Source organism: Streptomyces sp. S.PB5, from assembly GCF_030403745.1.
Taxonomy (GTDB): domain Bacteria; phylum Actinomycetota; class Actinomycetes; order Streptomycetales; family Streptomycetaceae; genus Streptomyces.
Genome location: NZ_JAQMWP010000007.1, coordinates 57,051 through 114,721, shown reverse-complemented (window position 1 = coordinate 114,721; position 57,671 = coordinate 57,051). Strand labels below are relative to the sequence as shown.

The following is a 57,671-nucleotide window of genomic DNA, read 5'->3' as shown; positions in this document are numbered from 1 at the left end:
GCGACGGTTCTCGCCCTGCGCCCCGGGGTGAACTCCGCGGTCACTGCCGTCGCCGCGGGCGGACCGCTGCCCGACGCCGGTGACGTGCTGTTCGGTCCGGTCGTCTCGCTGTCCGCGTACGTCTTCATGACGGTGATCTCGGTGCTCAAGCCCTGGGGGCTCACGCGTCGGGGCCGCAGGCTCAGGGCGACTCCCCGTCCCGCACCCGTGCCAGCACCTCTCGGATCAGCTCGGCGCTGATCATGAAGTGCTCGCGGGCGATCTCCTCCGCCCGCTCGGGCTCGCCCGCCGCGACGGCCTCGTACAGGGCGGTGTGCCCCTGGCCGGCCCGATGGTGGTGGGAGCGCTCGCCCTTGCCCCAGGGTTCGATCGGGAAGCCGAGGCTGATGCGGGTGAGCAGGTCCCGGCTGAGGAGGGCGATCTGCGGATTGTGGGTGGCCGCACAGATCGCCTGATGGAAGGCGCTGTCGGCGGCCTGCTCCTCACGAGGGGTGCGGGCCGCCAGATGCGCGTCCAGCGCCGCCCGCATCGGCTCCAGGTCCTCCGGCCGGCGGCGCCGCGCGGCCGTCGCGGCCACCATGCCCTCCACCAGCCCCCGCAGGTCGAAGAGTTGCTCGAACTCCTCCCACCGCGGCAGCAGCGTACGGCGCACCGCGGCGCCGGAGGACTCGCTCCAGCTGTCCCGGACGAACGCTCCTCCGTTGCGGCCCCGGCGGATCTCGATGACGCCGAGGGCCTGCAGGCGTCCGACGGCCTCGCGCACGGTGGGGCGGCTGACGTGCAGCAGTCCGGTCAACTCCCGCTCGGCGGGCAGCCGTTCGCCCGGCAGGAAGTCACCGACGGCGATCGCGGTGAGCAGCCGGTCGGAGACCTCGTCGACCGCCGAGGCCACGCGCACCGGGCGCAGTGCCGACGACGCGTTGCCGCCGAGCAGGACCCGGTCGAGCACCCGGGAGAACTCGTCCCCCGGCTCAGGTGCGGATGTCAGTTGTCCTCCTCCGGATCGCCGCTTCTGTTAACGCGCGCGGTCCACGTAAATGCGTCGTTACGTCTTCCCCAGGCGCCACTAAAAGGTCTTGTGGACTGACCTTTTCCCCCATCACTATCTCACCCATCCCCGTCACACCCAACGAGTTTCAGACAGCGGCCGGCGCTTTCCGGCCGGTCTGGGAGGCCTCACCGTGGCGATCCCCGAACCGAACCACACCGGAACCGTCGACTTCAACGGCTGGTCCACCTGGTACCGGATCACGGGCGAACCCGGCAGGACACCCCTGGTGGTCCTGCACGGCGGACCCGGCGCCGGTCACGACTACACGCTCAGCATCGCGAACATCGCCCGGCAGGGCCGCCCCGTGGTGCACTACGACCAGCTCGGCACCGGACGCTCCACCCATCTGCCCGACCGGGGCGCCGACTTCTGGACCGTCCAGCTCTTCCTCGACGAACTCGACCATCTCCTCAAGGAGTTGGGCATCGCCGACGCCTACCACATCCTCGGCCAGTCCTGGGGCGGCATGCTCGCCGCCGAGCACGCCGTACGGCGGCCGCCCGGACTGCGCGGCCTGGTCATCGCCAACTCCCCCGCGTCCATGGAGCTGTGGCTCGCGGCGGCGGCCGAACTGCGTGCCGGGCTCCCCGCCGAGGTCCAGCACACCCTGCGCGCCCACGAGAGGGCCGGCACCACGGACCACCCCGACTACCGGGCTGCCGAACAGGTCTTCAACGACCGTCACGTGTGCCGTCTCGACCCCGACCCGCCCGAAGTGCAGGCCACTTGGGAGAACATCGCGGCCGACCCGACCGTCTACCACACGATGAACGGGCCGAACGAGTTCCATGTCGTGGGCACCCTCAAGGACTGGTCGGTCATCGACCGGCTCCACCTCGTCGAGGCACCGACCCTGCTGGTGTCGGGGCGTCACGACGAAGCCACCCCCGACACCGTGAAGCCCTTCGCCGATCTCGTTCCCGATGTGCGCTGGCACATGTTCGAGCACTCCAGCCATATGCCGCACGTCGAGGAGGAGGAGCTCTACCTCCGGGTCGTCGGCGAGTTCCTCGACTCCACCGACTGACTCCACCGACTGATCCCAGGAGTTGTCCGCCATGGCCCTCATCGCCGGACGGGGCGCGCTGGCCGCCGCCACCGTCGCCCTCGCACTCACCGCCACCGCCTGTTCCTCCTCCGACTCGGGCTCCTCCTCGGACCCGAGCGGCTCCTCCTCCGGCTCCGGCTCCGCCTCCACCGCCTTCCAGCCGCAGCACCAGGGCGGCACCCTGAAGCTCGTCGCCCACGCCGCCGCGGGCACCTTCGATCCGCAGGTCAACTACACGCTCCAGTACTGGCAGTTGTACCAGTCGATGTACGACGGCCTGCTGGCCTTCAAGAAGGTCGGCGGGCAGCAGTCCTTCACCGTCGTCCCCGACCTGGCCACCTCGCTGCCGAAGGTGACCAACGGCGGCAAGACCTACACCTTCACCCTGCGCAAGGGCATCTCCTTCTCCGACGGCAAGGCGGTGACCACGGACGACGTGGTGGCGTCCTTCCAGCGCATCTTCAAGGTCTCCAGCCCCACCGCCGGCACCTTCTACAACGGCATCGTGGGAGCCGACGCCTGCCTGAAGAAGCCCGCCTCCTGCACCCTGGCCAAGGGCGTGATCGGTGACGCGAAGACCAGCACGGTCACCATCAACCTCACCGCGGCGGACCCGGAGTTCGAGTACAAGCTGTCCGTCCCGCACGCCGTCGTCGTACCGAAGGGCTCGCCCGCCAAGGACTCCGGCACCAAGCCGCTCCCGACGACCGGCCCGTACATGGCCGCCTCCTACGACCCGAACCGGGCGCTGAAGCTGGTGCGCAACCCGCACTTCAAGGAGTGGTCGCGGGAGGCGGGGCCGCAGGGCTACCCCGATGTCATCGACTACACCTTCGGACAGACCGTGGAGTCCGAGGTCACCGCCATCCAGAACGGCCAGGCGGACTGGATGTACGACCCGCCGCCCGCCGACCGGCTGAACGAGATCGGCACGAAGTACGCCTCGCAGGCGCATGTGAACCCGCTGACCGCGTTCTGGTACGCGACGCTGAACGTCAACATGGCGCCGTTCGACAACAAGCTGGCGCGGCAGGCCGTCAACTACGCCGTCGACCGGGCGGCCGTGGTCCGGCTCTACGGCGGCACCAACCTCGCCTCCCCCGCGTGCACGATCCTGCCGCCGGGCTTCCCCGGGCACGTCGACTCCTGCGACTACACCAAGGGCGGCACCACCACCTGGAAGGCTCCGGACCTGGCCAAGGCCAAGGAGCTGGTGAAGCAGTCCGGTACCGCGGGGCAGGAGGTCGGCATCGTCGTCCAGGACGACGACGTCAACAAGTCGATCGGGCAGTATCTGCAGAGCCTGCTCACCCAGCTCGGGTACAAGGCGACGCTGAAGCCGCTGTCGGCGAACATCCAGTTCACCTACATCCAGAACACCAAGAACAAGGTGCAGCTGGCGCTGACGTCCTGGTACCAGGACTATCCGGCGGCCTCGGACTTCCTCAACGTGCTGTTGTCCTGCGCCAGTTTCCACCCGGGCAGCGACTCCAGCATCAACATCTCCGGGTTCTGTGACAAGGGCATCGACGCCAGGATGCAGACGGCGCTGAAGACGGCCCAGGGCGACCCCCAGGGCGCGGACAAGCAGTGGGGCGCCATCGATCAGGCGATCATGGCCGAGTCCCCGGTGGTGCCGCTGATCAACCCGAAGATCGTGGACTTCACCTCGACGCGGGTAGGCAACTACCAGTTCAGCAAGCAGTTCTACATGCTGGTGGGGCAGCTGTGGGTCAAGTGATCCCGCCCCCGGCGCCAGGGGCCCGGCGTTCGCCGGGTCCCTGGCGGACGGCCGCTTCCGACCTGCTGCGCAACAAGCCGGCGCTGGCCGCCGCCGCGGTCCTGCTGCTCGTGGTGCTGGCGAGCCTCGCCGCCCCGCTCTACGCGGACCACATCGCCCACACCGACCCCTTCCAGTCCCATGTCTCCGGCACCACGGTCGTCGACGGCAAGGCCGTGCCGGTGCTCACCCCGAGCAGCACCGGCCTCGGCCTCGGCGTCACCCCGATCGGCCCGACCTGGGACCCCGCGCACTACTTCCTCGGCGCGGACAACCAGGGGCGCGACGTGATGGCCCGGCTGCTCTACGGCGGCCGTACGAGCCTGTTCATCGGCGTCACGGCGGCCCTGCTGACGTGCGTGCTGGGGACAGCCGTAGGAGTCGTCGCGGGGTATGCGGGAGGTGTCGTGGACTCGGTCATCTCCCGGGTCCTGGACGTGATCTGGGCGTTCCCGGTGTATCTGCTGGCCATCTGTCTGTCGGTGGTCCTGCTGACCAACGGGCTGAAGCTGGGCCCGCTCACGGTCGAGGCGGGGAGCCTCTGGCTGCCCGTGACCATCATCGCGGCGATCTATGTGCCGTACGTGGCCCGTCCGTTGCGCGGTCAGGTCCTGGTGCTGCGCAACAAGGAGTTCATCCACGCGGCCGTCGGCTCCGGCGCCCCCACTCTGCGCATCCTGCGCCGCGAGGTGCTGCCGAACGTCGTACCGACCGCGATCGTCTTCGTCCCGCTGATGACCGCGCTGGCCATGCTCACCGAGTCGGCGCTGTCCTTCCTGTCGGTCGGTGTGCAGCCGCCCGACGCCAGCTGGGGCACGATCGTCCAGGACGGCCTCGGACTCCTCTACACACGGCCGACGGTCACCATCGCCCCGGGCCTGCTCATCGCCCTCACCACGGCGGCCCTCAACGTCCTCGGCGACGGCGTGCGAGACGCCCTCGACCCGGGCGCCCGGCTGCGCGGAGGGGTGTGAACGGGATGCTCCAGTTCGCCCTCAAGCGGTTCGCCTCGGCCCTGCTGGTGATGTTCGCGATCAGTGTGCTGGTGTTCCTGATCTTCTTCGCCACGCCGGGGGTCGACCCGGCCGCCCGCATCGCGGGCCGCAACGCCGACCCGGCCACCCTCGCCCAGGTCCGGCACTCCTTCGGGCTCGACCGGCCGATACCGGTCCGCTATCTGCTGATGACGCGCCATCTGCTGATCGACCGGGACCTGGAGTCCTTCGTCAACCGCGGCTCCCGCGTCATCCCGCAGATCGTGCAGGCCACCCCGGTGACCCTGTCGCTGGTGATCGGTGCCGCGCTGATCTGGATGACGGCCGGCATCCTCATGGGCACGGCCGCCGCGACCCTGCGCGGCAGGGCCGCCGACCCGCTGATCATGCTGGTCGGCGTCGTGGGCGTCTCGCTGCCGGCCTACTGGCTCGGCGAGGTCGTCAACCTCATCACCCAGAAGCAGCTGCACGACTCGGTGTTCTCCTGGGTGCCACCGCCCGGATACGTCGATCTGAGCCATGACCCCGGCCAGTGGGCCCTGCATCTGCTCTTCCCCTGGCTGACCCTGGCCCTGCTGTACGCCGGGATCTACGCCCGTCTCCTGCGCGGCGAGGTCGTCGGCGCGCTGAGCGAGGACTATGTCCGCACGGCCCGCGCCAAGGGTCTGTCCGAGCGCCGGATCCTGGTCCGGCACGCCCTGCGCTGCTCGCTCATCCCGATCGTGTCGCTGTTCGGCCTGGACTTCGGCGCCCTGGTCGGCGGCGCCGCCCTGCTCACCGAGGTGGTCTTCGGCCTGCCCGGCATCGGCAAGCTCACCTACGACGCCCTGCAGAACCTGGACCTGCCCGTGATCATGGGCACCGTCCTGTACGCGGCGTTCTTCGTGGTCCTCGCCAACGCCCTGGTGGACATCCTGTACGCCCGACTCGATCCGAGGGCCCGCCATGCCTGAGCCACTTCCCGAACCCCTCCCCGAACCCCTGCTGGACGTAAGGGATCTACGGGTCTCCTTCCGCACCCGCACCGGCCCGGTCACCGCCGTCGACGGCCTCTCCTTCTCGGTCGCGCCCGGTGAGGTCCTCGGCGTGGTGGGCGAGTCGGGCTCCGGCAAGAGCGTGTCCATGCTGGCCGTACTGCGGTTGCTTACCAGCCCGAACGTGACCGTGACGGGCGAAGTCCGCTTCCGTGGGCGTGACTTGCTCACACTGCCCGACAAGGAGATGCGCGCGGTGCGCGGCCGGGAGATCGCGATGGTCTTCCAGGACCCGATGACCGCGCTGACGCCCGTCTACACCGTGGGCTGGCAGATCGCCGAGCAGCTCAGGGCGCACGAGCGGATCTCCCGCAAGGAGGCGCAGGCCCGCGCGGTGCGGCTGCTGTCCGACGTCGGCATCCCCGACGCGGCCTCCCGGGTGCACGCCTATCCGCACGAGTTCTCCGGCGGTATGCGTCAGCGGGTGGTCATCGCGATGGCCCTCTCGTGCGATCCCGCGCTGCTGATCGCCGACGAGCCGACGACGGCGCTGGACGTCACGGTCCAGGCCCAGATCCTGGATCTGATGCGCGAGTTGAACACCCGCGGCTCGGCGGTGGTGCTCATCACGCACGACATGGGCGTGGTCTCGCAGATCGCCGACCGGGTCCTGGTGATGTACGGCGGCCGGGCGGCGGAGGAGGGTCCGCGCCGGGCGGTGTTCCACGGCCCGCGGCACCCGTACACCTGGGGGCTGCTCGACTCGGTGCCGCGCACAGGGGGACCGCGGCTGCGGCGGCTGCCCACCATCGCGGGGGTGCCCGTGTCGCCCGGTGCCGTCCCGGCGGGGTGCGCGTTCGCGCCGCGCTGCCGGCTGCGGCACGAGCGGTGCGAGGAGCGGCCCGCGCTGTCGGGCGAGACCCATCGCGACGCGTGCTGGCTGCCCCCGGACGGCCGGACGGCACTGCGGCTGACGGCGAGGACGGACACCGACACGGAGGCGGCATCGTGACCGCACAGGACATCGCGGGGGCGGGAGCCACGGGGGCGGGAGTCTCGCGCGCTGGTGTCTCGGGGACGGGTGACGTCCTGCTGCGCGCCAAGGACGTCACCAAGCACTACCCCTTGGGCCGCAAGGTGCTGCGCGCCGTCGACGGCGTCTCGCTGGAGGTGCGCACCGGTGAGACGCTGGGCGTCGTCGGCGAGTCGGGCTGCGGCAAGTCCACCCTGGGCCGCTGCCTGGTCCGCCTCACCGAGCTCACCGGCGGGCAGGTCGAGTTCGACGGCAGGGACATCTCCGGGCTGTCCGCGCGCCGGCTGCGTCCCGTGCGCCCCGGCATGCAGCTGGTCTTCCAGGACCCGCAGGCCTCGCTCAACCCCCGTCGCCGCGCCGGGGACATCGTCGCCGAGCCGCTTCTCGTGCACCGGTACGGCGACGCGGGCGCGGTCCGCCGCCGGGTCGCCGAGCTCTTCGACGTCGTGGGCCTTGCGGCGGCGCATCTGGACCGGTATCCGCACGAGTTCTCCGGCGGTCAGCGGCAACGCATCGGCATCGCGCGGGCGTTGGCCACCGATCCGAAGCTGATCGTCGCCGACGAGCCGGTGTCCGCCCTGGACGTGTCGATCCAGGCGCAGGTGCTGAACCTCTTCGCCGATCTCCAGGAGGAGTTCGGGCTCACCTATGTGTTCATCGCGCACGATCTGGGTGTGGTCCGCCATGTGTCGGACCGGATCGCCGTCATGTATCTGGGCGAGATCGTCGAACTCGCCGGGACGGAAGCCCTGTACGGCTCTCCCGCCCATCCCTACACCCAGGCGCTGCTGTCGGCGGTCCCGGACATCGACGACGGCACCGGTCCGCCGCCCCGCGAACGCATCGTCCTCACCGGCGAGGTGCCCAACCCGGTGGACAAGCCGTCGGGCTGCCCGTTCCGCACCCGCTGCCCCTACGCCCGTGCGCGCTGCGCCGAGGAACGCCCGCAGCTCACGGCGACAGCCACCGGCCGGCTCACCGCCTGCCACTACCCCCTGACGGAATGAGCCACTCAACTCCCGTCCTGTGAACGGCCATTGACGATGGATGCGATCCGCGTAACCGTGATGGTTCCCGCGAGACTCCCCGGAGGCCGCCCATGCCAGCACCTCGTTCGGACGCGGATCTCGTCGAGCGCGTCCGTGCGCTCCAGCCGCTGATCGGGGCGCACGCGCTGCGCGCCGAGGAGGAGCGGAGGGTGACGGGCGAGGTCGTCGCGGCGCTCACGGAGGCCGGGGTGTACCGGATGAACGTGCCCCGGCGGTACGGCGGTTACCAGTCGGGGCTGCGCACCCAGGTGGAGACGGTGGCCGAGATCGCCGCCGCGTGCGGTTCGGCCGCGTTCATGGCACTCATCCAGGCCGGCTGCGCCTTCATCGCGGCGCTCTTCCCGGACGAGGCGCAGGACGAGATCTTCACCGGTCCCGACGTACGGGTCGGCGGCACCCTCGTCCCGGACGCCACGGCGGTCGTGACGGACGAGGGCTATGTCGTCAACGGCACCTCGGGGTTCGCCACCGGCTGCCAGGACGCCGACTGGCATCTGCTCACCGCGCGGGTCGAGTCGGGCGACGGGCCGCCCGAGGTGCTGTGGACCGCCGTGCCCATGGCCGAGCTGGACGTCCTCGACGACTGGTACGTGTCGGGGCTGGCCGGGAGCGGCAGCAACAGTGTCGTGGCGCGCGACGTCGTCGTGCCCGCGCACCGGGTGCTGCCCGTCGGACCGCTGCTGGCGGGCGAGTTCCCCTCGAAGGCCAACGCCGAGGACCCCTTCTACCGGATGCCGGTCCTGCTGATGTTCTGTGTCTGGACGGCGTCCCACGCGCTCGGCGTGGCCCGGGGAGCGCTGGCGGGGTTCACGGAGCGCATCCATCGGCGGGGCATCACGTACACCTTCCACCACCGGCAGAACGAAGCCACCGTCACGCATCTCCAGATGGCCGAGGCGGCGATGAAGGTCTCGTGCGCCGAGCTGCTGACGAAGGACTTCGTGACGCGGATCGAGGCCGGTGAGCCGTTCACGACCGAGGAGCGCGCGAGGATCCGCGCGCAGACCGGTTATGTGGCGCGGCTGTGCAAGGAGGCCGTGGATCTGGTCGCCTCCGCCTCCGGAGCCTCCTCCCTGCACCGGGAGGTTCCCGTCCAGCGGGCGCTGCGCGATGTGCAGGCGCTGAACCTGCATTCCTTCGTCAATCCCGCGACCAATCTGGAGCTGTACGGCCGGGTCCTGTCGGGGCTGGACGCGGGCACTCCGTTTCTCTGAGGAGAGGTGATCGATGCCACAAGAGGAACGGCTTCGTTTCGATGATCGGGGGGTATTCTGAGGTCAAGGTGAACGAAACGGTTTCGTTTAGAAGGAGCCGGCATGACCTCCGTACTCATCGCCAGCGACCAGTCCCTCCAACGGCACGGCCTGCGCATGCTGCTGGCCGGGGAACCCGATCTGACCGTTGCCGGTGAGGCCCGCAGCGGAGCCGAGGCGGTACGGCTGTCGGCCGTACTGCGCCCGGACGTCGTCCTGCTGGACGGCCGCCTCCATGAGACGGAGGGCGCCGGCATCATCCGGCGCATCACCCGCCCCGCCGCCCTCGCCGTCTCGGCGGAACCCGTCGGTCCGGCGCGCGTCCTGGTCCTCACCCCCACCGGCGACGAGGGACCCGCCTACGAAGCCCTGCGCGCCGGAGCCGGCGGTTTCCTCCCGCAGGACGCCACCCCCGACGAACTGGTCGCCGCCATCCGGGTGGTCGCCGCCGGGGACTCCGTCATCACTCCCCATCTGACCCGCGCCCTCATCGACACCGTCCGCCAGTTGCAGCCCGCGCTCACCGCCCCGTCCGGAGTGCGGCCGGCCACCTTCACCGACCGGGAACGCGATGTCCTGGTCGCCGTCGCCTCCGGCTGGTCCAACTCCGAGATCGCCGAGAAGCTCTCCATCGCCCCGACCACGGTGAAGTCCCACGTCAGCCATATCCTCGCCAAGATCGGCGCCCGCGCCCGTGTGCAGGCGGTGACCTTCGCCTACGAGTCCGGGCTGGTGCGCCCCGCGGCCTGAGAGCCCCGTCACGCCGGGAAACCGGCAGGTTTGCCGCGCCGAGAAGTGGTCAGGCGCGTGGGATGCCCCAGCTAGCCATCACAGCAGCCGCTTCCGCACCACCCGTATCGGCAGACTTCCTGCGCGGTGCGCAGGGGGCGGTGTGGTGAGCCAGGCCACGGATCTCGCACCCGGGCGGGACACGGACGCGGCGCTGCGGACCAGCCCCGCCAGGCAGCGGGACGCCTTCTTCGACAACGCCAAGTATCTGGCGATCGTGCTGGTGGCGGTGGGGCACGCGTGGGAACCGCTGCGCGACGGCAGCCGCGCCGTCACCGCGCTCTACATGTTCGTGTACGCCTTCCACATGCCGGCGTTCATCGTCATCGCCGGCTACTTCTCCCGGAGTTTCGACGGCAGCCCGCAGCGGCTCAGGCGGCTGGTGACCGGGGTCGCCGTCCCGTACGTGGTCTTCGAGACGGCGTACACCTTCTACACCCGGTGGACCGACGGAGTGCCGGACCGGCCGGTCAGTCTGCTGGAGCCGCTGTATCTGACCTGGTTCCTGGCCGCGTTGTTCATCTGGCGGCTGACCACCCCCGTGTGGCGGTCCGTGCGGTGGCCGCTGCCCATCGCGCTCGGTGTCGCCATGCTCGCGACGGTGACCCCGTCCATCGGCGAGGACCTCGATCTACAGCGCACGCTGCAGTTCCTGCCGTACTTCGTGCTCGGTCTGTGTCTGCGGCCGGAGCACTTCCGGCTGATCCGCCGCTGGAAGGTGCGGATCGCGGCAGTGCCGGTGTTCGTGGTCGCGCTCGGCCTCGCCTACTGGGCGGTGCCGCGGATCAGCGGTGCCTGGTTCTACCACCGGGACAGCGCCCAGGAACTGGGCGCGCCCGCCTGGTACGGCCCGGTCATGACGCTGGTCGTCTTCTGCTGCTCGACCCTCCTGGCCGCCTGCTTCCTCTCCTGGGTGCCCGGCCGGCGGATGTGGTGCACAGCGCTGGGCGCGGGCACGCTGTACGGCTATCTGCTGCACGGATTCGTCGCGCAGGGCTCCAAGTACTGGGGCTGGTACGACCCGGCCTGGCTGTACGAGCCGGTCGGCGAGGTCGTCGTCACGCTCGCCGCGGCCGTGATCGTCACCGTGTTGTGCACACCGCCCGTGCAGCGGGTGTTCCGGTTCGCCATGGAACCGGACATGCGCTGGGCCTTCCGCGGGGACAGGGGCCGGGAGGGTCTCACGCTGCGCGCCTGAGCGACCTTGCGCGCGCCGGGTCAGCGGGGCGACGTCGTGGCGGGCGGTGAGCTCGGGGGCCGGGAGGTGCCCGCGACCGTCGGAGGCGGGGTGACCTCCGGCAGCCGGGTCTCACCGCCCGACGGGATCGCCGTGATGATCATCACTACGGCGACGGCGGCCGCGGCGATCAGCACCAGCGCCGTGAGCACCCGGGAGCCCGTGTCGCGCCCCGGCCCCTCCACCGGCTCGGGCCGCGCGGCCACCGCGCCAAGGAACGCCACGATCTCGTCCGGCCCCGGCCGCAGCGCCGGGTCCTTGGCGAGCAGCCTGCTCAGCAGGGGCGTCAACGGGCAGTCGGCGCCGGGCAGTTCGGGCTCCTCGTACACCACCGCGAAGAGCGTTGCCGCGACCGTGGGCCGGGCGAACGGGGAGCGGCCGGTCAGGGCCGTGCAGAGGGTGGCGCCGAGCGACCACCAGTCCGCGGCGGGGCCCGGGGCCCGGCCGGTGACGCGCTCCGGGGGCATGTACTCCGGGGAGCCGATCACCCTACCGCCCCTGGTCAGCGCTTGGGCGTCCTGGAGGGCGGCGATGCCGAAGTCGGTCAGTACGACCCGCCGGCCGGGGCCGAGCAGCACATTGCCCGGCTTGACGTCACGGTGCAGCACCCCGGCGGCGTGCACCCGGCGCAGCGCCTCGGCGAGCGCGAGTCCGATGCGGGCCACCTCCCGCACGCGCAGCGGGCCTTGCTCGGTGACGGTCCGCTCCAGCGAGGGCGCCTCGACCAGCTCCATGACGATCCACAGCCGGCCATCCTCCTCGGCCACGTCGTAGACGCGCACCACGCCCGGGTGGTCGATGCGCGCACTCGCCCTGGCCTCGCGCAGAGCCCGCTCCCGGCGGGTCCGCAGGTCCTCGTCGGCGTCCGGCCCGTCGAGCCACAACTCCTTGACCGCGACCGGCCGTTCGAGCATCTCGTCGTGCGCCCGCCACACCCGTCCCATGCCGCCCTGACCGACCCGCTCCCCCAGCCGGTACCGGCCCCCGATGCGCATGGGTGTTCACCTCCCCGCTCCTCCGGTGACAGCACGGACCGCCCGACACCGGTCGGAGCTCAACTGCGCCTACCCCGTCGGCCGCACGGCACCCCCGTTTGCTACGCTCCCCGAGCCTCCCGCGGGGGAAGTCCGGTGAGAGTCCGGCGCTGACCCGCAACGGTGTACGCGAATTCGTCTCGCGTGAGCCCGATCGCCCGTGGGTGGTGCGACCCGTTGACTGCTCGCCGAGGACTGCGAGAGGGGACCGCGCGGCCTTCGGCCGTACGGGCTGTCTCCTTGACCGACGTCCGTCAGGCGGCCCCACGCGAAGGACCGCCCCGACCGTGCGCCGAAGTCCCACGCCCAGCCGCATACCCCTGCCGCCCTTGGTGGCCGGTATGACGCTGCTTCTGCTGGTGTCCCTCGTGGGCGGCGTGGGTCTGGGGGCGGCCGGGATCGGATGGGGGCAGGTCTTCCGGTTCCTGTGGGCCGGGGCGACCGGCGGGACCGTGCACGCCGAGGACGTCGCCGCGTACACCATCGTCTGGGAGATCCGGTTGCCCCGGGTCGTGCTCGGTGCCGTGGTCGGTGCGGGGCTCGCGGCCGTCGGGGTGGCCGTGCAGGCGATGGTCCGCAACGCACTCGCCGACCCGTTCGTGCTCGGCATCTCCTCCGGCGCGGCGGTCGGCGCCAACGCGGTGATCCTGCTGGGCGCGTTCGCGGGGCTCGGCATCTGGGCGCTGTCGGTGTCGGCGTTCGTCTCGGCGCTGGCGGCGATGGTGCTGGTGTATGCCGTGGCCAGGTCCCCGCACGGGCTCACCCCGCTACGGCTGGTCCTCACCGGTACAGCGCTGGCGTACGGCTTCGAGGCGGTCACCACGGTGATGGTGTTCGGCGCGGCGCGCGGCGAGGCGGCGCGGTCGGCCCTGATGTGGCTGCTGGGCAGTCTGGGCGGAGCGACCTGGGCGCAGCTGCCGTTGGTCGCGGTGACGGTGACGGCCGGGTGGGTGTGGCTGCGGTGGCGGGCGGAGTCGCTGAACGCCCTGGCCATGGGCGACGAGACCGCGGCCGCGCTGGGTGTCCGGCCGACGCAGCTGCGCCGGGAGTTGTTCCTGGTGACCGCCGCCGTGACCGGGACCGTGGTCGCGGTCAGCGGGGCGATCGGGTTCGTCGGACTGATGGTGCCGCATGTCGTACGGATGCTGGTCGGCGCGGACCATCGCCGGGTGCTCGCGGTGGCGCCGCCGGCCGGGGCGGTGCTGCTGGTGTGGGCGGACGTGCTGTCCCGGCTGCTGCTGGCGCCCGCCGAACTGCCCGTCGGGGTGATCACCGCCGTGGTGGGTGTGCCCGCGTTTCTGCTGCTGATGCGGCGCGGCGGCTATGCGTTCGGAGGGCGCTGACGATGCGGCTGGACATCGAGGACGTGACGGTCGAGGCCGGCGGGGCGCGGATCGTCGAGGAGGTCCGACTCGCCGTGGGCGCCGGGGCGTTCGTGGGGCTGGTCGGTCCGAACGGGAGCGGCAAGTCGACACTGCTGCGCTGTGTGTACCGCGCGCTGCGGCCGGCCGGAGGCGTCGTGCGGCTCGACGGGGCCGACGTGCACGCGATGCCGGCCCGGGAGACCGCGCGGGTGCTGGCGGCGCTGCCGCAGGAGTCGTCCGCGGAGTTCGACTTCACGGTCGCCGAGGTGGTCGGGATGGGGCGGCTGCCGCACCGGGACCGTACGGCTTCACAGGACCGGGAGTTGTGCGCGCAGGCCATGGCACGCACAGGTGTCGGGCACCTGGCGGACCGCGGCTTCCTCGCCCTGTCCGGCGGCGAGAGACAGCGCGTGCTGATCGCCCGCGCGCTGGCCCAGCAACCCCGGGTGCTCGTCCTCGACGAACCCACCAACCACCTGGACATCGCCCACCAGTTGGACGTGCTGTCACTGGTGCGCGGCAGCGGCGTGACCGTACTCGCGGCGCTGCACGACCTCAACCTGGCGGCCGCGCACTGCGATGTCCTGTACGTGATCGCGGGCGGCCGGGTGGTCGCCTCCGGTCCCCCGCACGACGTGCTCCGACCGGCGCTGCTGGCCGAGGTGTTCGGGGTGCGCGCGCATCCCGTACGGCATCCGGAGACCGGCGCCGTCCAGCTTCTCTTCGACCTTCTCCCCACCGACTGAGGACCCTCATGCGCAAGTTGCTCGCCGCCGCCCTCTGCCTCGCCGCCACCGCCACCGGATGCGGTGCGTCGGTCGAGTCGGCCACGGACGCGAAGTCCACCGCCGTCACCCTCACCAACTGCGGTCGCAAGGTCACCTACGACAAGGTTCCCGAACGGGTCGTCACCAACGACGTCGGGATCACCGAGCTGATGTTCGCGCTCGGCCTGGAGGACCGTATGGCCGGCTTCGCGATGCCCGACGACAAGGGCGATCTGAGCGACGTCCCGTGGAAGGGCGGCTACGACAAGGTCACGTGGCTGTCGAAGGACCAGCTCACCAAGGAGAACGTCCTCGACGCCCGCGGCGACCTCGTCCTCGCCGGCTGGAACTACGGCTTCCGTGAGGACGCGGGCTTCACCCCGGACGCCTTGAAGAAGCTCGGTGTCCCGTCGTACATCCTCACCGAGTCCTGCCGCAACGGCCGTACGAAGACCTCGCGCGGGATCATGCCGCCTCTGGAGGCGCTGTACACCGACCTCACCAACCTGGGGAAGCTCTTCGGCGTCGAGAAGCGCGCGGCCGCCCTGATCGCCGACTTCAAGAAGCAGATATCGACGGTGCATGCCAAGGCCCCCACCACCAGGCCCACGGTCTTCCTCTACGACAGCGGCCAGGACCAGCCCTTCACCTCCGGCCGTTACGCCGCCCCCGACCAGATCATCAGCGAGGCCGGCGGTACCAACGTCATGCACGACGTCCAGGACTCCTGGACGACGGTCGGCTGGGAGAGCGTGGTGGAGCGCGATCCCGACGTCATCGTCATCTGCGACTACGGGGACGTGAGCGCGGAACAGAAGAAGAAGTTCCTCCTCTCCTACGCCCCGCTCCGCAACGTCTCCGCCGTCAGGCACCAGCGGATCTTCACCCTCGACTACGTCGACCTGGTGGAGAGCCCGCGCAATCCTTCGGCGATCGCACGGCTGGGGGCGTATCTGCGGACGGCCGGCTGAGCAGCCCGATCAGCGGGTGGTGTCTCACGGACGCCAGTACAGGGCGGGGTCGGGGTGGTCGTCGAACCCCAGTTGGCGGTAGAGCGGTTCGCCCTCGGCGGAGGCGTGGAGGTCCACGCGGGCGACCTCACGGTCGCGGAACCAGTCGAGGAGCCCTTCCATGATCGCCCGGCTGTGTCCGCGTCGCCGGTGCGCGGGGTCGGTGACGACGCCGAGGACCTGGCCGATCCGGCCGTTGTGGAGATGCGGTCCGGGCAGCCGTTGCTCGATCGTGCCGATGCCGCAGGCGGCCAGGCCACCGCCGTCACCGTCACTGTCACCGTCCACGACGAGGACGCGTACGTCGTCCGCCGTGAGCTGTTCCTTCAGCACCACGGCCAGGGCGTCGAGCCAGCCGTCGTCCGCCGGGGCCGCGGTGAAGAAGTCGCCGCCGAGATGGTCGAAGAGCATGGCCCGCAGCCGTAGGAGCTCGACCAGGTCGTACTCGCCCGCCTGTCGTACGTCGGACCTGAGTGCTGTGCGTTGTCCCATGACCACGACCTTGATGTAATGACCTTATGCATCTCAACCCTTACGGCGAGGATGCCGTGAATCTGGCCGCCGATCTGGCCAACCGGCGTCCGGCGAGCGCCGAGGAGCTCGCCGACCGCTGCCATGCCGCCGGGCTGGCGCTGGAACTCCCGGCGACGCCCGAGGACCTGGAGCGCTCGCTGGCCGTGCTGGACGCGTGGGAGAAGGTCGTCGACGCCACCGACGAGCACGAGCGCGCCGAGCTGGTCAACCGGATGCTGGCCACGGCCACCGCCTACCCGCGGATGACCGACCATGTCGGCAGCGGCTGGCATCTGCACTACCGCGACGACGGCCAGCCGATGGGCGGCATCCTGTCCTCGCTGATCGCCGTCGGCACCGCACTGCATCTGACGGGGCGCGGCATGCACCGCCTCAGGCGCTGCGCCGTGACGGAGTGCACCACGATCTTCGCCGACACCTCCCGCACCGGTAAGCAGCGGTACTGCTCCCCGCGCTGCGCCAACCGCGACGCGGTCCGCCGCCATCGGGCGCGGACCGCGTAGAGCCCCGGCTCGGCGTCGTCGGGTCCGATCCTGCGGTGTACTGCTCCTCCTCGTCGCCCGCGGCACCACCGCCAAGCGGCGGTGACCCAGGTCACAGGCGCCCGTGTCACATCTCCGCGAGTCGTCCCGTCATAGCTGTGTAACCCACTACGACGCACCACGACGACACAGGAGCCCATCATGGAAGCTCGCCTCAACCTCTTCGAGAGCCCCCTCGGCGCCAAGGTCTTCCGCCACGTCAACTCGGCGGGCAAGGCGATCTCCGACTCCACCCTGCCGCACTCGGTGCAGGAACTGGTCAAGCTCCGCGCCAGCCAGATCAACGGCTGTGGTTTCTGCACCGACATGCACACCAAGGACGCGGTGGCCGCCGGGGAGACCCACGAGCGCCTCCACCTGGTCGCGGCCTGGCGGGAGGCCAAGGTCTTCACCGACGCCGAGCGCGCCGCGCTGGAGCTGGCCGAGGAAGGCACCCGGATCGCCGACGCCGCCGGTGGTGTGAGCGACGAGGTCTGGGCGAACGCCGCCAAGCACTACGACGAGGAGCAACTCGCCGCACTGATCGGCATCATCGCCCTGATCAACATGTACAACCGCTTCAACGTCATCGTCCAGCAGCCCGCCGGCGACTACCAGCCGGGCATGTTCGGCTGAGGGACCCCGACGGACGGCCGGTGGCCGCGGTGCCCGAGCGCACCGCGGCCACCGGGCTGCGTCAGGGATCAGTCCTGCACGGGCTTGCCGCGGCCCCAGGCCCAGGCGAGCCGGTCCGCACCGGACTGGTTGGTGGTCGTGAGCCACGGCCTGGCGGCGTCACCCGTCAGCTTCTGGATCGAGTACGTGTCGTCCGTCCGCAGACCCGGCCAGTACACCGAGCCCATCTTCAGCTCGCGGAAGGTGTCCGTCACGGCCTGGATGAAGTTGACGTAGTTGTCGTCCGGGGCCGGCACGTTGTAGTTCAGGCCGGTCGTCATCGGGGCGCCGAACTCGTCCGCGACGGTCCGGTTCGCACAGTCGCCGATGCGCACCTTCAGGTCGGCGACCCACTCGTCGTAGGTGGCGTACGACTTCCAGAAGCCGTAGTGGTGCAGCGACAGATAGGTGCCCTTCAGGCGCGGGTCGGCGCAGACCGTGGTGACGTGGTCGTTGTAGCCGGCGCCGCTGACGAAGACCCGGTTGCGCGGCACCTTCGGGTAGGTGTCGAGCCACTTCGCCGCGATGTCGGCCCACTCGGTGTCGGTGTAGCCGTGCGGCTCGTTCATCGGCTCGAAGTAGACCTTCGAGTTGTTCTTGTACGTCTTCACCACGGTGTCCCACATGGGCCAGTAGGCCGCGGTGTCGTCGATGAAGCCGTCCCGGCGCTCCCCCGTGCCCTCCCAGTAGGACACGATGACCTTGAAGCCCTGCGCGGTCGCCGCGTCGATGACCCCGCGGTACGACTTCCAGTACGAGCCGTTGACGGTGTACGGGTTGATCGGCAGCCGCACGGTGTTGGCGCCGAGGTTGGCGCGGAACGCCGCGATGATCCGGCTCGACCTGGTGTACGTCTCCCGGTAGGAGTCCGAGGTCGACAGGCCGGAGAGCTGGAGCAGGTCGTCGGCGAAGTTGTCGCGCGGGTCGGCCCAGTTGACGCCCTTGAACTGGGTGGTGTCGGTGCCGGCCGCGGCCGAGGCCGGGCTGCCCGCCAGGGTCGTGCCGGTGAGGGCAGCGATCGCGACCGCGGCCAGGCCTGCGCGCAGTCGGGGGGTGAGGCGGGTGCTGACAGGGGTCTTGCGCATCGACGTACCCTTCCAGGACGACTGCATGTTTACGTAAACATGACGGCGCCGGAATCGTGGCATCCACCCAGGGGGCCGTCAAGGTTTCCCACACGTAACATCCGTTGCACCAGGTGAGGATCTGCGGCCGACCGAAGGAGACAGCAATGGTGGAACGCGGTGGCTCCGGTGTGCCCGGCGGGCGCCGCAAACAGCGTGTCTCCATGGCCGACGTCGCCAAGCTGGCGGGCGTCTCGTCGCAGACGGTCTCGCGGGTCTCCAACGGGCACCCCGGCGTGATCGACGCGACCCGGGAGCAGGTGCTCGCGGCGATGCGGGAGCTCGGCTACCGCCCCAACAGCGCGGCCCGCGCCCTGCGTTACGGCCAGTTCAACACCATCGGCGTGATCCTCTTCAGCCTCTCCTCCACGGGCAACAGCCGTACGGTGGAGGCGATCGCCACCCATGCCGCCGCCGAGGGCTACGCGATCACCCTCATCCCCATCGACGTCCCCACGCAGGACAACGTCCTCGGGGCCTTCACGCGCATGGGCGAGCTGGCCGTCGACGCCGTCATCGTCATCATGGAGATCCATCTCCTCGACACCGGCACCGTCCAACTCCCGCCCGGCGTCCATGCCGTGGTCGTCGACTCCGACGCCGGCGACCGCTACACCGTGGTCGACACCGACCAGGCGGACGGCGCCCGGAAGGCCGTACGGCATCTGCTCGACCTGGGGCATCGGACCGTGTGGCATGTGACCGGGCCGCAGACGTCGTTCTCCGGGCAGCGGCGGACCCAGGCCTGGCGTGCGGTGCTCCAGGAGGCTGGACGTCCGGTGCCGCCGCCGGTGCACGGTGACTGGTCGGCCGAGTCCGGCTACGCGGCCGGGCTCGCGCTCGCGCAGGAGCCGGACTGCACCGCGGTGTTCGCGGCCAACGACCAGATGGCGCTGGGCCTGCTCCGGGCCTTCCACGAGCGCGGGGTCCGGGTGCCCGACGACATCAGCGTGGTCGGCTTCGACGACATCCCCGAGGCCGCCTACTTCGTGCCGCCGCTGACCACCGTCCACCAGGACTTCGCCGAGGTGGGGCACCGGTGCGTGCAGAAGGCGCTGCAGCAGATCCGCACTCCTGGCGAGGCCCGCCCTGGCACCGATCTGGTCCCGACCCGGCTGGCGCTCAGGGAGAGCACCGCGCCGCCGCGGAGCTGACTGTCACTCGGCCGTGGGGCGACCACCGGCGCTCACGCGTGGGGGCCCGGCTCCGAGCCGCCGGGCCCCCACGGGGTCAGGCGGTGTGCAGTGTCAGGCCGTACCGGTTGAGGATCTCGTTGACCGGCTGGAACCAGGTCTCGCCCCCGCTGCTACAGTTGCCCCAGCCGCCGGAGGTGACGCCCTGTGCCTGGTCGCCGCTGATGAACGAGCCGCCGGAGTCGCCGGGTTCGGCGCAGACGCTGGTCTTGGTCATCTGGTGCACGGCGCCCTGGCTGTAGTTGACGGTCTCGTTCATCGCGAGGACCGTGCCGCAGTGCCAGTGGGTGGTCGAGCCCGAGCGACAGATCGAGGAGCCGACGGGGGCCACGTTCGAGCCCCGCACCAGCTGGTCGGAGACGGTGCCCCAGCCGAGCACGACCGGTACGGTCCACCAGCCGCTGCCCACGTTGACCCAGGCGTAGTCGTTGTCCGGGAACGACGAGCCCTGGAAGTTGCCGACATAGCTGCGGTCCCAGCCGTAGACGGCGCCGGCGCGCTGGTCGCAGTGCCCGGCGGTGATGAACCCGCCGTACACCGAGAAGCCTATGGAGCAGCGGGCGTTGCCGGTGTAGTAGGGGTCGCCGCCGACGGTCCCGGCGGCGAAGGTCTGCGGTGCGGCGGAGACGTGCCGGACGGTGACGGGGCCTGCCTGGCGGGCCCGGGCCACGAACCGACGGACATCGTTGTCGGCTCGTTCGCTCGCGACGACATCGACGACGACCGTGCTCTTTTGGGGGTCCACGTGCCAGCTGCTGACGCCGGCCGGTGCGGAGAGTTCGTCCAGCCGGGCCTGGGTGGCGGCCAGTTGGCGTGCGCTGTGCGTGACGGTGCGGACGGCGGCGCCCGTGGCCCGGACGTCCCGGAGGGTCTTCGAGGTGGCGGCGGGGGTGAGACCGACGGTCAGTTCGCCGGTGGTGGCGTCGAACCAGGTGCCGCCCAGGGAACTCCCCGCGGCCCGGCGGGCCTTGGGCTCCAGGGCGGTGGCCCGCTGTTCGGCGGCGAGCCGTGCCTCGGCCTCGGTCTTCGAGAGGCCGAGGTCGCGCTGCATGGCGGTGAGGAGTCCGGCGGAGGCAGGGGCCTCGGAGGCAGGGGTCTCGGAGTCGGAGGCGGAGGCGGGGCTGGTGCTCGCGGTGAGACCGGCGCCGAGTGTGAGCAGTGCGGCCAGGGCGGCATGCGTGAATCTGGTGCGTCTCATGGAGGTTGTCCTTCGTCGTTCCATCGGAGTGGGGGTGGAACAGCAGGAACAGCTGAGTGGTGAGAGCGCTCTCAGTGGTGTGGCGCGGCAGATCCTAGCGGCTGACCTTGAACAGGTCCATACCAATAAGTCGCCATTCCCGAATGCCGCCGCCGCTCAACTGGCCGGGTATCGGCCACGGTTGGCGGTCGGCGACGTACGCTGCTGCAAGATCCGCCGCGGTGCGGACTCCCCCTGACAGGAGGCCCGATGGGTGCGGCGGAGACGGTCATGGTGCGGCCGGTGGCGGAGCTGCTCGCGGAGAACGCCGCGCGACACGGCGACAAGCTCGCCTTCGCCGACGACCGGCGCGGTGTGAGCTGGGCCGAACTGGACCGTCGTACCGCCCGTCTGGCGGCCGGGTTCGGGGTGGAGCGCGGCACCCGGGTGGCGTTCTGCCTCGACAACGGCGTGGAGCTGGTCGAGGGACTGCTGGCCACCGTCCGTGCGGCGGCGGTCGGTGTGCCGCTGCCCCCGCGCGCCACGCACGCCGAGCTCGCGCAGCTGCTGGCCGACTGCGACCCGGCCGTGGTGGTCACCGATCAGCGGCGGCTGCCCCGGATCGCCGGGATGGTCGCGGGGCGGCCGGTGCGGCTCGTGGTGATCGGCGAGGGTGAAGTGCCGCAGGACGTCCGGCACTTCGAGGACCTCGTGCTCGACGGCCGGGCGACTCCCCGGGACGACCTCGGGCTGGACGAGCCGGCCTGGCTGCTCTACACCTCCGGCACCTCCGGGACGCCCACCGCCGCCGTGTCCAGCCAGCGCTCCGCGCTCTGGTCCTCGTTCGCCTGCTATCTGCCGCGGCTGGGGCTCACGGACACCGATCGCGTGCTCTGGCCGCTGCCCCTGGCCCACACCTACGCCCACTCCCTGTGTGTGCTCGGCACGACCGTGGCCGGGGCGAGCGCCCGGATCACCTCCGCCCCGGACCCGGCCCGACTGGTCCGGCTGCTCGGCGAGTTCGAGCCGACGGTGCTGGGCGGTGTACCGCTCACCTTCCGCCAGCTGCTCGACAGCGGCCTCGGCGCGGTCCCCTCGCTGCGGGTGTGCGTCACCGCGGGGGCACCGAGCGACGCGGAGCTGCGGCAGGAGGTCGAGCGGCGGTTCGGGGCGCCGCTCCTGGACGGGTACGGCTCCACCGAGACCTGCGGCAAGATCGCCATGGAGTCGCTGAGCGGGCCCCGGGTGCCGGGCGGCAGCGGAACTCCTCTGCCCGGCATGGAGGTTCGGCTGGTCGCTCCCGACAGCGGCCTGGACGTGGCCGCGGCCGGGAGCGGACGGAATGCGGTGCCCGGCGAGGGTGAGATCTGGGTGCGCGGGCCCGGTGTCATGCTCGGCTACCACAACCGGCCCGAGGCCGGCGCCGATGCCGTGCGCGACGGCTGGTACCGCACGGGCGACCTGGGCCGGCTCGGCACCGACGGCTGTCTGACCGTCACCGGACGGCTGGGCGACCGGATCGTGCGCGGCGGTGAGAACGTCGACCCGGCCGAGGTCGAGCGGGTGCTGCGCGCTCTGCCCGGGGTGCTGGACGCCGCCGTGGTGGCCCGGCCCCATCCGCTGCTCGGCGAGGTCCCGGTGGCGTTCGTGGTCCCGGCGGAGCAGTCGCTGGACCCGGCCGGGCTGCTGCGGGGGTGCGCCGCGGTGCTGTCGGCGCACAAGGTGCCCGAGGAGGTCCTGTTCACCCCGGCCGTCCCGCGCACGGCGGCGGGCAAGCCGCGGCGTGCGGTGCTGCGCGAGACGCTGGCCGAGCGGCCGCCGGCCCCGGACCTGGCACGGCTGGCCGCACTGACGGCCGGTGAACGCCGTTCCGCACTCACGGAGTTGGTGTGCGCCCAGGCCGAGGCGATCCGGGGTGCGGCGGCCGACCCGGGCACCGCGTTCGCCGATCTCGGGCTGACCTCGCTGGACGCCATGACGCTGTGGCACCGCCTCAGCGTCCGCACCGGGCTGCGGCTTCCGGCGACCCTGGTCTGGGACCACCCGAACCCGGCGGCGGTCGCCGCCTACCTGGACGCCCGGATGAGCGGCGACGCACCGGCTCCCGCGGCTCCCGCCACCACCGCTCCGCGCCGCGGCCCCGACCCCGACCCGGTGGCGATCGTGGCCGTCGGCTGCCGTTACCCGGGCGGGGTGAGCGCCCCCGAGGACCTGTGGCGGCTGGTCCGTGACGGCGTGGACGCAACCGGCGACTTCCCCGCCGACCGAGGCTGGGACCTCGACGCCCTCCATGACCCGGATCCCGACCGGCTCGGCACCACGTACACCCGCCGTGGCGGATTCCTGGACGGCGCGGCCGACTTCGACCCGCTCTTCTTCGGCATCTCCCCGCGCGAGGCACTGGCCACGGACCCGCAGCACCGGCTGCTCCTGGAGGTCGCCTGGGAGACGCTGGAGCGCGCCGGGATCCCCGCGCCGTCGCTGCGCGGCTCCAGCACCGGGGTGTACGTCGGTCTGATGCACGCCGGTTACGGCACCGGGCTGTCACCGCACGAGCTGGAGTCGCACATCGGCATCGGCTCGGCGGGCAGTCTGGCCTCGGGCCGGATCTCGTACGTCCTGGGGCTGCGCGGCCCCACCATCACCCTGGACACGGCGTGTTCGTCGTCGCTGGTCGCGATGGACCTGGCGGCGAGGGCGCTGCGGGCGGGCGAGTGCACGCTCGCGCTGGCCGGCGGGGTGACGGTGCTGTCGAGTCCGCAGCCGTTCATCGCGTTCAGCCGTCAGCGGGGCCTGTCGGCCGACGGCCGCTGCCGGTCGTTCGCGGAGGGCGCCGAGGGCACCGCATGGGCCGAGGGCGTCGGCCTGGTGCTGCTGGAGAAGCTGTCGGACGCCCGGCGGGGCGGCCACCCGGTCCTCGCCGTGCTGCGCGGGTCCGCGGTGAACTCCGACGGCGCCTCCAACGGCCTGACCGCCCCCAACGGCGAGGCCCAGCGCGAGCTCATCCGGCTGACGCTGGCCGACGCGGGCCTGGGCCCGGCCGACGTCGACGTGATCGAGGGGCACGGCACGGGCACCGCGCTCGGCGACCCCATCGAGGCGGGCGCGGTCCTCGCCACCTACGGTCAGGACCGCGACCCGGCCGACCCGGTGTGGCTCGGCTCGGTCAAGTCGAACCTCGGGCACTCGCAGGCCGCGGCGGGCGTGGCGGGCGTCATCAAGATGATCGAGGCCATGCGCCACGGCGAACTGCCCCGCTCGCTCCACGCCGAGCGGCCGTCGCCGCACGTCGACTGGTCGGCGGGGGCGGTACGGCTGCTCGACCGGGCACGTCCGTGGCCTGAGCGCGACCGGCCGCGCCGGGCTGCCGTGTCGTCCTTCGGAATCGGCGGCACCAACGCGCATGTGATCATCGAGGAGCCGTCGGAGGCGGACGGCACGGCCGGGACGGGGTCCTGGAGCCAGGGACCCGCGCGTCAACTGCCCGCGCCTTCCTGGCTGGTGAGCGGCAGCGACGAGGCGGGACTCCGGGCGCACGCCGCGAAGCTCGCGGCGGCACTGGCGGACGCGACCGACGAAGCCGCGCCGGACATCGCGTACTCACTGGCGACGACCAGGACCGCGTTGCCGCGCCGCGCTTGTGTGACGGGTGCCGACGTCTCCGAACTGCTCGACGGCCTGCGGCAGTTGGCGCGGGGCGAGGAGAGTCCGGCACTGCTGAGGAACACCGTGCGCGGCAGGCCCGGGCTGGCGCTGCTCTGCGCGGGACAGGGCACCCAGCGGATCGGGATGGGCCGTGAACTCGCAGCGGCCTTCCCGGTGTTCGACTCCGCCTTCTCCGAAGTGTGCGAGTGGTTCCGGCCGTTGCTGGACCGGCCGCTGCGGGAGGTCATCGACGACGCCGACAGCGGCCTGCTGCACCGCACGGACTACGCCCAGCCCGCGCTGTTCGCCTTCGAGGTCGCCGTGCACACGCTGCTCGCGCAGTGGGGCGTGCGGCCAGACTATCTGGTGGGCCACTCGGTCGGCGAGCTGACGGCCGCGTATCTCGCGGGTGTGTTCTCGCTCGGCGACGCGGTCCGGCTGGTGGCCGCGCGGGGCCGGCTGATGGCCGCGCTGCCCGCCGGCGGTGCGATGGTCGCGGTGCGGGCGCCGGAGGCGGAGGTCGCGCGGCGGCTGGGCGGGACGGCGGGGCGGGTCGCGATCGCCGCGGTCAACGGCCCGGCGTCGGTCGTGCTGTCCGGCGACGAAGCCGCGGTGACCGCGCTGGCCGGTTCGTTCGGCGGCCGGAGCACCGCACTGCGGGTGAGCCATGCCTTCCACTCCCCGCTGCTCGACCCGATGCTCGACGAGTTCCGTGCGGTCGCCGAGACCGTGACCTACCGCCCGCCGTCCGTGCCGGTGGTGTCCACGGTGACCGGCCGCCCCGAGCCCGACGCGCTCGCCACCGCCGGCTACTGGGTACGGCAGGCCCGCGAGACCGTCCGCTTCGCCGACGCGGTGGACTGGCTGGCGGAGGCGGGCGTCACGGCGTTCGTCGAGGCCGGTCCCGCCGCCGCGCTCAGTGTGGCGGCGGAGGACTGCGTCGCGCCGGACGCGGGAGCGGTGTTCGCGCCGTTCACCGACGCGCGCGCAGCGCTCGCCGGGCTCGCCGCGCTCCATGTGCACGGCGTCACGGTCGACTGGCCGTCCGTCTACGCCGACAGCGGTGCCCGTCGTCATCCGCTGCCGACGTACCCGTTCCAGCGGCAGCGGTACTGGCTGAACGCGGTACGGCACTCCGCGCCGACCCGCCATCCCCTGCTGGGCGAGCCGCAGCCGGACGCCGACGGCCCCGGCGTACGGCACCGGGGGGTGCTGTCCGTCGTACGGCAGTCCTGGCTCGCCGACCATGCGATCGACGGGCGGGTCCTGGTGCCCGCGACGGCGTTCGCCGAGCTGGTCTGCCATGCGGCCGGGACCTCCGGTCCGGTCCGGCTGACCGAGCTGTCCTTCCGGGAGCCGCTGGAGCTGCCGGAGTCGGAGCAGGTGAGCGTGCAGGTCGTCACCGGTGGTCCGGACGAGGCGGGGAACCGGCCGGTCACCGTCTTCTCCCGGTCCGGCGAGGCGTGGACGCGGCACGCCACCGCGATCGTCGCGCCCGTCGGCGCGGCGCCCGTCGTGCCGTTCCGGGTGTGGCCGCCGGCCGGTGCCGAGCAGCTGCCGGTCGACTACGAGCGGCTCGCCGAGCACGGCCATCACTACGGGCCGGCGTTCCGCGCTGTCACCCGGCTGTGGCGCAAGGGGACGTCGCTGTTCGCCGAACTGGCCCTGCCGCCGCGGGAAGCGGCGACCGCCGGTTCGTACACCCTGCATCCCGCGCTGCTCGACGCGGCCCTGCACGCCGCGCTGCTCGCCGAGGGCCCGGGCGAGGCGCGGGTCCCGCTCACCTGCGCCGGGCTGACGGTCCACGCCACCGGCGCGGTCATCGCACGCGCCCACCTGGAGCGCCTGGGCCCGGACGAGCTGCGGGTCACCCTCACCGACCCCGCCGGGCAGCCGATCGCCGCCGTCGAGTCGTTGGTCACGCGGGTGCTGCCCGGCGGGCGGCCCGGTGCCCGCGCCGAGTTGTACGGCCTGGCGTGGCGGCCCTCGGCCCCCGGCGGTGCGGGCGACACCCGGCACGAGCTGCTCGACCTGGCGACCCTGGTCGGGAAGACCGACGAGCCGGGCACGGCGAGCCCGGACGGGGAAGCCGTCACCCTTGCCACGGACCTGGACACCGCCCCGGCCGGCCGGACCGGCCTCGCCGAGGACACCGACCCGCCCGCCCGGGTACGAACCCTCCTCGCCGCCACCCTCACCGCCCTGCAGGACTGGATCGCCGGTGCGCGCCCGGGCCGTCTCCTGGTGCTCACCCACAACGCCACCGGCGACGACCCCGACCCGGCCGAGGCCGCGGTCGCCGGGCTCGTCCGCAGCGCCCAGTCCGAGCACCCCGGACGGATCGTGCTGGTGGACCGGCGTGGCGGCACCGCCTCCCCGGCGGACCTCGACGCGGCCCTGCGCACCGGCGAACCTCAGGTCGCCCTCCGGGACGGCGTCGTCCTCGCGCCGCGGCTGAGCGCGGTGGAGCCCGGGACAGCGGCGCCCGCCCTCGATCCGGAGGGGACCGTCCTGATCACCGGCGGCACCGGAGCGCTCGCCGCCAGCCTCGCCCGGTATCTCGTGGCCGAACACGGCGTCCGGCACCTGGTCGTGGCGAGTCGGGGTGGCCGTTCTCCCGAGTGGGCCGCCGGACTCGACGCGCAGGTGCGGGCGGTGGCCTGTGAGGTGAGCGACCGCGCGGCCGTCGACGCGCTCGTCGCGTCCTGCCGGCCCGCACCGACCGCGGTGTTCCATCTCGCCGGAGTCGTCGACGACGGAGTCGTGGACGGCCTGACTCCCGAGCGGCTCGCGACCGTGCTCGCGCCGAAGGCGGACGGTGCCTGGCATCTGCACGAGGCCACCAAGGAGCTCGGGCTGTCGGCGTTCGTGCTCTACTCCTCGGCCGCGGGTGTGCTGGGCCGCCCCGGGCAGGCCAACTACGCGGCCGCCAACGGGTTCCTGGACGCGCTCGCCCGGCATCGCATCGCCCACGGGCTGCCCGCGCAGTCCCTGGCGTGGGGCCCCTGGACGACCGCCGACGACACCGGCATGGCGGCCCAGGTCCCCGCGCACCGGCTCGGCGACGGCGGGATCCTGGCGGTCGGCGAGGAGGAGGGCGTCGCACTGCTCGACCGGGCGCTGCGGACCCCGGAGCCGGTGCTCGTGCCGCTCCCGCTGAACCTGAAGGCCCTCGGCGGACCGGTCACCCCGCCGGTCCTGAGGGATCTGGTGCCGAAGCGTCCGGCCGTGGCACCGGCCGCAGCCGCCGCGACCGCCGCCCCGCAGGCACCCGGCGCCTGGCGTGAGCGGCTCGCCACCGTTCCGGTGCCCGGGCGGGAGGCCGTGCTGGTCGAGCTGATCCGCGCCGAACTGGCCCTGCTGCTGGGCTTCGAGGACGTGTCGGCGCTCCCCGAGGACCGCGAGTTCGGGGAGCTCGGCTTCGACTCGCTGATGGCGGTGCAGCTCCGCAACCGGCTCAGCGCGTTCACGCGCGTGCGGCTGGCGTCCACCGTCGTGTACGACCATCCGACGCTACCCGCGCTGGCCGCGCACGTCCATGAGGTGCTGCGCGGTGTGCTGCCGGGCACCGAGGCCGAGGGCGCCCCCGTGGCCGACGCGGACGAGCCGTCCTCGTACGGCTTCGGGACGCTCTACCACCGGGTGCTGCGCGAACGCGGCCCGGTGGAGGCGATGGGGCTGCGCTACCTCGCGTCCCACGCCCTCGCGTCCTTCTCCCTGTCCGAGCGCACCCGGTACACCGTCGCCCCGGTCCGGCTGGCGCGGGGCCGGGGGACGCCGCTGGTGTACATCCCGGACTACCTCACGCCGTACCACCGCACCCCGGCCGGACTCGCCAAGCAGTTCGACGGCGAGCGGGACCTGTTCCTCCTTGAGCACCCCGGGCTCGGCGAGCGGAAGGCCGTACCTCAGAGCGCGGCGGCGGTCGTGCGGACGCATGCCGACACCGTGTGCGCGCTGTCGCCGGACGCGCCGGTCGTGCTCGTCGGATTCTGCGCCGGGGGTGCGATCGCGCAGGCCGTGGCGCATGAGCTCGCGGCGGCCGGGCGGGCTCCGGCGGGGTTGATCCTGCTCGACGCGCACAGGGGCGTGCTGCGCCGGGACGACGAGCGGGCGCTGGCGCTGATGGCCGCCGGGGCGGAGTTGCCGGACGAGGTCGTCGCCGAGTTCGAGGACTCGCTGCTGATCGCGGGCGGGGGGTACGCGCGCGTGCTGGAGAACTGGGAGCCGGAGCCGTCGCCGGTCCCGACCCTGCTCGTGCGCGGCCGGCCGACCGCGCAGATGCTGCGCAACGATCCGGACGGGGACTGGCGCCCGGACTGGCCGCTCGCGCACGGCACCGCCGAGACCGTCGACGTCCCCGGTGACCACTACACGCTCGTCCACCACGACGCCGACACCACCGCCGCGGCGATGCGCGCCTGGCTGACGGCATGAGCCGCCTGCACCGCACCGCTCAGGACCACACCGCGGAAGACCCCACCACGCAAGACCGCACCACGTAAGACCGCATCACGCAAGACCGCACCGCAGAAAGAGGAGTTGCCGCATGACCCAGGAGTACGACCTGATCGTCGTCGGCGGTGGGCCGGCCGGCTCGACCGCCGCGACCGTCGTGGCCAAGCGCGGGCACCGGGTCCTGCTCCTGGAGCGGGAGACCTTCCCGCGCTACCAGATCGGTGAGTCGCTCCTGCCCGCGACGGTGCACGGGCTGTGCCGCATCCTCGGTGTCGCCGAGGAGGTGCAGCAGGCCGGTTTCACCCTCAAGCGCGGCGGCACCCTGCGCTGGGGCCGTGATCCGGAGCCGTGGCAGTTCTCCTTCGCGATGACCCCGCGGGTGCCCGAGCCGACCGCGACGGCCTTCCAGGTGGAGCGCTCACGCTTCGACGAGATCCTGCTGCGCGGGGCCCGGCGGGCCGGTGCCGAGGTCCGCGAGGGCAGTACGGTACGCCGGGTCGTCGCCGACGACGAGCGGGTGCGGGGCGTCGAGTACACCGACACCGACGGCAACTCCCGTACCGCGTACGCCCGCCACGTCATCGACGCGTCCGGGAACACCAGCCGGCTCCACGGCGGGGTCGGCGGCGGGCGGGTGTACTCCGACTTCTTCCGCAACCTCGCGGTGTTCGGCTACTTCCAGGGCGGGGCCCGGCTGCCCGAGCCGAACAGCGGCAACATCTTCTGCGCCGCGTTCGACGCGGGCTGGCTCTGGTACATCCCGCTGCGCGACGACCTGACGAGTGTCGGTGCGGTGATCTCCCCCGAGCACACACCGGCCGTCCAGCGCGACACGCGAGGCGCCTGGCGGGACATGATCGCGGCCTGCCCGGAGGTGAGCCGGCTGGTGGCGGGCGTGCCGGAGGCGACCGAGGCGCCGTACGACCGGGTGCGGGTGCGCAGGGACTGGTCGTACTGGAAGAAGTCCTTCTGGACGCCGGGCATGGCGCTGGTCGGCGACGCCGCGTGCTTCGTGGACCCGGTGCTGTCCTCCGGGGTCCATCTGGCCACCTACGGTGCGCTGCTCGCCGCCCGGTCGGTGAACTCGGCGCTGGACGGCAGCGTGCCCGAGGAGCGCGGCTTCGCCGAGTTCGAGGCCCGCTACCGCCGCGAGTACCGCGTGTTCTACGACTTCCTCATCTCCTTCTACGACATGGAGCGCAACGAGGACTCGTACTTCTGGTCGGCGAAGAAGATCACGAAGGTGGACCTCGGCGAGGCCGCCGCGTTCGCCGAACTGGCGGGCGGCCTGGTGTCCCGGGACACGGCGGTGGTGCGGACGGACTGGGAGGCGTCCGCTGCGCAACTCGAGGGTGCGGTCGGGCAGTTGGCGGACTCGGACAGCCGCGTCAACCCGCTGCTGTCCGCCCCGGTCGTCGGCGAGACCTTCCGCACCGGCAACGACCTTCAGGAGCAGGCGCTGTACGGCGGCCCGCTGGACGACCCGGGCCCGGCCGCCCCCGGCGGACTGGCCGTCACACCGGACGGACTGTCCTGGGTGAAGGACTGAACCCGGGTCCCCTCGCGGGACCGGTCACCCGGCTACCAGGCCACCGGCAGCTCACTCACCCCGTGGATCGCCCGTCCCGCGAACGCGTACTCCTCCGCCTCCGCACCGGCCGGCCGCAGCCCCGGCAGCCGGTCGAACAGCATCGGCAGGGCGATCTGGAGCTCGGCCCTCGCCAGGGACTGGCCCAGGCAGTGGTGGAGGCCGTGGCCGAAGGCCAGGTGCCGGCCCGCGTCACGGGTGAGGTCCAGCGTGTTCGGGTCACCGAAGACGGAGGGGTCGCGGTTGGCGGCCTGCAGGGCGACCACCACACCCTCGCCGGCCCTGATCGTCACACCGCCGACCTCGACGTCCTCCGTGGCGATGCGGCGCAGTCCGATGTGCACGACGGTCAGATAGCGCAGCAGTTCCTCGACCGCGCCCGGCACGAGCTCCTCGTCGGCCCGCAGTGCCGCCAGCTGGTCGGGGTGGCGGAGCAGGGCGACGACGCCGAGGGAGAGCATGCTCGCGGTGGTCTCGTGTCCGGCGATGAGGAGCTGGACAAGCATGCCGGCCGCCTCGGCGGGGCTGCACTCGCCGGTCGCGACGCGTTCCGTGGCGAGCTTGCTCATCAGGTCGTCGCCGGGTGTGCGGGACTTGGCGGCGAGGAGTTCCTGGAGGTAGCCGAAGAGCGCGCCCCAGCCCGCGCGCATGGCCTCGGGTCCGGCGGTGACGGTGGCGAAGGCGGCGGCGTGGGTGTTGATGAAGTCGCGGTCCTCGTACGGCACTCCGAGCAGTTCGCAGATCACCAGGAGGGGCAGCGGGAGGGTGAAGTGCTCGACCAGGTCGGCCGGCTGGTCCTGCTTGGCGAGGCCGTCGAGGAGTTCGGCGGTGATGTTCCGGATGGCGGGCCGCAGTTGCTCGACCCGGCGGAAGGTGAACTCGGGGATCAGCATGCGGCGCAGCCGGGTGTGGTCCGGCGGGTCCATGGCGAACAGCTGCCCCGGGGTGACCGGCGGCGGGGTCGGCTGCAGGCCGGGGAAGCCGGGCCGGACGTTCTGCGAGCTGAACCGTGCGTCGCTGAGGACCGCGCAGGCGTCCTCGTGCCGGGTGACGAGCCAGGGGTGGGTGTCGCCCCAGAGGCTGATCCGGGCGAGGGGGCGCTCCTCGGTCCATCGGCCGTACTCGGCGGCGGGGTCGAGGAGGGGGCGGGAGCTGGGGAGGGGCGGAGGGGTGTCGGTCGGGCGCATGGGGTGGGGGGCTCCGGTGCTCGGGTGTTTTCGGGGGGTCGAGGGGTCGGGGGTTCGGGGGGCGGGGGTTTCAGGGGGTGTCGAGGCCGGCCAGCGTCAGCAGCAGGGCCTTGACGTCGGTCGCGTCGATCTCGTCGCGCGCGGCCTCGGGGCGCGAGCAGAGCAGTACGGGGGCGTCCAGCGGGTCCCGCGGCAGACGGCCGTGGCTGCCGCGCACTCCGGACGGGTCGAGCGGGACCGTCTGGATGCGGTAGCGCAGGCCCGCCTTCTTCCGGGCGACCTGACCGATGGCGCGGGCCTTCACGGCGGGTACGGCGGGGTCGTAGAGGAGTTCGGCGGGGTCGTATCCGGGCTTGCGGTGGATCTCGACCTGGCGTGCGAAGTCCGGGGCCCGGTCGTCGTCCAGCCAGTAGTAGTACGTGAACCAGGCGTCGGGGTCGGCCACGGCGACCAGCTCTCCTGACCGTTTGTGGTCGAGCCCGTGGGCCGCCTTGCCCTGTTCGTCCAGCACCTGGTCCACGCCGGGGAGTTCGGCGACGATCTTCGCCACGGCCTCGGTGTCGGCGGGGTCGCGGACGTAGACGTGGGCGATCTGGTGGTCGGCGACGGCGAAGGCGCGGGAGGTCCAGGGGTCGAGATACTCCATGCCGTCCTGGGTGTACACCTGAAGCAGTCCGGCCCGGCGCAGGGCGCGGTTGATGTCGACGGGGCGGGAGGCGGGCGCGATGCCGTACTCGCTGAGGATCACGACCGTGGCGTTCTCGCGCTCGAAGTGCTCCAGGAGGGGGCGCAGGGCCTCGTCCAGGCGGCGGGCCTCCCGGGCGGTCTGCGGGGAGCCGGGGCCGGTGCGCTGGGGTTCGTAGTCCAGGTGGGGGACGTAGACCAGGGTGAGGTCGGGGCGGTGCTCGTCGAAGATCTGGCGGGCGGCGGCGAGGATCCACTGGCTGGAGGGCAGGCCCGCGTTGGGTCCCCAGTAGGTGAAGAGGGGGAACTCGCCGAGCCTGGTGGTGAGTTCGTCGTGCAGGGCGGGCGGCCAGGTGTAGCAGTCGGGTTCCTTGCGGCCGTCGGAGTAGTAGATCGGGCGCGGGGTGACGGTGAGGTCGACGTCGGCGCCCATGGCGTACCACCAGCAGACGTTGGCGACCTTGTAGTCCGGCTTGGCCTTGCGCGCGGTGTGCCAGATCTTCTCGCCGCCGACGAGGGCGTTGTGCTGGCGCCACAGGAAGACCTCGCCGAGGTCGCGGAAGTACCAGCCGTTGCCGACGATGCCGTGCTCGGAGGGCGGGGCGCCGGTGAGGAGGGTGGACTGGACGGAACAGGTCACGGCGGGCAGCACGGTGCCCAGGCGGGCCTGGAAGCCCTGTCGGGCGACGGCCGAGACGGCGGGCATGTGCTGGAGCATGCGCGGGGTGAGGCCGACGATGTCGAGGACGACCATCCTGGTCATGAGACGCACTCCGTTCCTGAGAGGGGCTTGAGGCCGAGTTCCCCGAACCGGTCGCGCGCCCAGGCGAGTTCGGCGGCCAGGCCCGCGACGAGTCCCTCGCGGTCGTGGGGCCGCAGGTGTTCGGGCAGGACGGACCAGGTGTAGGTCTCGACCTCGATGTGGTCGCAGACCGCCTCCGGTCCGCCGAGCAACGCGCCCAGGGCCGAGGTCAGTTCGGGCGCGGTGGTGCTGAGCGGTGGTTCGGGGTCGGCGTGCAGGGGGGCGTGGAAGTGGACCCGCCAGGGCGAGCCGGGGTCGAGGCCGCCGGCCAGGGCCTCGGGGAGGTCGTCGACGCCGGTGACGGTGCCGTCCGGGGCGGTACGCGTCTGGTGCAGGAAGCGGGGTTCGGCGAACCGGGCGAGCGCCTGCCGCGCCTCGGGATCGGTGGGGTCGTCGGCCTGGAGGGCGCTGGACGCCTGCACCTTGACGACCGGGAGCCCGGCGTCGGCGAGCCGGCGCAGTGCCGCGTCCGGCTCCTCGAACTGCACGGCGAGATGGCAGGTGTCCAGGCAGATGCCGAGCCGCTCGGGGTCCACTCCCCCGAGTTCCCGGACGGCCTGGACGGTGTTCTCGACCACGCACCCGGGTTCGGGCTCGAAGCCGACCCGGATCGTACGGCCCGTGTCGCGCTCCAGGTCGGCGAGCCCGACGGCGAGTCGGTCGGCGGCCCGGCGCGCGGCGTCGCGGGACGCGGCCGGCCAGGGCGCCCGCCAGGCCAGCGGCAGGGTCGAGACGCTGCCGCGCCGGGCGTCGTCCGGCAGCAGGCCCGCGAGCACCCGGGCGCAGTCGAGGGTGTAGCGCAGCCGGGCGGGGTCGGCCCAGTCGGGCAGGTAGACGTCCCGTTTGACGACCTCACGGTGGAATCCGCCGTAGGGGAAGGCGTTGAGGGTGACCGTCTCCAGGCCGCGCGCGGTCAGTTCGGTGCGCAGCCGGTGCACGGCGTCGGGCCGCTCGGTCAGTTCGGTGACGACGTCACCGGCCAGCCACAGCCCGATGCCGAGCAGGTCGGCGCCCAGGGATTCCCGCACGGGCTCGGCGTACGCGGCGAGTTGGGCCACCACTCCGTCGAGGTCCTCGGCCTGGTGGACGTTGCTGCAGTAGGCGAGGTGGACGGCTGTGCCGTCCGGGTGCCGGAAGCGCACGACGGGTTCACTCCCCGCCGCGTTTGATCGAGTTGCCCTGGAAGAGGGCCGTGTCGTCGGACTTGACGTCTTCCAGGTCGAGTCGGCCGCTCTGCCCGTAGAAGGCCACCGGGTTGCGCCACATGACCTGGTCGACGGTGTCGTCGTCGAACCCGGCGGCGAGCATCGCGTCGGCGGTCTTCCGGGTCTTGAGGGGATCGCTGCGACCCCAGTCGGCGGCCGAGTTGACCAGCATCCGGCCGGTGCCGTGCTCCTGGAGGATGCGCACCATGCGGTCCTCGGTCAGCTTGGTGTCCGGGTAGATGGAGAAGCCCGTCCAGCAGCCGCTGTCGGCGACCATGCCGACGGTGAGTTCGTTGAGGTGGTCGACGAGGACGTGCTCCGGCGGGATGCCGGACTCGCGGACCACGTCGAGGGTGCGGCGGGTGCCGACGGCCTTGTCGCGGTGCGGGGTGTGGACCAGGACGGGCAGCTCGTGCTCGACGGCGAGCTGGAGCTGACGGGCGAGCGCCTCGTCCTCCTCCGGGGTCATGGAGTCGTAGCCGATCTCACCGACGGCCACCACGCGGTCCTTGGCCAGGTAGCGCGGCAGGACGTCCAGCACCCCGGTGCAGCGCGGGTCGTTGGCCTCCTTCGGGTTGAGGGCGATGGTGCAGTAGTGCTGGATGCCGAACTGTGCGGCGCGGTACGGCTCCCAGCCGAGCAGCGCGTCGAAGTAGTCGGTGAAGCTGTCCACGGAGGTGCGCGGCTGCCCGAGCCAGAAGGCGGGTTCCACCAGCGCGCGGACTCCTGCGGCGTACATGGCCTCGTAGTCGTCGGTGGTGCGCGAGGTCATGTGGATGTGGGGGTCGAAGATGCGCATCATGCGGCTCCGGTGTAGGCGGCGAGGGCCTGTTCGGCGGCGGCTCGGCGGTCGGGCGAGGGGGAGTCGGTCTCGGCGGGCAGTCCCGACGCCTCCAGGGTTCCGGGGTGGGCGCGCACGATCGGCCATATGTCGGCGGGCACGGCGCGGCCGGCGGCAACCCGTTCATGGGCGAAGTCCGCGAGCATCCGGGCGAGTTCACGGTCGGCGCGCTCGGCCAGGCCGGCGACCCGGTGGAGGGGGATCTCGCAGAAGACGCACTTCAGTACGGCGTTGCGGTAGCCGTCGTCGTCCAGGTGCCGGGCGGCGTACGGGCCGAGGGCCGCCTCGATGAGGCCGGTGTCGTTGCTCCGCAGCGCCGCGTGGACGAGGGGCAGCACGAGGGCGGCTAAGGAGGGGTCCACCCTTTCCAGGTGGGCCAACGACCGCAGGACGGCCCGCTGTTCGGCCGCGTCACCGTGGCGGTGAAGGCCGCTGATCTCCTCGGCGAGGGCCGCACCGCGCAGGGGCAGGGTCTCGAGGAGCCGGACGCGGACGGCGTCGGCGACGGTCCACCCGAGCGCGCCGGCCCGGCCGGTTCCGTCGACCCCACCGACCCCGTCGGTCCCGTCGGCGAGCAGTGGTCCGCGTCCGCAGCGGCGGCCGACGGCCGGGAAGACGGCGCGTACGGCCGTCGGGTCCTGTCCGACGCGGGCGACGGCGTCCGTCAGCCAGTGCCGGGCGTCGGGGGTGAGTTGCCGGTCGAGGGCGGTGGATATGTGGGGGTCCACGGCACAGGTCTCCTGTTCGGATGAACTGACGGCTGAGGGGGAAACCGCGGCTTCAGGAAGGCTCGGCGCTCTTCAGGAACTCCAGGGAGCGGCGGGCGACGTCGGGTGCGTCCAGGGAGGCGCCCTGGATCTCCACCGAGACCGGCCCGCGGTACCCGGCCGACTTCAACGCGGCCAGGACGGGCGGGAAGTCGATCTCGCCCGCGCCGAGTTCGAGGTGCTCGTGGATGCCGCGCCGCATGTCCTCGATCTGCACGTTCAGCAGGTGCGGTGCGGCGAGCGCGACACAGTCGAGCAGCGGACGCTCCTCGACGCAGTGCGCGTGCCCGATGTCGAGCGTGATCCCGAACAGGCCGGGGTCGCCGAGCCGGCGGCGCAGCTCCAGCACCCGCTCCACCGTGTCGACGAACATGTACGGCTCGGGTTCGAAGCCGAGGGCCACGCCGTGCTCCCGGGCGATGTCCAGCACTTCCTCGCACCTCGCGGCCAGCCGCTTCCATGCCTCTTCCTCGGGCACGCCCTGCGGCGCGGGGCCGCTGCACAGATGGACGGCCGGCGCCCCGAGGTCGGCGGCGATCCGCACGGCACGCGCGAGCAGCTCGACGCGGCGCTCGGCGCCGGGGACGGACATCAGGGTGGGGTGGTGCTTGTGCCACGGGTCCAGCAGATACGGTGCCCCGGTCTCCACCATGACGGCGAGACCGAGCCGGTCGAGCCGCTGTGCCAGACGGTCGACCCGCCGGGGCAGGTCGGCGGCGTACGGGTCGAGATGACCGTGGTCGAGGGTGAGTCCGACGGAGTCGTAGCCGAGGTCGGCGAGGACGGTCAGGACGTCGTCGAGGCGGTGGCAGGCGAAGCCGTTGGTCCCGAACCCGAACCGGAGCCGGTCCGCGGGTTCGGCGGGGTGCGGCGGGACGGCCACGGGCATCCGGCGTGAGCCGGAGGGTATGGAGGGCACGTCGTCGAGTGTCCCGGTCGCACCGTCGCCCTTCGAGGGCGCAGCGTCGGGTCTCGGGAGCACGCCGGAGGGCGCGGAGGGCACGCCGTCCGGTAACGGAGTCACGCCTGCGGATGCCGAGGACTCAGCGGCGGACGGGCCCGAGGGCCCTGAGCCGTGGTGCGCGCTCACGTCGGCGACACCTTCCGGGCGAGCCGGCGCGCCAGCGGATGTGCCGCGGCCAGCACGCCGGCCAGGACCGCTCCCCCGCCGCCCGCGGTGAGCGACGCCTGGAGGGGCATGAGCGACATGATCCCGGTGCCGACGGCGTCCTGGACGTTCGTCGCGGAGGGTTCACGGGCCGCGCGCGCCTGGGCGGTGCCGTACGAGGAGAGGTATCCGAGCGCTCCGGCGACCGCACCGACGCGTGCCGCCCTGCCGCGCCTTCGCACTCCGGGAAGTGCCGCTGCCGCCAGGGCGGTCGCGGTGCTGCCGGCCAGCGTGGCGACGGGCACCTCACGCGGGGCTCCGGAGACCTCGTGGCGGCTCAGGGCGGTGACGGTGTAGATGTGCGCGCCGGTCAGGAGGGCGGCCGGGAGTGCGGCCGCCCGGCGCCCGGGCTCGGCCCCCGCCAGTACGTTCAGCGCCCGTGCGCCCGCCATCGCGGCGGGGCCGGCCGGGGTGGACTTCAGGCCGAGGTCGTAGGCCCAGACCAGTCCGGTCAGCGGCACCGCCACACCCAGGGCCCGCCGGCCGCCGGTCAGGGCGGCGAGGCCCAGTCCGGCGGCGGTGAGTCCGCAGGCGGTGGCGAGTGCGGTGCGGCGGGCGACGCGCCCGGAGGGTACGGGGCGCTGGGGCCGCTCCACCGCGTCGACGGTCGCGTCCGCGTAGTCGTTGAGCGCCATCCCTGCCCAGTAGAGGGCGACGGACGAGGCCATGGTGCCGAGCACACGGGGTGAGGGCGTCCCGGTGTTCGCAGCCGCCGCCCCTGCCAGGATGTCGCCGGGCACGCTCAACGCCGCTGGTAACCGGACAAGTTGCGCCAGGTCAGCGAGTCGAGGGGAAGATCTTCGGTCGCTTGGGCCGTTCATGATCGGACCTTACGTCCAATGGTTCACCCTTGGACATCCTCTTGACCAACACCTCTGTGAAGAATTTGTGCGCTGACCGGGCCGCACGAGTCCGCCGGGTGAACTACTCGGGCGGCGTCGGCGTGTCATGCGTGCGGTACATCGCCTGTACGTCCAGCTCCAGTTGGACCGTCGGACCGACCACGGCGATGCCACGCGCCAGCATGGAACGCCAGTTGAGCGTGTAGTCCTCGCGATGCAGCTCGGCCTTGGCGAGCGCCGCGCACCGCAACTCCTCGCCGTAACCGCCGTTGACCATGCCGAGGTAGTTCGTGTCCAGCGACACCGACCGGCTGATGCCGTGCATGGTGAGCGTGCCGAGCAGCGACCACTTGCTGCCGCCCCGGTAGGCGAAGCGGGTGCTGCGGAAGTCGATGTACGGGAAATGCTCGACGTCGAGGAAGTCGGCCGAGCGCAGATGGTTGTCCCGGGTGTTGTTGCCCGTGGTGATGCTGGACGCGTCGATGCGCACATGGACCCGGGAGTCGGCGATGTCCTGGGTGACCTGGATACCGCCCTCGAAACGTTCGAAACGGCCGTGCACATGGGCCATGCCGACATGCTTGGCGATGAACCGGATCGCGGTGTGCGGCGGATCGAAGAGCCAGGTCCCGGGCACCGGCAACTCGGCCTGCCGGGCGGGCTGGAGCCACACGCGCTGCGACAACAGGCCCGATTCGGCGGTGACTTCGACGGTCTCCCGGTGCGGTTCAAGCCCCTCGGCCATGACCATCACGCTGTAGCTGCCCGGCGGCAGGGCGGCCATGAACAGGCCGTACGGGTCCGTGGTGCCGCGGGCCGCGACCTGGTGGCTGCGGAGTTCCGTCACCGTCACGTCGGCCCCGCCCAGGGGCTGGTTCACCGGGTCCAGGACCTCGCGGCAGACGACACCCGCGCCGGCCGGAAGCGGAAACGCGGGGCCTGCGGCGCCTCCGGAGGCATTCTTCAGTCGCCGCCGGAGCAGTCCGAGGGGCATGGAAATCACCTTTCAGTACTGGTTGGTCTCATATGAGGTCGTGGCTCGTGAGAGATCCGCGAGCGGCCGTTCGCCCGCGTGGGCCGCGCTCAGCACGGCCAGTACGCCCGCCTCGGTGACCTCTCGCGGGTTGGGGTACGCCTGCGTGGTCACCGCGTGCGCGGCGGGCTTCAAGTCGGCTCTCGAAAGCCCTAGTTCGGCCAGTGAGCGCGGCTTGCCCAGGTCCCACACGGCACCCGGGACGTCGTCCGTGCCGAGGGCCCGGCCGAGGGCCGCCATCGCCTCGGGTGCCGCGGGCGCGTTGTACGCGAGGGCGTACGGCAGCACCGCGGTGTGGGTCTCGGCGTGCGGCAGTCCGAAGGTCCCGCCGAGCACATGGCACAGCTTGTGATGCAGGCCCATGGTGGTCGCACCGAGCGCGGCACCGCACAGCCAGGCCCCGTGGAGCGCACGCCCGCGGGCGTCCAGGTCCCGGGGCGCCGCGGCCAGCGCGGGCAGCGCACCGGCCATGGCCCGCACCCCTTCTTCCGCCATCAGCGACACCAGCGGTGAGGCGTCCGGCGCGTACAGGGCCTCGGCCGCGTGCGCGATCGCGTTGACACCGCTGGTCACGGACAGGCCGACCGGGAGTGAAAGGGTGAGCTCGGGGTCGTAGACGACCGTGCGCGGCAGGACCGACGGGTCGCGGCCCGTGCGCTTGACGCCGTCTTCGGTCAGCCCCCAGACAGGGGTCATCTCGGAGCCGGAGTACGTCGAGGGGACGGCGAGCAGCGGCAGTCCGGTGCGCAGCGCGATCACCTTGCCGAGGCCGATCGCGGAACCTCCGCCGACCGCGACGCACCCGTCGGCCCCGGCCTGCCGCGCCACCTCCACGGCCCGTTCGGCGACCTCCACGGGCACATGCATCCGGGCCTCGGCGTGCAGCCCGGCGCAGGCGTCACCGAGCGCGTCCGCGACAGCCCGGGCCGGCTCCGTCCCCCGCGCCCCGCTGACCACCAGCACCCGCCGCAGCCCCAGCCGTTCGACCTCGCCGGGAACGGCGGTCACGTGGGCGCCGGGCCGCAGGACGACCCGCATCGGCTGCGCCTCGTACACGAACTCCCTCATGACCGGACCGGGTTGAGCACGAGGTCGAACCGGGCATGCCGGAACGGGTTCGGGACACCGAACTGCCGCGCCAGCAACGGGTCGTCGGTCTCCGTGAAGTCCTGCACGAGGCTCTGCTTGACCGCGAACACCGCGTCCGAGTCGAGGTACTCGCTGCCCGCCACGAAGATGTGCGTGGTGACCGGCTCATGCCCGTCGGCGGTGGCGATGAAGTGGATGTGGGCCGGGCGGTAGGGATGTCGTCCGGTCGCCTGGAGCAGTCTGCCGACCGGGCCGTCCGTGGGGATCGGGTACGGGCTCGGCACACAGGTCCGGAACCGGAAGCCGCCCTCGTCGTCCGCCGTGAACAGCCCGCGCCCGTTCCCGGCGGGCTGGACCTGCGGCTGCTGCACGTCGTAGAAGCCGTTGCCGTCGGCCTGCCAGACGTCGAGCACCGCGCCCGGCAGCGGCGTACCGTCCGCCGACAGCACGCGCCCGCTCACCACGCACGGCTCCCCGCCGCCGACGAGGTCGATGTCCGCCCCGAGTTCCCGGACCGGCGACTCGGTCATGTGGAAGGGGCCAAGGACCGTGCTCTCGGTCCCGCCCTCGGCCCCGTTGATGGTCTCCACCAGCATCGAGACACCGAGCACGTCGGACAGCAGGATGAACTCCTGACGGGTGTCGGTGCAGGTCTGACCGGTCGCCGTCAGGAAGTCGACGGCCTGCTCCCACTCCGCCATGGTCAGCTCGGTCTCGCGGACGAAGGCGTGCAGATGGCGGGTGAGCGCGGCGAGCAGTTCGCGCAGCCGGGGATCGGCGGTGCCGTCGAAGCTGTCGACCACGGACTCGGTGAATCCGCCGCTCATCGGGCGTGTCCGAGAATCCGCCGCACGGCCTCGGTCAGCAGGCGTTCGGCGTCCTCGGCGGAGCCGGCGGCCGTGGCGTGCCGGAAGCCGACGTACCCGTCCGGCCGTACGAGCAGCGCTCCCCCGTCGGCCACCTCGCTCAGCCGCGCCCAGTCGCCGTACGGGTCCTCGTACTGCTGGCCCGGCCCGATGACGGCGGTGGCGATCTCCAGCTCCTGGGCCCCGGCCGCCCGCAGCCAGTCGGCGCCGCCGATGCCCGTGATCAGGGTGAAGCGGCCCTGTCCGACGGTGTCGAGGGTGGAGAGGGTGCGGGTGCCGGAGGTGATCCAGGCGTGCGGGAGCTTGGCGCCCGGGCGGGAGGTGGGCTGGTGGTGGAGTTCGGGGTCGCGGTCGAAGCCGGGGTCCTCGGTGCCGTCCGGGACGACCGCCTCCGACGTGTACCGCTGGTTGAGGTCGACGCCGTGCGCGTTGAACTCGTACGTCTTGAACGCGATCGCCTCGCGCAGCCGCGCCCGCTGCTTCTCGGCCGCCTCGGTGTCCTCCTTGCGGGCAGCGATGTTGGCCCACAGCTGCTCGGGGGTCTGCGGGGAGAGCCCGTCCAGGGCCTCGAAGATCGGGGCGGTCTCGCCGATGGACTTGTTGGCGCGGGTGACGATCTGCTTGCCGACCGGGGCGCGTTCGGCGGTGTAGGTGTCGAGGAGCTTCGGGGAGGCGGTGCCGTCGAGGACGAGCTTGAGCTTCCAGGCCAGGTTGTAGGAGTCCTGGATGGAGGTGTTGGAGCCGAGGCCGTTGGACGGCGGGTGGCGGTGCGTGGCGTCGCCGGCGCAGAAGACGCGGCCGTTGGAGTAGGTCTCGGCGTACATCTCGTTGACGGTCCAGGCCGAGGACGACTTGATGGTCACCGGGATGTCGTCGTCGCCGACCAGCTGGCGGACGATCGACTCGGCGTACTCGGTCGTCAGGTCGGGGGCGCCGGCGGTGACGTCGTACCCCCACACGATGAGCCATTCGTTCCAGGGGCGGACGCAGCGCACCAGGCCCGCGCCGATGCCGCCGACGGTGGCGCCGGGGGCGAGCACCCAGTAGAGGGTGGACGGGCGGTGGGCGGTGTACTTGCTGAGGTCCGCGTCGAAGACGATGTTGATGCTGCCGGCCACCCCCATCTGGCCGCCCATCGGCAGCCCGGCGTCCTCGGCGACCTGGCTGCGGCCGCCGTCGGCGCCGATGAGGTACTTGGCGCGGATGGTGTACTCGTCGCCGCGCAGCCGGTCCTCGACCGTCACCGTCACGCCGTCGTCGTCCTGGACGAAGGACTTGTAGACGGTGGAGAAGCGCAGCTGGGTGCCGCGCGCGACGGCGGCGTCGACGAGCACCGGTTCCATGAGGTGCTGGGGCATGTCGCACATGCGGGTGGGGCTGGCGAGGTCGTGCGCGGCCTGGACGAGCGGGTCGTTGCCCCAGGAGCGGACCCTCCCCAGCTCCTCGCCGGCGAGGCTGGTGCAGAAGGTCGTGTTGCCCATCAGATGCTGGGGGGTCGCCTTCGAGACGACCTCGTCCTCGACACCGAGGTCGCGCAGCACCTCCATCGTGCGCTGGTTGGTGATGTGCGCCCTGGGGGTGTCGGCGAGGCTCGCGTAGCGCGTGACGACGATGTTGGGCACGCCGTAGGTGCTCAGGGCGAGCGCGGCGGCGCCGCCCGCGGGACCACTGCCGACGATGAGTACGTCGGTCACGACATCGGGCTCGACGGTGTGCACGGGGACGCTCCAGGGAATGAGAACAGGCACCAACTGTTCAAGATCATGAATGAAGGACCCGGAAGACGGGTGTCTCAATAAGAGACAGACAAGTAATTGTTGCATATTCAACCGTCCGTCGTAGGGTGAGGGGTGCCATGACCACCGCAGAGCGCCCCACGATCCGCCGTCCCGCCCTCGCCTCCGTGCGCAGAGCCCGCGAGCTCTTCCTGCGGGGCGGGCAGCTGCCGGACGGAGTGCCGGAGGAGATCGTCGCCGCCTGGAGGCGTGCCCGGTTCTTCGGCGTACGCCACGACGTACGGGTCCCGGCGCCCGCCCCCGTCGTACCGCCGCCCGTGTCCCCGTTGCTGTCGGCGGCCCGGCCCGTGCTGGAGCGCATCGCACCCACTCTCGACAGCGGGCGGACCACGCTCCTGCTCACCGACGAGCGGCTGCGGGTGCTGCGCGCCATCGGGTTCACCCCGGACCACTCGCCGCACGACCTCTCCGAGCAGGTGGTCGGCCACAACAGCGCGGCCCTCGCGCTGCACACCCGTCGCCGCGCCGAGGTGCACGGGCCCGAGCACTTCCTCGACCTGTGGCAGGACGTCTCGGCGGTGAGTGTGCCGGTGCGGGCGCCGGAGAGCGGACACCTGCTGGGCACCGTGACGGTGTCGTCCGGGCTGTGCGTCGAGTGCGGCCCGCACCCGGGGGCACCGCTCGCCGAGGCCGCGGCGAGCGCCGTCGAGGCGGAACTCCTCGCGCGGTCCCAGGCGGCGGAACGGGTGCTGCTGGACGCGTATCTGCGGGCCGCCGGGGAACAGGGACGCGCGGTCGTCGCCCTCGACGGCCGCAACCGGTTCGTCAGCGAGGCCGCGGGCCGATCGCTGTCGCCGGAAGGGCTGGAGTCGCTGGAGCGGCGGGTGGTCGCGCTGATGCGGGACGGGGCGGCGGCATGCGCACGGCCCGAGAAGGCGACCGGCCACGGTCCGTCCGACGGCATGGCGGGCGCGGGGTACGCGCATCCCCCTGCCGCCACCCTCACCCCGGTCCGCCACCAGGACTCGGTCATCGGTGCGGTCGCCGTACTGGAGCCGGCGGAGCACACGGCCACGGCACCGGCGGCGCCGGCCGTCATCGGGCCGGCGGGGCGCTCGGTGCCCTGGCGGCACGCGGTCGGCCGGGCGACGGAGCTGGCCGGGTCGTCCGAGCCGCTGCTGCTCGTCGGCGAGCGGGGCACCGGGAAGACCACACTCGCCCGGGAGCTGGTTCCCGACGCCCTGATCGCGGATGCGGCGGAGGGCGAACTCGGGCCCGAGGTCGAGGAGTTGCTGCGGGGCCGCCCTCTCCTCATCCGCCACGCCGAGCGTCTCGCCCCCTCCGACACCGCGACGCTCAACTCCCTCCTCGACACCCGTCCGGGCGTCCCCCTGCTGGCCACCTACACCCCCGGAACCCCGGCGAACCCCTGCCTCCAACGGCTCCTGGACACCTTGGCGGCACGCTCGGTCACCCTCCCCGCGCTGCGTGAACGACCGGAGGACATCAGGGAGTTGCTCACCTCCCTCGCCCCCGGCCCGGCCCCGGGGCAGCCTCCGCTCACCTGGACGCTGGACGCCCTGCGCGCGCTGGAGCAGCACCCTTGGCCCGGGAACCTCACCGAGCTCGCCCATCTGGTGCGGGCGCTGGCCGAGCAGCGGCGCATGACCGGCCCGGTCCGCCGCACCGAACTGCCCGACCCGGTACGCGAGGGCCCCGCGCCTCGCCCGCTCACCCGGATGGAACGCGCCGAGCGCACCGCCATACTGGAGGCGCTGCGCCTGCACGGCGGCAACAAGGCCAGCGCGGCGGCGGCACTCGGGATCGGCCGCGCAACGCTGTACCGGAAGCTGCGGGGTTATCGGGGCTGACGCGGCACCCGGCAGGTGGCGAACTCCCCGGCGGGCGCCACCGCACGGGTTTCAGTCAGGTTCGGGTGTCCGTGTGCCGGTCAGTACGCCGATCTTGTCGACGCGGTGTTCGGGGTTGCCGTTCTCGTCACGCCAGAAGTTCCCGGCGGCGTCGTCCTCAAGGGTCAGACACGTGGAGATCGTGATCATGGCCTGAGTGGGGCGCCTGCCGGGGAACCCCGGAACCGCCGCCCGCTGTTCGGCCAGGGAGCGCGCGGAGCGGAAGGAGGTCTTCCTGGTGCCGGTGATCTCGTACTCGTGGACCGCACCGCCCACGGTCACCAGGACCGAGTCCCCTTCGTCGAGGTCCGGGAGCCGGCGCAGCGGACCTCCGCTGGAGAGGCGGTGGGCCGTCACGAGGTAGTTGCCGACCTCGCCGGGACCCACGCCGCCGCGCTCGCCGTAGGGGTTGGCGGCGACGCCGCGGCTCTGGATCCTGGTGCCCGCCCTGTCGTCCGTCGTCCCCTCGTACGGGACGACGCGCAGCTCCTCGACACCGATCGCCGGGATGGTGAGCAGCGCCGGCCGAGGAGCCGGGGACGTCGAAGGCGACGGGGGCGCAGAGGGCTTCGATCCTTCCGTCGTCGGCGCGGACCCCGCAGGGCTCGTCGCCGACACGGTCGTACCCCGGCTCGTCGCGGTGTCGCCCCCTGCTCCCCCGCCGCCGGAGCAGCCGAGGAGCAGGGCGATACCGGTGCCGGCGAGGAGGACGGCGCGGAGGACGGCGCGGACTGGGGACATGGCACTCACCTCACCCCATCCTGCCGCCCTGGGACACCCCCGACCTACGGGTAGTTCACAAGGTTCGCCACATTGGTCGTGGAGTTGGACGGGCCGCCCCGGTCGTTGATGACGTGCCGGATGGTTCCGGTACCGCCGAGGGAGACGGTCACCATGTTCTGGAAGCGGACGCCCGCGGTGTTGGGCACCTCGAAGGCGTGCTCGGCGGTGACGCCCGGGTTGACGTTGAAGTAGCAGTAGCTGCCGAGTCCGTAGGCCTGGTGGCTGGTGACCGAGTTCGCGACCTTGTAGGCGGCGTAGCCCTGGGTGGAGCCGTTCATCCAGGCGGCCTGGTCCGGCGGGTCGTAGGGCATCTCGTTCTGGTAGAAGTACGTCCGGCCGCCGTTGCCGTTCCAGATGGTCTGGTGCTTCTGGTAGTGCTCGACGAACAGGCCGTACATGGTCACGTCGTCGCCGTTGACGATCAGACCGGTGTCGGCGGTGTTGGAGTTCCAGCCGATGCCGCTGCCGTGGTCGCCGCGCCAGATCCACATGTGGTCGCCGATGACGTCGTCGCTGTTGACGACGAGGCTGGTGGTCGCCTTGCCGACGGCGGCGCCGCCGACGCGGAAGTAGACGTCGTGGAGGGAGGTGGGGTTGGCCGAGTGGTCGGCGGCGGCGCCGGACGGGCCGACTTCCACGAGGGTCTGGGAGTTGGTCGTCCCCGCGTCGAAGAGGACGCCCGCGAGCTTCACTCCGTCGACGTCGGCGACCGTCATGGCCGTGATGCCGTTGTCGGGGATGAACGTGGCGAGGCCGAGCCCGAGCACGACGGTGTCGGGGCGGGTCACCCGCAGGGTCTGGTTCAGGTGGTAGACGCCCGGGGTGACCAGGAGGTTCTTGCCCTCGGCCAGCGCGGTGTTGATCTGCGCGGCGGTCGCGCCGGGCTTGACGACGTAGAACTGGTCGATGCCGAGCGAGGTGCCCGGGGCGTTGCCGTTCGCCCAGGTGGTGGCGGAGGAGTTGGTCCGCACGGACGGGACGAACACCCGGTAGGCGCCCGCGGAGTCGACGTACAGGAAGGGCTTCTCACGGACCGTCGGGGTCTGGTTCACCGTGGTGTAGGGCGGGTTGGGGAAGCTGTTGCCGGGGACTCCCTGGCTGCCGACGAAGACCATGTTCCAGTTGGAGCCGGTCCAGCTGCCGAGCTGGGAGTTGCGGGTCAGCCACTGCTGCTGGGATCCGGAGCGGACCTGGCCGTCGATCTTGCTGTCGGCCATGAAGCCGCCGCTGGACCAGCCGCCGTCGCTCAGTTCCAGGTTGCCGCGGACATGCATACGGCGGTAACCGGAGGCCTGCGAGACCGCCCAACGGTCCGTGCCGCCGGTGGGGTTGACCGAGAGGTTCTCGGCGCCGCGCCAGAAGTTCTGGGTGGCGTTCTGCGGCGGGAACCAGTCGGCCTCGACGTGCACGGCGCCATTGATGGTGACCGAGTCGGGTGACTGGCCGAGACCCAGGACCTGGGTGTAGAAGCCGACGTTGACGTCGTTGCTGTAGGTGCCGGGCTTGAACATGACCGCGTAGCGCTGGGAGCCGAACTGGTTGGTCTCCTGCTGCTGGAAGATCTGGTTCAGCCGGCTCTGGATGGTGGCCGAGGGCATCGACGGGTCGAAGACGACGACATTGGGGCCGAGGTCGACGTCCCCGGGCGCGGTGCTCACGGGGGCGACCTGGAAGCGCTGGGCGGCGGTGCCGTTGCAGGTGTACTGCACCAACTGGACGCTGTCGGCCGTCGAGGCGGAGGGGACGTCGAGGCACTTGCCGCTGTTGCGGTTGACGAAGTGGTAGGCGCCGCCGCCCTCGTCGACGGCCTGCCACTGCTGGTTGGCGCCGCCGCCGTACGTCCACAGGTGCACGGGCGCGTTGTCGGCCGTGGAGACGTCGCTGACATCCACGACCTGGGCCGCGTCGTTGCGGTTGTCGATCCGTACGTAGCCGTCGCCGGTCGGGGTGAACCTCCATTGCTGGGCGGTGGTGCTGTTGCAGGTGTACTGCTGTACGGCGGTGCCGTTGACGGTCGCGGCGGAGCGGGCGTCCAGGCACTTGCCGCTGCCGGAGTTCACCACCGTGGACCAGCCGGTGGGCAGGGCGGCGGCGGCCTCGGTGGGCTGCAGGACGGTCAGGGCCGAGGCGAGGGCCGCCACGGTCACGAACGCGGCGGATGGTCTTGCGAGCCGGAGCATGTCGTCTCCGCTTCTGATGGGGGGCGGCGGGGGCTTACTTCACTGCGTGATTTAAGAAGTGAGAGATGGACATGTCAAGGGTTTGGTACAGACCACGCTCGCGGCCTCCGAAAGTTTCGCCAAACTCTCCAACACTTTCGCTCGCACGGGCACCTGGCGCATAGTGAGGGGGCTGTTCAACGACGTCGGGCGAAGGGACGGTATGACACAGAAGAAGGCCCTGGTGGTCCGCGGCGGATGGGAGGGACACCGGCCCGTCGAGGCGACGGAGTTGTTCGTGCCCTTCCTCCGTGACAACGGATACACCGTCCGGATCGAGGAATCGACCGATGTCTACGCCGACACCGCCGAGTTGGCGGCCACCGACCTCGTCGTGCAGTGCGTCACGATGTCGGAGATCGACGGGAAAGAGCTGGCGGGACTGAGCGCGGCGGTCGAGGCCGGTACCGGGTTCACCGGCTGGCACGGCGGAATCGCCGACTCGTTCCGCGCCTCCTCCGACTATCTGCACCTGGTGGGCGGGCAGTTCGCGACCCATCCGGGCAAGGAGCCGTGCGAGCGGCAGGGCGACGAGGCGGACAACTTCCTGCCGCACACCGTGAACATCACGGAACTCGGCCGCGCGCACCCCGTCACCGCGGGCATCGAGGACTTCGAGCTGACGACGGAGCAGTACTGGGTCCTCCACGACGACCTGATCGACGTGCTGGCCACCACCACCCATCCGACCCGCCCATGGCACCCCTGGCACCGGCCGGTCACCGCGCCGGCCGTCTGGACCCGGCAGTGGGGCGCCGGGCGGATCGTCGTGACAACTCCGGGGCACAGCCTCGACGTTCTGCAGAACCCGAACGTCCGAACCGTCATCGAGAGGGGCATGCTGTGGGCGACGCGCACCGCATCGGCGTCGTAGGGCTCGGGGTCATCTCCCGCGCGTACCTGGACACGCTCGTCGGCCGCAGCGCCGTACGCGTCACCGCGGTCGCCGACCTCGACGCCACCCGGTCGGCGGCGGTCGCCGCGGAGTTCCCCGGCGTACGGGCGCTGACCGTCCAGGAGTTGCTGAGCAGCCCGGACGTGGACACCGTCCTGAACCTCACCGTCCCCGCGGCCCATGCCGAGATCGCCCTGGGCGCGATCGCCCACGGCAAGCACGTCTACGGCGAGAAGCCGCTGGCCGCCGAACTCACCGACGCCCACGCCGTGTTGGAGGCGGCCGCGAAGGCGGGCGTCGGGGTGGGGTGCGCTCCGGACACCGTCCTGGGCACCGGAATCCAGACGGCGCGGGCCGCGGTCGAGTCGGGGACCATCGGGCGCCCGCTGTTCGCCTCGGCGGTGATGGTCACCCCGGGACATGAACGCTGGCACCCCCACCCCGACTTCTACTACACCACCGGGGGCGGGCCGCTGCTGGACATGGGCCCGTATTATCTCGCCTCGCTCGTCCATCTGCTGGGGCCGGTGCGGGCCGTGACCGGGGCGTCGAGCCGGCTGCGCGGCGAGCGTGTCATCGGCAGCGGCCCGCGCGCGGGTGAGCGGATCCCGGTCGAGGTGGACAGTCATGTCTCCGGAGTCCTGGAACACACGGGCGGCGCCCTGACGACGATCACCACGAGCTTCGACGGCGTCACCACCACCGCGGCTCCCATCGAGGTGCACGGCGAGACGGGCACCCTCCGGCTGCCGGACCCCAACCAGTTCGACGGCGAGGTACAGCTCTTCGAGCTCGGCGGCACCGAGTGGCGCAGCCTCCCGCCGTCGGCGGGCTACGCCGACGGCTCGCGCGGCATCGGCCTGCTCGACTTCGTCGCCGCGGACGCACAGCGGGCACCCCGTGCGAACGGTGAACTCGCCCTCCATCTGCTGGAGACGATGACCGCCCTCCTGCGCTCCTCGGCCGAAGGGCGCCGCATCGAGCTGACGACATCGGCCGAGGTGCCCGCCCCCGTTCCGCTGACGGCCGCCGACGACTGGCGGCGCTGACCGGCCTCAGTCCACCGGCCAGGTGTGCGCGGCCGCGTTGAGATGCATGTAGTCCATGTACGTCGTGGTCATGCGCCGCAGCGCCTCCGTGCGGTCGCAGACCCCGGCCTTCTCCAGGTGGTGGACGGTCTCCGCCTGCCACAGGGCGCCGTTGCGCGCGGTGACGCACCGCTGGTCGATGATGCCGAGGAGCGGTTCCCGCCACTCCGCGTCCATGCCGGCCAGCTCCAGACCCCGGTGTGCCAGCGGCAGCAGCCGCCGCAACACCAGTTCCGTGACCGGGACTTCGCCCACGCCCGGCCAGTACAGCCGGGCGTCGATGCCGTCGCGGGCGGCCGCGTGGAGGTTCTCCTCGGCGACCGCGAAGGACATCCGGGTCCACACCGGCCGGTCCTCGTCGACCAGCGCGCGGGTCAGCCCGTAGTAGAAGGCGCCGTTGGCGATGGTGTCGGCCACCGTGGAACCGGCGGGCAGGACGCGGTTCTCGATGCGCAGATGGGGACCGCTGTCGGTGACGGCGTACACGGGGCGGTTCCAGCGGTAGATCGTGCCGTTGTGCAGGGTCAGTTCGCCCAGTTGAGGCACCCCGCCGCCGTCGAGCGCCTCCTGAGGATCCTCGTCGTCGCACAGCGGCAGCAGCGCCGGGTAGTAGCGCACGTTCTCCTCGAACAGGTCGAAGACACTGGTGATCCACCGCTCGCCGAACCACACCCGGGGCCGCACTCCCTGGGCCTTGATCTCCTCGGGCCGGGTGTCGGTGGCCTGCTCGAACAGGGGGATACGGGTCTCGCGCCACAGTTCCCTCCCGAAGAGGAAGGGCGAGTTGGCCGCCAGGGCGATCTGCACACCCGCGACGGCCTGGGCGGCGTTCCAGTAGTCCGCGAACTCCTTGGGCGCGACCTGGAGATGGAACTGGGTGCTGGTGCAGGCGGCCTCGGGGGTGATGGCGTCGGCGTACATCGCCAGGCGCTCCACGCCGTCCACCCTGATCCGCAGGTCCTCGCCCCGGGCCGCGAAGATCTGTTCGTTCAGCAGCCGATAGCGGGGATCGCCGGACAGGGCGTGCTCGCCCACGTCCGCCTCCCCGAGCGTCGGCAGGATGCCGACCATGATCAGATGTGCGCCCACGGCCGCGGCGCGGTCCTCGGCGTGGTTGAGCGCGTCCCGGATCTCCTGCTCCCAGGCGCCGGGGCCGCCGGTGGTCAGCTCGCGGGGCGGAATGTTGATCTCCAGGTTGAAGCGGCCCAGCTCGGTCGACCAGGCCGGGTCGGCGATGGCCTGGAGCACCTCGGTGTTCCGCATCGCCGGGAGCCCGTCCTCGTCCACCAGGTTGAGCTCGATCTCCAGCCCGACCTGGGGGCGCTCGCTCTCGAAGCCCGACTCGCGCAGCATCTGCGCCAGGACGTCGAGGCAGGTGTGCATCTTGTCCCGGTACCTGCGGCGGTCCTCCCGGGTGAACACCAGGGCCGGTACGTCACGTCCCATCGTGCCCTCCGCGTCCCCTAGGCGGATGTCTCGGTTCCAGCCTCCCACCGCGGGCTCGCCCTGGACAGTCGGGGTGCCGTTGTCGGTACCCCGGGCTACCCTCCGCACAACCAGGGTTCTGCCCCGTTCAGGGAGGTTTTCATGGGCTCTCGACTCAACCCGTACATCAGCTTCGACGGCAACGCGAAGCAGGCGATGGAGTTCTACAAGGAGGTCTTCGGCGGCACCCTCGTGCTCAACACGTACGGCAACTTCGGAGACCCGGAGGCCCCCGGGTCGGACAAGATCATGCACGGCATGCTGGAGACGCCCGGCGGCTTCACCCTCATGGGCGCCGACAACCCTCCGGGCATGGAGCACACCCCCGGCAACAACTTCTCCGTGAGCCTGAGCGGTGACGACGACGCCGCGCTGCGCGGCTACTGGGAGAAGCTCTCTGCCGGCGGCTCGGTGTCCGTGCCGCTGGAGAAGCAGATGTGGGGCGATGTGTTCGGCATGTGCACGGACCGGTTCGGCATCCCGTGGATGGTGAACATCACCGAGTAGTTGTTGAAAAGGCTGGTACCGACGCAGGTGTGTTCCCGGTGGGCGGCGGTCTCCCGGCAGCGGCCGGTCAGCAGCTCGGCACTCAGTGTGACCACCCCGGTCGCCGCCACACCCATCCGAGCACCGTCACCGAGCAGACCGCCGCGACCGCGCACCAGGTGGAGACGAACTCCGTGCGCCACAGCACGAAGCACACGAGCGCACCCACCCCGGCCAGGACGCCGAAGACACACAGCCGGCGGTCCCCGGACAGCAGCAGCGCGCCGACCGTGGCCAGGAGGTAGCCCGCGACGAGGAGTTGTCCGTGCGTAAGGCCGAGGGCGTAGCCGACGGTGTGCCCGCGGATCTCGGCCCGCACGGTCCGGGTGGCGAGGGCGTACGAGAGGGCCGCGGCGGTCGCGACACCGGCGGCCAGGGGAATCGTCAGCCGGGCGCGGGCCCGCCGTGGCGCCGCGCACAGCACGGCCACCGGCACCCACAACGCCAGCAGGGGCAGCGCGATGACCGCCCAGGCCAGGGTGGCGGGACCGGTCCCGCCGCCGAGCTGCCAGACCCGGGCCTCGATCAGCTGATGGGCGCCGAGCAGCAACGGCAGGGCGGCGAGCGGCAGATCACCGGCCCGGCGCACCCGTGCCACGCAGGCCGTACCGATGCAGACGATGCCCGTTCCCGCGACCAGATCGGCCGTCGCACTCCAGCACATGGGTCCACCCTGCCCGACCGCTCGCCCAAAACGTTTCAGACGCGGCCAAGGTACACTTGCGTCGCCCATGAGGGACCACGTCGTGCCTGGTCGCACGGCGGTCACAGCGAGGGGGGTGGACGCCATTCCGGTTCGCCCCGCCCGTATCCAGGACGTCGCGGCCGCGGCGGGCGTCTCCGTGTCCACGGTGTCGAACGTCCTGAACCGCCCCGAGCGGGTCAACGCCCGTACCGCACAGCGGGTCCGTGACGCCGTCGCGGCCCTCGACTACGTCCCCCATCCAGGAGCCGCGGGCCTGCGCACCGGCCACTCCTCCTCGATCGGCCTGGTCCTGCCCGACGTCGCCAACACCTTCTACTCGCGCATCGCGCGCGGCGCCGCGGACGCCGCGTACGAGCACGGCTACTCCCTCGTGCTCTGCGACAGCGGTGACGCCCCGGAGCGGGAGCAGGGCTACTTCACGATGCTCGTCGAGCAGCGGGCCGTCGGTGCCGTCGTGGTTCCGCTCAGCGCCGACCCCACCCGTCTCACCCGGCTCCGCGAGCGCGGCATCCCGCTGGTCCTGGCCGACCGTGCGATGTCCGCCGAGGACGGCTGCTCCGTCTCCGTCGACGATGTCGCAGGCGGCCGGATCGCCGTGCAGCATCTGCTGGAGTGCGGGGCGAGCGACATCCTCGTCGTCAACGGGGAGCGCGGGATAAGACAGTGCGCCGACCGCCACCAGGGCGCCCGGCAGGCGGTACGCAGCCGGCGCGGGGCGCGGCTGGCGCAGGTCGTCGCCGAGGAGATGACGGTGGCGTACGGCATGGAGATCGCCCGCGATCTGGACGAGCTGCCGGACGGGGTGTTCTGCACCAACGACTTCCTCGCCGCGGGCCTGTGCCGCGGTCTGGCCGAGCGGGGCGTGAAGGTTCCCGAGGATGTGCAGGTGGTCGGCTACGGCGACCTCGACATCGCCAGCTTCGTCGGGACGACCCTGACGACGGTACGGCAGCCGGTCGAGGATCTCGGCCGGGCCGCGGTGGGGATGCTGCTCGACGAGGTCGAGGCCCGCGCGGAACACGCCCACGAGACAAGGGTGTTCGCACCGGGACTGGTCCTGCGGGACTCGACCCGGCCGCCGTCCGCCCTATGAGCCGCGCCTGCTGAGCGTCACCGGCCCCCACAGACCCGACGGGAGCTGGTAGGGGAAGGCCCATGCGGTCGGCGTGGCCTCGGCCAGGTACGGGGCCAGCGTGTTGTGGACGGTCACCTCGACGCGGACGGTACGACCGGCCGTCCCGCGCAGCTCGAAGCGGTACGGGGCGCAGAACGCCTCCCCGACGGGCTCCCCGTCGACGGTCACCGCGACGCTGCCGCGCACCCGCCCCAGATCCAGCACCGGGTCCGGCCCGTCCGGCACCTCCACGTCCCGCGCATAGGTCACCCCGCCGCTCCAGCTCCCCAGCCCCAGCGCCCCCCAGTCCCCCAGTGGCAGCGGCGCCGGCCCGGTGCGCACCCGCACCGGCCCGCTCCAGGCGGACCCGCCGCGCAGCACTGCCGTGGGTGCGGTGGTCACCTCGAACTCCGTTGCCTGCGCCAGCGGCTGATCCAGCGTCAGGACGGGCCCGTTCAGCGTCCGTTCGGGTCCCTGGCCCCACCGCACCCGCGCGGGAAGCTCCAGCGGCAGGTCCAGGGCCGTGGTGCCCGGCGGCGCGGTGAACCGGAACCGCTGCGCCACCTCATGGACGTCGTCGGTCGACCGCAACGGCAGTACGGCGTCCCCGAGCACCGCAGCGCCGGCGAGCCACTCGGCGTCCGGCAGCGGATGCGGTCGTACGGCTGCGTGGCAGTGCTGCAACTCCCCCCAGCGGCCCACGTGTTCGACCGTGCGCCCCTGCCGATCGCCGGTCCGCGCTTCCCAACCCGCGCCGCTGACCAGCGCGGTGGGCTCCCCGTCCGCCACGAGGTCGACGAAGACGGCTCCCCCGTCCGCCACCACGTCGAGGACGTGCTCTCCGCCGTCCAAGGTCAGTTCATGGCGGAAGAACATGGGCACCGCGCCCCAGTCGGACTCGTAGTACTCCGTCTTTTCCTGCCGTGCCACCACGGTTCCGTCGAGCAGTACCGTGACCCCGGCCGCGGCCCCCACCACGAGCACCGCCTCCGTACGGTCGCGCGCGATCCGCAGCCGCCCCCGGTAGGTGACGCCGCCGTCCGCTCGTACGTCCTCCGGCAGTGCCATGAACTGCGGGCGCGCCGCGAACCCGTCCGGCCGGGACAGACAGAAGCAGCTGCCCAGCGGGGTGCCGCCGGCGCCCGAGATGAGCCTCGGCCGGTCCTCCGCGTCCGCCAGTTCGTACTCGAGCACGTTGCGCGGCCGTTCCACCCGCACCCGTGCCGACGCCAGGTAGCCGCGTCCGATGTCCAGCCGCTCGCCGTTCCACCAGACCCGCTTGGCCGCCGCCGCGCCGATGTGCAGGTCGGCCGGACCGCGGTGGCCGGTCTCGACGATCGCCCGGACCCGGGCGACGGTGCCGCTGAGAGGCACCGGGACGCGTACGAACTCCTCGGGCACCAGGCCCTTGTTGCCCAGCAGGCCTTCCGGGTCCGGCAGGCCGCGGCTCGACGAGTACACCGATACGTCCCAGTCCGCGGGCGCCAGCGGCGACTGCCCCGCCAGGACCCGTTCGACGGAGGCGCGGTCCAGGGGTGCGGGTGCCTGTGCGGAGGGGACGGGCGGCAGGACACGCACCCGGTTGCCGTAGGTCGCCCGGGTCTCCTCCCAGGTGTCCCGGGCGGACTCGCTCCACCGCATGGTCCAGATCTGCGGCTCGGCCACGGACGCCCCGGCGGGCAGCGCCAGGTCGCCCCAGGTGTTGTCCATGGTGGGGACCAGCCGTCCCTCCCAGCCGGTCGAGAGGTCGAGCGTGACGGCCGGTTGCGTCGGCGGCGGTGCGGCCGTCGGTGCTTTTGGGCTGCCTTCACGCCATACGACGAGGGCGGCGGGGGCGCCGTCGAGCGGTACCTCGATGGTGGACAGACCGTCGGCGACGGTGACGCGCCCGGGGTGCCGGGCGCCGGTGGCCGGGTTCCAGATCTCGGCCTCGGCGACGTCGGCCCGGACGACCACCTTCGACATGCGGGCATAGCGTGCGGGGTCGATCTCGTGGTGGCCGCGCGGCGGCTGGGCGCGGGCGTCGGGGAAGGCGCCCGTCACCAGGGCGACCGCCGTGTCGTCCTTCCTGCGGACGAGCAGGGGCAGGTCGCCGGTCGCGTATCCGGTGGTCACCGTCGCGGCTCCGGTCTCGGCGTCCGGCACCCGTTCCAGCCGGGGGTGGGCGACGAGCGCGGCGACCACGGAGTCGTCCCCTGCCGTGCCGGCCGCGGTGGCGGGCGGGCGGCCCACGACCACCACCCGGCCCCCGGTGTCGAGGAGTTCGGTCAGCCGGCGGGCCGTCTCCTCCTCCAGGACGCTCGTCGAGGGCAGCAGCACCGTGGTGTAGGCGAGGTCCCTGATCCGCAGGGCGCCGTCGGCCGCCTTCGCGCCCTGGACCGAGGTGTCGTCGATGACGTCGAAGGAGACGCGGTGGCGGTCGAGGGTGCCGACGCGGGGCCGGAGCCAGTTGTTCGTGCCGCACAGGTCGAGGTAGTGGTGCTGGGTCTCGTCGACCTCGGCGTGGTCGGCGCCGAGGCGGCCGTCCCCGAAGTGCTTGACCGGGAGATCCGGCGGGATGTGGGCCTGCATGGTGGTGGTGGGGTGCAGGACCGCCACGTCGGCGCTGTAGGTGCCCCAGGACATGATCGAGCAGATCCGGGCGACCGCCCGGGAGAACGCCGGGTACTGCGACCAGTAGGGCTGGCGCCAGTCGGTGGAGGGCGGCGCCCATTCGAACCAGCCGCCCGCGGTGCCGAAGTAGCTGGCGTGCGGGTTGTAGAGGTTGGCGCCGCTGCGCAGGAAGGGCAGCAGCCAGTCGTAGGTGTCCTCCAGGGTGCCGCCCCAGCCGGAGGAGTGGAACGCCTCGATCCAGACGCGCTCGTGGCCGTGGAGGTGGGCCATGGAGGAGTGGACCTTGGAGTCGCCGTGATGGTCGCTGCCCGCGGCGCTGAGCCGGCGGTGCGTGCGGAAGTAGTCCGTGTAGATCTGCGTCGACTGGGCCGGGTATCCGGAGCGGGCGGGGTGGGCCTGGTCGCAGCCCAGGAGCATGCCGCGTTCCTCGTGCCAGGCGGCGAGCGGCTTGAACAGGGACTCTTCGGCGAGCTCGGCGCGGACCGCGTAGTAGTCGGCGCGGACCTTGCGCGCTCCGGTTCCGAAGACCGTGGGGAGGTGGTCGAGCAGGTCGTAGCCGCGCCGGGCCCAAAACTCCTCGGCGAAGCGGGGGCTCCAGGAGTTGGTGGCGGGCAGTTCGTCCTGGAAGCTGCCCGCGATGACGTTGCCCAGGTACTCGGGTACGCGGCGGTCGAACTCGTGGTGGACGCGGTCCAGGAGCAGCCCGACGGCCCGCGGGTCCAGATAGTCGAAGGCGGTGGGTACGGCGAGGACCAGCTCCACCTCGGTCCCGTCGGCGGCGGTGCCGAGCTCGACGCGGGTGCCTGCCGGGTCGTACGCGCCCAGCAGTGTCTCCATGCCCTGCGGCGCCACCGCGCCGCCGGAGACCACGGCCCGGAGGCGGCGCAGCGCCCGCCCCGCCGCCTCCGGATGCCGTCGGGTGATGCTCCCCTGGATGTTGGCGCCCGAGAACCCGATCTGGTCGTAGAACCACAGGCGCATCCCCAGGTCACCGGCGATCTCGCAGGCGTCGGTGAAACGTGCCCACCACTCCTCGCCGAACCAGGCCGGGTCGTCGGCGGGGGCGCCGAAACTCGGGCCCGCCGGGGCCAGGTTGATGACCACGAGGTTGTGGACGCCGCCCTCGGCGAACCGGCGCATCTGCCAGGCGAGACGGTCCCGGGTGACCTTCGCGCCCGACCACCACCACAGCGGCGTGGGACCGAAGTCGCGGGGTGGCTCCTCGAACAGCTGCCGGAGGGGGGTGGAGATCACGGATGCGCTCCTTCCCGAAAAACGTTCCACATCGATTCCACCGTAGGTGACCTGGAACAGCCCTACCAGAGGGATGACCTGACGGAGTGCCACCCGGGAATACCTGCACAGGGGCTTGTTGGAACGTTTTTTGGCTCCTATATTCACCGCATCCCGGCCCTCCGAGCCGCTACGTCCCCCTCCGCTCGGCCATTCCCCAGACGACGGAGTCTCATCATGGCCCGATCTGCGTCTTCCCCGGACGTTCCCGGACAGCCCATTCCGAAGCATGTGTGGAAGGTCGCGGCCCTGTCGGGCATGGCCTCCTACCTCGACGCCGCGCTCATCGTGAGCATCGCCGTCAACCTGGCGATCTACCGCGAGAGTTACGACATGGGCGTGTGGATGGCGGGTGCGATCAGCGCGATCGTCACCGGCTGCATCGCCGTCGGCTCGCTCGTCGGCGGACGGCTCGCCGACATGTTCGGGCGCCGCCGTGTCTACAACTGGGACATCTTCTGCTTCACGATCGGCGCGGTCGTCATCACGCTCGCACCGAA

The 57,671-nt window shown here is 72.0% G+C and carries 45 protein-coding genes, 1 pseudogene and 1 riboswitch (2 of these 47 cut by a window edge); of the genes and pseudogenes, 24 read left to right on the top strand and 22 right to left on the bottom strand.

Annotated features, from left to right (window positions below; genetic code table 11):
* A protein-coding gene (locus PH203_RS19480; RefSeq protein ID WP_289921424.1) for a DUF2269 domain-containing protein crosses the window boundary here: on the top strand, positions 1–240 show its 3' portion. The gene continues 300 nt to the left of window position 1, outside the view; only the last 240 of its 540 coding nucleotides appear in the window; its start codon lies off the left edge, out of view; its stop codon occupies positions 238–240.
* On the opposite strand, the gene PH203_RS19475 is transcribed toward PH203_RS19480, so the two are convergent.
* Positions 182–949, bottom strand: a complete 768-nt coding sequence (locus PH203_RS19475) for an FCD domain-containing protein (protein WP_289921423.1) — start codon at positions 947–949, stop codon at positions 182–184. The two genes, PH203_RS19480 and PH203_RS19475, sit on opposite strands and share 59 nt — an antisense overlap.
* A gap of 232 nt (positions 950–1,181) precedes the next feature.
* On the opposite strand from PH203_RS19475, the gene PH203_RS19470 reads away from it, so the two are divergent.
* The 9 genes from PH203_RS19470 (at position 1,182) to PH203_RS19430 (ending at position 11,170) form a co-directional block, all read left to right on the top strand.
* Positions 1,182–2,078, top strand: coding sequence for a proline iminopeptidase-family hydrolase (locus tag PH203_RS19470; protein WP_289921422.1), 897 nt, complete (start codon positions 1,182–1,184; stop codon positions 2,076–2,078).
* A gap of 31 nt (positions 2,079–2,109) precedes the next feature.
* Positions 2,110–3,840, top strand: coding sequence for an ABC transporter substrate-binding protein (locus PH203_RS19465; protein ID WP_289921421.1), 1,731 nt, complete (start codon positions 2,110–2,112; stop codon positions 3,838–3,840).
* Positions 3,828–4,853: an ABC transporter permease gene (locus tag PH203_RS19460; protein WP_289921420.1), complete on the top strand. Its 1,026-nt coding sequence runs from the start codon at positions 3,828–3,830 to the stop codon at positions 4,851–4,853. The genes PH203_RS19465 and PH203_RS19460 overlap by 13 nt, the downstream gene beginning before the upstream one ends.
* A gap of 5 nt (positions 4,854–4,858) precedes the next feature.
* Entirely contained in the window at positions 4,859–5,827 is a 969-nt protein-coding gene (locus tag PH203_RS19455; RefSeq protein WP_289921419.1) for an ABC transporter permease, read from the top strand.
* Positions 5,820–6,860, top strand: a complete 1,041-nt coding sequence (locus tag PH203_RS19450; RefSeq protein WP_289921418.1) for an ABC transporter ATP-binding protein — start codon at positions 5,820–5,822, stop codon at positions 6,858–6,860. The genes PH203_RS19455 and PH203_RS19450 overlap by 8 nt, the downstream gene beginning before the upstream one ends.
* A 77-nt stretch (positions 6,861–6,937) precedes the next feature.
* Positions 6,938–7,888, top strand: coding sequence for an oligopeptide/dipeptide ABC transporter ATP-binding protein (locus PH203_RS19445; protein WP_289921879.1), 951 nt, complete (start codon positions 6,938–6,940; stop codon positions 7,886–7,888).
* 92 nt (positions 7,889–7,980) lie between these two features.
* Complete coding sequence (locus PH203_RS19440; RefSeq protein ID WP_289921417.1) at positions 7,981–9,144, top strand: acyl-CoA dehydrogenase family protein; 1,164 nt, start codon at positions 7,981–7,983, stop codon at positions 9,142–9,144.
* 102 nt (positions 9,145–9,246) lie between these two features.
* On the top strand, positions 9,247–9,933 hold the full coding sequence (locus PH203_RS19435; protein WP_289921416.1) for a response regulator transcription factor: 687 nt from the start codon (positions 9,247–9,249) through the stop codon (positions 9,931–9,933).
* 193 nt (positions 9,934–10,126) lie between these two features.
* Positions 10,127–11,170 carry an acyltransferase family protein gene (locus tag PH203_RS19430; protein WP_289921878.1) on the top strand — a complete coding sequence of 348 codons (1,044 nt, stop codon included), beginning with the start codon at positions 10,127–10,129 and terminating at the stop codon, positions 11,168–11,170.
* Between the two features lie 20 nt (positions 11,171–11,190).
* On the opposite strand, the gene PH203_RS19425 is transcribed toward PH203_RS19430, so the two are convergent.
* Complete coding sequence (locus tag PH203_RS19425) at positions 11,191–12,204, bottom strand: serine/threonine-protein kinase (RefSeq protein WP_354671252.1); 1,014 nt, start codon at positions 12,202–12,204, stop codon at positions 11,191–11,193.
* Positions 12,205–12,328: 124 nt separating this feature from the next.
* Positions 12,329–12,403: riboswitch (cobalamin riboswitch) on the top strand.
* A gap of 181 nt (positions 12,404–12,584) precedes the next feature.
* On the opposite strand from PH203_RS19425, the gene PH203_RS19420 reads away from it, so the two are divergent.
* The 3 genes from PH203_RS19420 to PH203_RS19410 are packed head-to-tail and all read left to right on the top strand — an operon-like array spanning position 12,585 to position 15,345.
* Positions 12,585–13,586, top strand: a complete 1,002-nt coding sequence (locus tag PH203_RS19420) for an iron ABC transporter permease (protein WP_289921415.1) — start codon at positions 12,585–12,587, stop codon at positions 13,584–13,586.
* Between the two features lie 2 nt (positions 13,587–13,588).
* Positions 13,589–14,353: an ABC transporter ATP-binding protein gene (locus PH203_RS19415; RefSeq protein WP_289921414.1), complete on the top strand. Its 765-nt coding sequence runs from the start codon at positions 13,589–13,591 to the stop codon at positions 14,351–14,353.
* Between the two features lie 8 nt (positions 14,354–14,361).
* Positions 14,362–15,345, top strand: a complete 984-nt coding sequence (locus tag PH203_RS19410) for an ABC transporter substrate-binding protein (RefSeq protein WP_289921413.1) — start codon at positions 14,362–14,364, stop codon at positions 15,343–15,345.
* A 24-nt stretch (positions 15,346–15,369) separates the two neighbouring features.
* Here PH203_RS19410 and PH203_RS19405 read toward each other — a convergent pair whose 3' ends face one another.
* A complete protein-coding gene (locus PH203_RS19405) occupies positions 15,370–15,876 on the bottom strand; it encodes a GNAT family N-acetyltransferase (protein ID WP_289921412.1) in 507 nt (168 codons plus the stop codon).
* A 26-nt stretch (positions 15,877–15,902) separates the two neighbouring features.
* Here PH203_RS19405 and PH203_RS19400 point away from each other — a divergent pair, with 26 nt between their 5' ends.
* Together PH203_RS19400 and PH203_RS19395 are read left to right on the top strand one after the other, a co-directional pair.
* On the top strand, positions 15,903–16,421 hold the full coding sequence (locus tag PH203_RS19400; RefSeq protein ID WP_289921411.1) for a CGNR zinc finger domain-containing protein: 519 nt from the start codon (positions 15,903–15,905) through the stop codon (positions 16,419–16,421).
* Between the two features lie 180 nt (positions 16,422–16,601).
* Entirely contained in the window at positions 16,602–17,075 is a 474-nt protein-coding gene (locus PH203_RS19395) for a carboxymuconolactone decarboxylase family protein (protein WP_289921409.1), read from the top strand.
* Between the two features lie 68 nt (positions 17,076–17,143).
* On the opposite strand, the gene PH203_RS19390 is transcribed toward PH203_RS19395, so the two are convergent.
* Positions 17,144–18,199: a cellulase family glycosylhydrolase gene (locus PH203_RS19390; RefSeq protein ID WP_289921408.1), complete on the bottom strand. Its 1,056-nt coding sequence runs from the start codon at positions 18,197–18,199 to the stop codon at positions 17,144–17,146.
* Positions 18,200–18,345: 146 nt separating this feature from the next.
* Here PH203_RS19390 and PH203_RS19385 point away from each other — a divergent pair, with 146 nt between their 5' ends.
* Complete coding sequence (locus PH203_RS19385) at positions 18,346–19,392, top strand: LacI family DNA-binding transcriptional regulator (RefSeq protein WP_289921407.1); 1,047 nt, start codon at positions 18,346–18,348, stop codon at positions 19,390–19,392.
* A gap of 76 nt (positions 19,393–19,468) precedes the next feature.
* Here PH203_RS19385 and PH203_RS19380 read toward each other — a convergent pair whose 3' ends face one another.
* Complete coding sequence (locus tag PH203_RS19380; protein ID WP_289921406.1) at positions 19,469–20,629, bottom strand: S1 family peptidase; 1,161 nt, start codon at positions 20,627–20,629, stop codon at positions 19,469–19,471.
* A 249-nt stretch (positions 20,630–20,878) separates the two neighbouring features.
* Here PH203_RS19380 and PH203_RS19375 point away from each other — a divergent pair, with 249 nt between their 5' ends.
* Complete coding sequence (locus tag PH203_RS19375) at positions 20,879–28,690, top strand: type I polyketide synthase (protein WP_289921404.1); 7,812 nt, start codon at positions 20,879–20,881, stop codon at positions 28,688–28,690.
* Here the strand turns inward: PH203_RS19375 and PH203_RS49680 are convergent.
* Positions 28,624–28,785, bottom strand: a pseudogene (locus PH203_RS49680) (pentapeptide repeat-containing protein); the annotation flags it as partial. The gene PH203_RS19375 and the pseudogene PH203_RS49680 sit on opposite strands and share 67 nt — an antisense overlap.
* A gap of 17 nt (positions 28,786–28,802) precedes the next feature.
* On the opposite strand from PH203_RS49680, the gene PH203_RS19370 reads away from it, so the two are divergent.
* Positions 28,803–30,260, top strand: a complete 1,458-nt coding sequence (locus PH203_RS19370) for a tryptophan 7-halogenase (protein WP_289921403.1) — start codon at positions 28,803–28,805, stop codon at positions 30,258–30,260.
* A gap of 32 nt (positions 30,261–30,292) precedes the next feature.
* Here PH203_RS19370 and PH203_RS19365 read toward each other — a convergent pair whose 3' ends face one another.
* The 11 genes from PH203_RS19365 to PH203_RS19315 all read right to left on the bottom strand — a co-directional run bounded on the left by PH203_RS19365 (position 30,293) and on the right by PH203_RS19315 (position 42,501).
* On the bottom strand, positions 30,293–31,486 hold the full coding sequence (locus PH203_RS19365; protein WP_289921402.1) for a cytochrome P450: 1,194 nt from the start codon (positions 31,484–31,486) through the stop codon (positions 30,293–30,295).
* A 70-nt stretch (positions 31,487–31,556) separates the two neighbouring features.
* Positions 31,557–32,933: a nucleotide pyrophosphatase/phosphodiesterase family protein gene (locus PH203_RS19360; protein WP_289921401.1), complete on the bottom strand. Its 1,377-nt coding sequence runs from the start codon at positions 32,931–32,933 to the stop codon at positions 31,557–31,559.
* A complete protein-coding gene (eboE, locus tag PH203_RS19355) occupies positions 32,930–34,114 on the bottom strand; it encodes a metabolite traffic protein EboE (protein ID WP_289921400.1) in 1,185 nt (394 codons plus the stop codon). The genes PH203_RS19360 and eboE overlap by 4 nt, the downstream gene beginning before the upstream one ends.
* Positions 34,115–34,121: 7 nt before the next feature.
* Positions 34,122–34,976 (bottom strand): TatD family hydrolase, encoded by an 855-nt coding sequence (locus PH203_RS19350; protein ID WP_289921875.1) that lies wholly within the window; start codon positions 34,974–34,976, stop codon positions 34,122–34,124.
* Complete coding sequence (locus PH203_RS19345) at positions 34,976–35,746, bottom strand: EboA domain-containing protein (RefSeq protein ID WP_289921399.1); 771 nt, start codon at positions 35,744–35,746, stop codon at positions 34,976–34,978. Before PH203_RS19345 ends, PH203_RS19350 begins: the two co-directional genes overlap by 1 nt.
* Positions 35,747–35,798: 52 nt before the next feature.
* The gene (locus PH203_RS19340) at positions 35,799–36,674 is read right to left on the bottom strand and encodes a sugar phosphate isomerase/epimerase family protein (protein WP_289921873.1); all 876 of its coding nucleotides are present in this window, start codon (positions 36,672–36,674) and stop codon (positions 35,799–35,801) included.
* Between the two features lie 197 nt (positions 36,675–36,871).
* A complete protein-coding gene (locus PH203_RS19335) occupies positions 36,872–37,774 on the bottom strand; it encodes an SCO3242 family prenyltransferase (RefSeq protein WP_289921398.1) in 903 nt (300 codons plus the stop codon).
* Between the two features lie 103 nt (positions 37,775–37,877).
* Positions 37,878–38,789, bottom strand: coding sequence for a YceI family protein (locus tag PH203_RS19330; protein ID WP_289921397.1), 912 nt, complete (start codon positions 38,787–38,789; stop codon positions 37,878–37,880).
* Between the two features lie 12 nt (positions 38,790–38,801).
* Complete coding sequence (locus tag PH203_RS19325) at positions 38,802–39,896, bottom strand: maleylacetate reductase (RefSeq protein WP_289921396.1); 1,095 nt, start codon at positions 39,894–39,896, stop codon at positions 38,802–38,804.
* On the bottom strand, positions 39,893–40,744 hold the full coding sequence (locus PH203_RS19320) for an intradiol ring-cleavage dioxygenase (RefSeq protein ID WP_289921395.1): 852 nt from the start codon (positions 40,742–40,744) through the stop codon (positions 39,893–39,895). The genes PH203_RS19325 and PH203_RS19320 overlap by 4 nt, the downstream gene beginning before the upstream one ends.
* Positions 40,741–42,501 (bottom strand): FAD-dependent monooxygenase, encoded by a 1,761-nt coding sequence (locus PH203_RS19315; protein WP_289921393.1) that lies wholly within the window; start codon positions 42,499–42,501, stop codon positions 40,741–40,743. The genes PH203_RS19320 and PH203_RS19315 overlap by 4 nt, the downstream gene beginning before the upstream one ends.
* A gap of 137 nt (positions 42,502–42,638) precedes the next feature.
* Between PH203_RS19315 and PH203_RS19310 the strand changes: the two genes are divergently transcribed.
* Positions 42,639–44,390 carry a helix-turn-helix domain-containing protein gene (locus PH203_RS19310; RefSeq protein ID WP_289921392.1) on the top strand — a complete coding sequence of 584 codons (1,752 nt, stop codon included), beginning with the start codon at positions 42,639–42,641 and terminating at the stop codon, positions 44,388–44,390.
* A gap of 51 nt (positions 44,391–44,441) precedes the next feature.
* Here PH203_RS19310 and PH203_RS19305 read toward each other — a convergent pair whose 3' ends face one another.
* Together PH203_RS19305 and PH203_RS19300 are read right to left on the bottom strand one after the other, a co-directional pair.
* A complete protein-coding gene (locus tag PH203_RS19305) occupies positions 44,442–45,170 on the bottom strand; it encodes a class E sortase (protein WP_289921391.1) in 729 nt (242 codons plus the stop codon).
* A gap of 44 nt (positions 45,171–45,214) precedes the next feature.
* Positions 45,215–47,392, bottom strand: coding sequence for an RICIN domain-containing protein (locus PH203_RS19300; RefSeq protein ID WP_289921390.1), 2,178 nt, complete (start codon positions 47,390–47,392; stop codon positions 45,215–45,217).
* A gap of 202 nt (positions 47,393–47,594) precedes the next feature.
* Between PH203_RS19300 and PH203_RS19295 the strand changes: the two genes are divergently transcribed.
* Both PH203_RS19295 and PH203_RS19290 read left to right on the top strand, forming a co-directional pair.
* Positions 47,595–48,305: a ThuA domain-containing protein gene (locus tag PH203_RS19295; protein WP_289921389.1), complete on the top strand. Its 711-nt coding sequence runs from the start codon at positions 47,595–47,597 to the stop codon at positions 48,303–48,305.
* Positions 48,275–49,375: a Gfo/Idh/MocA family oxidoreductase gene (locus PH203_RS19290; RefSeq protein ID WP_289921388.1), complete on the top strand. Its 1,101-nt coding sequence runs from the start codon at positions 48,275–48,277 to the stop codon at positions 49,373–49,375. The genes PH203_RS19295 and PH203_RS19290 overlap by 31 nt, the downstream gene beginning before the upstream one ends.
* Positions 49,376–49,381: 6 nt before the next feature.
* Here PH203_RS19290 and PH203_RS19285 read toward each other — a convergent pair whose 3' ends face one another.
* Positions 49,382–50,860, bottom strand: a complete 1,479-nt coding sequence (locus PH203_RS19285; protein WP_289921387.1) for a glutamate-cysteine ligase family protein — start codon at positions 50,858–50,860, stop codon at positions 49,382–49,384.
* 141 nt (positions 50,861–51,001) lie between these two features.
* Here PH203_RS19285 and PH203_RS19280 point away from each other — a divergent pair, with 141 nt between their 5' ends.
* Complete coding sequence (locus PH203_RS19280) at positions 51,002–51,406, top strand: VOC family protein (RefSeq protein WP_289921386.1); 405 nt, start codon at positions 51,002–51,004, stop codon at positions 51,404–51,406.
* 82 nt (positions 51,407–51,488) lie between these two features.
* On the opposite strand, the gene PH203_RS19275 is transcribed toward PH203_RS19280, so the two are convergent.
* Positions 51,489–52,109 (bottom strand): DUF6629 family protein, encoded by a 621-nt coding sequence (locus PH203_RS19275; protein ID WP_289921385.1) that lies wholly within the window; start codon positions 52,107–52,109, stop codon positions 51,489–51,491.
* Between the two features lie 115 nt (positions 52,110–52,224).
* Between PH203_RS19275 and PH203_RS19270 the strand changes: the two genes are divergently transcribed.
* Complete coding sequence (locus PH203_RS19270; RefSeq protein WP_289921384.1) at positions 52,225–53,244, top strand: LacI family DNA-binding transcriptional regulator; 1,020 nt, start codon at positions 52,225–52,227, stop codon at positions 53,242–53,244.
* On the opposite strand, the gene PH203_RS19265 is transcribed toward PH203_RS19270, so the two are convergent.
* Positions 53,239–57,132 carry a hypothetical protein gene (locus PH203_RS19265; protein WP_289921383.1) on the bottom strand — a complete coding sequence of 1,298 codons (3,894 nt, stop codon included), beginning with the start codon at positions 57,130–57,132 and terminating at the stop codon, positions 53,239–53,241. The two genes, PH203_RS19270 and PH203_RS19265, sit on opposite strands and share 6 nt — an antisense overlap.
* Before the next feature lie 216 nt (positions 57,133–57,348).
* Here PH203_RS19265 and PH203_RS19260 point away from each other — a divergent pair, with 216 nt between their 5' ends.
* On the top strand, positions 57,349–57,671 hold the 5' portion of the coding sequence (locus PH203_RS19260; RefSeq protein WP_289921382.1) for an MFS transporter. Its footprint extends 976 nt past the window's final position; the window shows 323 of its 1,299 coding nt (coding positions 1–323); it begins with the start codon at positions 57,349–57,351; the stop codon falls past the right edge of the window.

Excerpts from the sequence above, each read along its gene's own strand:
- PH203_RS19465 (WP_289921421.1), top strand. The coding sequence starts at position 2,110 with ATGGCCCTCATCGCCGGACGGGGCGCGCTGGCCGCCGCCACCGTCGCC.
- PH203_RS19455 (WP_289921419.1), top strand. The coding sequence starts at position 4,859 with ATGCTCCAGTTCGCCCTCAAGCGGTTCGCCTCGGCCCTGCTGGTGATG.
- PH203_RS19450 (WP_289921418.1), top strand. The coding sequence starts at position 5,820 with ATGCCTGAGCCACTTCCCGAACCCCTCCCCGAACCCCTGCTGGACGTA.
- PH203_RS19440 (WP_289921417.1), top strand. The coding sequence starts at position 7,981 with ATGCCAGCACCTCGTTCGGACGCGGATCTCGTCGAGCGCGTCCGTGCG.
- PH203_RS19435 (WP_289921416.1), top strand. The coding sequence starts at position 9,247 with ATGACCTCCGTACTCATCGCCAGCGACCAGTCCCTCCAACGGCACGGC.
- PH203_RS19425 (WP_354671252.1), bottom strand. The coding sequence starts at position 12,204 with ATGCGCATCGGGGGCCGGTACCGGCTGGGGGAGCGGGTCGGTCAGGGC.
- PH203_RS19420 (WP_289921415.1), top strand. The coding sequence starts at position 12,585 with ATGACGCTGCTTCTGCTGGTGTCCCTCGTGGGCGGCGTGGGTCTGGGG.
- PH203_RS19415 (WP_289921414.1), top strand. The coding sequence starts at position 13,589 with ATGCGGCTGGACATCGAGGACGTGACGGTCGAGGCCGGCGGGGCGCGG.
- PH203_RS19410 (WP_289921413.1), top strand. The coding sequence starts at position 14,362 with ATGCGCAAGTTGCTCGCCGCCGCCCTCTGCCTCGCCGCCACCGCCACC.
- PH203_RS19405 (WP_289921412.1), bottom strand. The coding sequence starts at position 15,876 with ATGGGACAACGCACAGCACTCAGGTCCGACGTACGACAGGCGGGCGAG.
- PH203_RS19400 (WP_289921411.1), top strand. The coding sequence starts at position 15,903 with ATGCATCTCAACCCTTACGGCGAGGATGCCGTGAATCTGGCCGCCGAT.
- PH203_RS19395 (WP_289921409.1), top strand. The coding sequence starts at position 16,602 with ATGGAAGCTCGCCTCAACCTCTTCGAGAGCCCCCTCGGCGCCAAGGTC.
- PH203_RS19390 (WP_289921408.1), bottom strand. The coding sequence starts at position 18,199 with ATGCGCAAGACCCCTGTCAGCACCCGCCTCACCCCCCGACTGCGCGCA.
- PH203_RS19385 (WP_289921407.1), top strand. The coding sequence starts at position 18,346 with ATGGTGGAACGCGGTGGCTCCGGTGTGCCCGGCGGGCGCCGCAAACAG.
- PH203_RS19380 (WP_289921406.1), bottom strand. The coding sequence starts at position 20,629 with ATGAGACGCACCAGATTCACGCATGCCGCCCTGGCCGCACTGCTCACA.
- PH203_RS19375 (WP_289921404.1), top strand. The coding sequence starts at position 20,879 with ATGGGTGCGGCGGAGACGGTCATGGTGCGGCCGGTGGCGGAGCTGCTC.
- PH203_RS19370 (WP_289921403.1), top strand. The coding sequence starts at position 28,803 with ATGACCCAGGAGTACGACCTGATCGTCGTCGGCGGTGGGCCGGCCGGC.
- PH203_RS19365 (WP_289921402.1), bottom strand. The coding sequence starts at position 31,486 with ATGCGCCCGACCGACACCCCTCCGCCCCTCCCCAGCTCCCGCCCCCTC.
- PH203_RS19360 (WP_289921401.1), bottom strand. The coding sequence starts at position 32,933 with ATGACCAGGATGGTCGTCCTCGACATCGTCGGCCTCACCCCGCGCATG.
- PH203_RS19350 (WP_289921875.1), bottom strand. The coding sequence starts at position 34,976 with ATGCGCATCTTCGACCCCCACATCCACATGACCTCGCGCACCACCGAC.
- PH203_RS19340 (WP_289921873.1), bottom strand. The coding sequence starts at position 36,674 with ATGCCCGTGGCCGTCCCGCCGCACCCCGCCGAACCCGCGGACCGGCTC.
- PH203_RS19335 (WP_289921398.1), bottom strand. The coding sequence starts at position 37,774 with ATGAACGGCCCAAGCGACCGAAGATCTTCCCCTCGACTCGCTGACCTG.
- PH203_RS19330 (WP_289921397.1), bottom strand. The coding sequence starts at position 38,789 with ATGCCCCTCGGACTGCTCCGGCGGCGACTGAAGAATGCCTCCGGAGGC.
- PH203_RS19325 (WP_289921396.1), bottom strand. The coding sequence starts at position 39,896 with ATGAGGGAGTTCGTGTACGAGGCGCAGCCGATGCGGGTCGTCCTGCGG.
- PH203_RS19320 (WP_289921395.1), bottom strand. The coding sequence starts at position 40,744 with ATGAGCGGCGGATTCACCGAGTCCGTGGTCGACAGCTTCGACGGCACC.
- PH203_RS19310 (WP_289921392.1), top strand. The coding sequence starts at position 42,639 with ATGACCACCGCAGAGCGCCCCACGATCCGCCGTCCCGCCCTCGCCTCC.
- PH203_RS19305 (WP_289921391.1), bottom strand. The coding sequence starts at position 45,170 with ATGTCCCCAGTCCGCGCCGTCCTCCGCGCCGTCCTCCTCGCCGGCACC.
- PH203_RS19300 (WP_289921390.1), bottom strand. The coding sequence starts at position 47,392 with ATGCTCCGGCTCGCAAGACCATCCGCCGCGTTCGTGACCGTGGCGGCC.
- PH203_RS19295 (WP_289921389.1), top strand. The coding sequence starts at position 47,595 with ATGACACAGAAGAAGGCCCTGGTGGTCCGCGGCGGATGGGAGGGACAC.
- PH203_RS19285 (WP_289921387.1), bottom strand. The coding sequence starts at position 50,860 with ATGGGACGTGACGTACCGGCCCTGGTGTTCACCCGGGAGGACCGCCGC.
- PH203_RS19280 (WP_289921386.1), top strand. The coding sequence starts at position 51,002 with ATGGGCTCTCGACTCAACCCGTACATCAGCTTCGACGGCAACGCGAAG.
- PH203_RS19275 (WP_289921385.1), bottom strand. The coding sequence starts at position 52,109 with ATGTGCTGGAGTGCGACGGCCGATCTGGTCGCGGGAACGGGCATCGTC.